Raw genomic sequence first — 53,575 nt, 5'->3', positions numbered from 1 at the left:
CTCCGCCGCTGAACTGGCAACCCCGACGAACCTCTATCTCGACGTCAAAAGCTATTCGACCTTCGCCGATATGCCGACAACGATCCCGCGTGTCTCGTCCGATCCCTATTCCGACCTCAATACCACGGGCTTTTCATTCGCTCCCGGCGGCACCGGGACCATCAATATGGTGCGCGCCTATTATCGCTGGCAGATCATTATCGATCTGCTGCGGCCCTATCTTACCAACATCCATCCATCCGACGGCTCGATGCCAAGCACCTATCTCATCGTCGCGACGGGTGCCTTCCAGAACGAGAACTATTGATGAGGCGGCGGGAGATGGCGGGACGGACGATGGCGGCAGGGGTTTATACACGCCTGCGGCATTTCAGGCGCGACGAGCGTGGCATCGGCGCCATCGAATTCGCCATTCTCTTTCCGGTGCTGCTGATGCTCTATCTCGGCGCCTTCGAAATCACCGTCGGCCTCAGCGTCGAAAAACGCACAAGCCGGGCGGCCGGATCCATTGCCGATATCCTGACCCAGAAAACGAGCACAACCAAGGCGGAACTGGCTACCATGCCCTCCGTCGCCGGCGCCATTTTCACGTCCTATGCCACCACTGGCCTGACGCTGAAGGTCACGGGAATCCAGATCGACGCCGGCAGTAGCGCCACCGTCGCCTGGTCCTGGGCACAAGACGGCAGCAAGCCCTATACGGCCGGCAGCGCCGTCACCGTACCCAGCGATCTCAATCTGCCGAGTTCGTTTCTGGTCCGCACGGAACTCGCCATTCCCTATCAGATCCTCAGCTTCGGCTCGGATTTCCTGCCCGCCGGCAGCAACCAGATCACCATCGGCCGCTCCTATTTTTATCGCCCGCGCGGGGTAGACCCGATCACCTGCAGCGATTGTTGAGCGGAACGGCTTTTCATCGGGCGATGCAATCCCCATTTAGCGAGAAAATTGCCAAGTTCACGCCTGCGTTATATGGGTGACGTCCAATGCGCCTGACATGAAATGTCGCGCGCTGAGCAATCTTATCGGGTGATCTCATGGCGCGCGTATTTCTTTTCGTTCTGGACTCCTTTGGCGTCGGCGGCAGCCCGGATGCGGCAAGCTATGGCGACGAGGGTGCCGATACGCTCGGTCACATCGCCGAATTCTGCGCGGCGGGTGCGGCCGACCGCGAAGGCCTGCGCTCCGGCCCGCTGTCGCTGCCGATCATGTCGGGCCTCGGGCTGCTGGAAATCGCCAAGGCGGCGACGGGCCGCTATCCTCTAGGCATGCCGCTGCCGCAGAAGCTTTACGGGCTTTATGGCTGCGCCAACGAGATCTCGCGCGGCAAGGACACGCCATCGGGCCATTGGGAAATCGCCGGCACGCCCGTCACCTTCGACTGGGGTTATTTCCCGACCGAAGGCGATGCCTTCCCGCCGGAACTGGTGGAGGCGATCTGCAAGGCGGCCGATCTCCCCGGCATTCTCGGCAATTGCCATGCGTCGGGAACCGATATCATCGCGAGATATGGCGAGGAGCATATCCGCAGCGGCAAGCCAATCTGCTATACTTCGTCGGATTCCGTTTTTCAGATCGCCGCGCATGAGCAGCATTTCGGCCTGGAACGGCTGATTTCCCTCTGTCAGATCGTCCGTACCCTGCTTGACCCCTATAATATCGGCCGTGTCATCGCCCGCCCCTTCATCGGCGAGACGCCGGCGAATTTCGAGCGCACCGGCAACCGCCGCGATTTCTCCGTGCTGCCGCCCGAGCCGACCCTGCTCGACCGGCTGGTCGCGGCTGAACGCAAGGTGCATGCGGTCGGCAAAATCGGCGATATCTTCGCCCATCAGGGTATCTCCAGGATCATCAAGGCCAACGGCAACATGAAGCTGATGGACGCGACGCTGAAGACGATGGACGAAGCGGCCGATGGCGATCTCGTCTTCACCAATTTCGTCGATTTCGACATGGTCTATGGCCATCGCCGCGATGTGGCCGGCTATGCGGCGGCGCTCGAGGCCTTCGATGCACGGCTGCCTGAGGTGCACAGGAAGCTGAAGCCCGGCGATCTCCTCATCCTCACCGCCGACCATGGCTGCGACCCGACCTGGCGCGGCACCGACCACACGCGCGAGCGGGTGCCTATCATCGCCTACGAACTCGGCATTCGCTCGCGCCCGATCGGCATCCGCCAGACCTATGCCGATATCGGCGAAACCGTTGCACACCATCTGGGAATTGCGGCAGGGCCGCATGGGAGGAGTTTTCTGTGACATCGCATTTGAAGAAGGTCGAGCTGCACTGCCATCTGGAAGGTGCGGCTCCCCCGGCGCTGACGCTCGCGCAGGCGCGTAAATACAATGTCGATACCAATGCCTTCATGCGCGACGGCGTCTATCTCTGGAAGGATTTCGCCGAATTTCTGGTCTGCTACGACAAAGTCTCCGAGGTCTATCGCACCGAGGAAGACTATGCGCTGCTGACCGAGACCTATCTCGAAGAGCTTGCCGGCATCGGCACGATCTATAGCGAATTGATCGTCTCGCCCGACCATGGCGACCGCATCGGGCTTGGCGCCGACGCCTATATGGAAGGCGTCTCGGCCGGTATCCGCGCCGCCAAGGAAAAGAGCGGCATCGAGGCCCGGCTGATCGTCACCGGCGAGCGCCATTTCGGGCCGGAGCGTGTCATCAAGGCCGCCGAATACGCCGCCAGAAGCGACAATCCGCTGATCACGGGCTTCAACATGGCAGGCGAAGAACGCATGGGCCGCGTTGCCGACTATGCCCGCGCCTTCGACATCTCCCGCGAGGCCGGCCTCGGGCTCACCATCCATGCCGGCGAAGTCTGCGGCGCCTTCAGCGTCGCCGATGCGGTTGAACTTGTTCGCCCGGCGCGGATCGGCCATGGCGTCCGCGCCATCGAGGATGCCGATCTGGTGAAACGCCTTGCCGATCTCGGCACGGTGCTGGAAATCTGCCCCGGCTCCAACATCGCCCTCAATGTCTTCCCGGATTTCCCCTCGCACCCGCTGCGCAAGCTGCGCGACGCCGGCGTGCGCGTTACCATCAGTTCCGACGACCCGCCCTTCTTTCACACCTCGCTGGAACGAGAATACGAACTGGCGTCGACAGCTTTCGGTTTCAGTGACGACGAGATCAACGCAATGACCCGGACGGCGATCGAAGCGGCGTTTGTGGACGAAGCGACACGGGCGGCATTGCTGGCGAGGTTATGACGGCATCATTTTAGGCCGCAGACTGGGGATGAAATCGAGCCTTTCGCCCTATTTCCTTGCACCAGAGACAATTTCCGTGAAAGAAACATCGGATATCGCGGAATTACTGGAAGGCTGAAACCATGGACGGCGTCACTGTCATCGATCACCCGCTTGTGCAGCACAAGCTCACAATCATGCGCAAGAAGGAGACGTCGACAGGGAGCTTTCGCCGGCTGCTACGCGAGATTTCGACGCTGCTCTGTTATGAAGTGACGCGCGATCTGGAAATGACGATGGAGACCATCGAAACGCCGCTGCAGCCGATGGAATCGCCGATCCTCGAAGGCAAGAAGCTGGTTTTCGCCTCGATCCTGCGCGCCGGCAACGGCCTGCTCGAAGGGATGCTGGATCTCGTGCCATCCGCCCGCGTCTCGCATATCGGCGTCTACCGCGACCACGAAACGCTGCAGCCGGTCGAATACTACTTCAAGGCGCCGGAGGATATTTCCGAGCGCCTGATCATCGTCGTCGACCCGATGCTGGCAACCGGCAACTCTTCGATCGCCGCGATCGACAAGCTGAAGGAGCGCGGCGCCCATAATATCCGCTTCCTCTGCCTGCTCGCGGCTCCCGAAGGCATTGCCAATTTCCGTGCGGCGCATCCGGACGTACCGGTCTTCACCGCGGCGATCGACAGCCACCTGAATGAACTGGGCTATATCGTCCCCGGCCTCGGCGATGCCGGTGACCGCATGTACGGCACGAAGTAAATCCCACCTCTCTCTTTGTTTTCCGCCCGGCAGCGTCCAAGTGCCGGGCTTTTTATTGATCTGTTTAGCGGCCTGTCAGCAAAGCTGATTTAAACGATGGAGATCGATGGGTTCGACATGGCGAACCCATGGGAAGGGTCTCCGCCGATGCTCGTTCGCGTCCTTGTCTTTGCCGGTATCATCGCCGTGGCTGCCACGCAGGTGCCGTCGCTGCTGAACATCCAGATCGCCATCGACGAAAACTCAGCGCCCATGGCCATTTCCCCTCCCGCGGGACAGCAGGTCTCGGTGGTGAGCCTGTCGCATGGCAGCGTCCTCTTGCCCGCAGGCGCGGGTGGTCACTATCAGGGCGACTTCAAGATCAACGGCCGGCCGGTGCAGGGCATGATCGATACGGGTGCTACCTATGTGGCGATCAACGAGAGCACGGCGCGCCGTCTCGGCATCAGCGGCAGCGATCTCGATTATCGCTACACCACCCAGACCGCCAACGGTTCGTCCAAGGTGGCGCTGGTCAAGCTCGACCGTCTTGAGATTGGCACGATCAAGGTTCGTGACGTCGATGCCGTGGTCTCGAAGGATGGCGCCTTGAGCACGACGCTGATCGGCATGAGCTTCCTGAAAAAGTTGAAATCCTATGGCGCCGAAAACGGTTCATTGCGTTTGACGCAGTAAACCCGTCAGACCCGAGAGACAATCACCGGCGGCAGAACGGGAGCGGCATCCGCGATGCGATAGTTTGCGGCGAGGTCGGCTGCAGCCTTTTCGGCACTTGCCTCATCGGCCGCGTGAACGGTGGCCATGCGATCGCCTTTGCTCACCTTCGCCCCAAGCGGCAGGATATCGCTGAAGCCGACGCGATGGTCGATCTTGTCCTCAGGACGACGGCGGCCGCCGCCAAGATCGATGACACCCATACCGATGGCGCGAGCATCGCAGGCCACAAGCCAGCCATCCGAAGACGCGAGAATTGGCTTATGCACCGGCGCGACGGCCAGATGTTTAGCCGGATTCTCCAGAAGGTCGGCCGGACCACCGAGGCCATGGACCATGCGGCCGAACAGTTCGGCCGCCTTGCCGGAGGCGAGCACGTTGCGCGCACTAGCTTCGGCCTCGACAAGTGTCTTTTCGACCCCCGCCTGCGTCAGCATCTCGGCCGCGAAGGCTAATACGACCGTCTCGAGCCGCGTGCCTGCCTTGCCGCCCTTCAGGAAATCCAGACAATTGCGGAGCTCCACGACATTGCCGGCGGCGTCCGCCAGCGGCTGGTTCATGTCGGTGATCAGTGCCGAGGTCTTCACCCCCGCCCCGTTCGCCACCTCGACCAGAGAACGGGCCAGCGTCTCGGCCTCTTCCGGTAAGGTCATGAAGGCGCCGCTGCCGATCTTGACGTCGAGCACCAGCGTTTCCAGCCCGGCGGCCAGCTTCTTCGATAGGATCGAGGCGGTGATCAACGGCACGGAATCGACGGTGGCCGTGACATCGCGCACGGCATAGAGCTTGCCGTCGGCGGGCGCCAGGGCTCCGGTCTGGCCGATGATGGCGCAACCGACCTCGTCCACCACCTTGCGGAAGCGCGCCGCGTCCGGAGTAATGCCGTAGCCGGGTATCGATTCCAGCTTGTCGAGCGTGCCGCCGGTATGGCCGAGGCCCCGGCCGGAAATCATCGGCACGGCAAGGCCGCAGGCAGCGGCGACCGGAGCCAGCATCAGCGAGACATTGTCGCCGACGCCGCCGGTCGAATGCTTATCGGCGATCGGCCTGCCGATGCCGGACCAGGCGAGCGTGTCGCCGGAACGGGCCATGGCGAACGTCAGCGCCACGACCTCCTCGCGCGTCATGCCGCGAAACCAGACGGCCATGGCAAAGGCGCCGATCTGGCTTTCCGCCAGCTCGCCACGCGCCAGGGCTCCGATGAAGCTATTGATATCGGCGGCTGAAAGAATGCCGCCGTTGCGCTTCAGCCGGATGATCTCCTGCGGGATCATGGCTTCAATAGCCTGACGAGGCTGTCTTGGATTGTCCGCCGGCCAGCACGCCGAGAATATCGTCGAGCAGGCTCGAGGCGCCGAAACGGAAGGTCGAGGGCATGGCCCAGTCCGGCGCCATGATGGTCTCGGCAAGGCTCAGATAGAGCGCTGCATCGGCGACGGAGCCGATACCGCCGGCCGGCTTGAAGCCGACCTTGCGGCCACTGTCGCGGATCGCCCGCAGCATGATGTCGGCCGCTTCAAGCGTCGCATTGACAGTGACCTTGCCGGTAGAGGTCTTGATGAAATCAGAGCCGGCCTCGATCGCCAGTTCGGAGGCGCGCTGGATCAGCGCCACGTCCTTGAGCTCGCCGGTTTCGAGAATGGTCTTCATGATCACCGGCCCGGTGCATTCGGCCTTGACGGCCGCGACCATGTCAGTGACGGCCTGCTCGTTGCCGGCAAGCAGCGCCTGATAGGGAATGACGAGATCGATTTCGTCGGCACCGTCGGCGATCGCCTCGCGCGCTTCGGCGGCGACGTCGGCCACTTCCATGTCGCCGGCCGGGAAATTCACCACGGTCGCGATCTTCACCGCATGATCAGTGCCGAGGATGCCGCGTGCCTGGGCGACGAAGCGCGGCCAGATGCAGACGGCGGCGGTGTTGCCGTAGGGCGATTGCGCCCGGGCGCAGAGCGTCTCGATCTGGGCCGGCGTGCAATCATCCTTGAGATTGGTGAGATCGAGAAGGGAAAGCGCAACGGCCGCCGTTTCTCTCAGGGAATGGCTCGTCATTGTCAGTTTCCTCCGTCCGCAATCATTTCTGTCAGGATGGCCGCGAGACGGGCGCCGCCGACCGGAGCCATGTCCTTGGTCTCCTCATGCGTCAGCTCGGCGCCGGTCATGCCAGCCCCATAGTTAGTGATGACGGAGGCCGCGGCAACCCTTAGACCGAAAAGACGCGCCAGAATGACCTCCGGCACCGTCGACATGCCGACGGCATCGGCACCGAGGATGCGCGCCATGCGGATTTCCGCCGGCGTTTCGAAGCTCGGGCCGGAGAACCACATGTAGACGCCATGCGAGAGCTTGATCTCGGCCTTTTCCGCCGCCTTGCGCATCCGCATGATGAGATCGGCATCGTAGGCGCTGGTCATGCCGACGAAACGCTTGTCGCTTTCCTCGCCGATCAGCGGGTTCATGCCGGAATAATTGATGTGGTCGGTGATCTGCATCACCGATCCCGGCGGCATTTCTTCGCGCAGAGACCCGGCCGAGTTGGTCAGGATCAGCGTTTCGACGCCGAGAGCTTTCAGCGTCTCGATGGGCACGCGCATGGCGTTGGCATCGCCCTTTTCATAGTAATGCACGCGGCCAGAAAGCATGATGACCGGGACGTTGCCAAGACGGCCCGCAACCAGCGTGCCGGCATGGCCGGAAACGGCGCTGACGGGAAAGCCCGGAATCTCCGCATAGGGAACGCGCACGGCGTCCTGCACTTGATCGACGAGCGAACCCAGGCCAGAACCGAGGACGATACCGTAGCTCGGCTGGAGATCCCCGAGCTTTGCAGCCAGGATATCGACGGCGGCGGTCATCCCAGTATCTCGGTTTCGAAGCTGAAGGGCAGCAATTCATCCATGGTCATCGTCTTCCTCACGCCGGTTTCGTCGCAAAGATAGACGCGGGTCTCCTTGCTGGCAAATTCGGCGATTTTTTGCCGGCAACCGCCGCAGGGCGGGCAGAGCGGCAGCTTCTCGGCGATGACGGCCATTTCGACGATCTTCTTGGCACCGCCCATGATCATGTGGCTAATCGCGGTTGGCTCGGCACACCAGCCCTGCGGGAAAGACAGGTTCTCGATATTGGCACCGGCATAGATCTTGCCGTCCTCGGCACGGATCGCCGCGCCGACGGGGAATTTCGAATAGGGGGCATGGGCAAAGGCCATCGCCCCGCGGGCGGCCTCGAACAGATCATGCGACATGGACTAGCGCTCCTTGGTATAGGGCACGCCGCCGGCCTTGGGCGGCTTGGCGACGCCGATAAAGCCTGCGAGCAGGATGCAGGTGAGAATATAGGGCAGCGCCTGGAAAATCTGCACCGGCACCTCGCCGATGCCGGGCACCGACTTGCCCTGCATGAAATTGGAGAAGGCATCGAGGAAGCCGAAGAGCAGGCAGGACAACATCACCGGCACCGGCTTCCACTTGGCGAAGATCAGCGCGGCCAGCGCGATATAGCCTTTACCGGCCGACATGTTGGCGATGAAGCCGGCCGACTGCGCGATGGCGAGATAGGTGCCGGAGAAGCCGCAGAGAATGCCGGCGCAGATCAGCGAGCGATAGCGCAGCCACGCGACCGAAATGCCGGCCGTGTCAACGGCACCGGGATTTTCACCGACGGCGCGCAGGCGCAGGCCAAATCGCGTCCGGTACAGAATCCACCAGGAAATCGGCACGGCAAGAAAGGCAATATAGGTGAGGATGTTATTGCCGGAAATAACGTTGGCGTAGAGTGGTCCGATGATCGGCACGCCGCGCAGCGCATCGGCACCCGGCAGGATGATCGGCACGAAACGCGCGTCCGCGCCAAGCTGCGGCGTGCGTCCTCCCTGGCCAAACCAGGCCTGGCCAAGCACGACGGTCAATCCGGCAATCAGAAAGTTGATCGCAACACCGGAGACGATCTGATTGCCGCGATTGGTGATCGAGGCGAAGCCATGAAGCAGGCCGAATGTGACAGAGACCACGATACCCGCGCCCAGCCCAGCCCAGGCCGATCCGGTGACCGTAGCCATGCATGCGGCAGCAAATGCGGCAGCCAGCATCTTGCCCTCAAGGCCGATATCGAAGACGCCGGCACGCTCGGAAAACAAACCGGCAAGCGCCGTAAAGATCAGGGGAATCGACAGGCGGATGGTCGAACCGAGCACGCTGATCAGGATGTCATAATAATCCATGGTCGATCCTCAAGCCCTGCCGAACAATTGATAGATACGCACGAATGTTGGACGCAGCATGTATTCGAGCGCGCCAACGAACAGGATAACGAGACCCTGGATCATGATGACCATGTCACGACTAATGGTTGGTATATCAAAATTAACCATATCGCCGCCTTGGGAAAGGATACCAAACAGGATCGCCGCGAAGATAATACCCAATGGATGGTTACGGCCCATAAGCGACACGGCGATGCCAACAAAGCCCGCACCTGCGACGAACTCGACGCCAAGACGGGCCTGCGCGCCCATGACCGGGTTTAGCGCCATCATCCCGGCAAGACCGCCTGATATCAGCATGGAGATGATGACGGTGCGGGCATAGGGGATGCCGGCATAGACGGCGGCGGTCGGGCTGAGGCCGAGCGTACGCATCTCGTAGCCGAGCTTGGTGCGCCAGATCAGCAGCCAGACGAGGAAGCACATTACCAATGCGATCAGGAACGAAACGTTGAGCGGTGCAGCACCAATCGACGAGCCGAACATGCTGATCAGCCAATCGAGCTTCGGCAGCTGGCCGCCCTCAAGAAAGGTGCGGGTTTCCGCGGCCTGTTTCCCCGGTACGATCAAGACGTGCGAAAGCAGAAAAACCATCAGCGGCGCGCCGATGAAATTGAACATGATCGTCGTGATGACGATATGGCTGCCGCGCTTTGCCTGCATCCAAGCTGGAATAAACGCCCATGCCGCGCCAAACACCGCAGCCCCAATCATCGCGAACGGCATGGTGACATACCAGGGCACATAATTGTCGAGAGACAAGGCAACCAAGGCAGCCCCGAGACCACCAATATAGGCCTGGCCTTCCGAGCCTATGTTGAACAAGCCCGCATGGATCGCGACAGCAACGGAAAGGCCCGTGAAAATAAAACTCGTCGCATAGAACAACGTATAGCTGATAGCCTCACCGCTGCCCAGAGAACCCTGAACAAGGGAATTTAAGGCATCAATAGGGCTCTCACCGATAAGCCAGATCACTAAACCTGAAACGATAAAAGCCAACAGCAGATTGATCAGCGGGATCAGGCCGTAGTTGATCCAATTGGGGAGCGGAACGGAAGCGGTACTCATCAAGGCCTCACGCGGCAATTCCGGCCATCATCAGGCCGAGTGTCTGTTCACCGGCGTCAGCCGTTTTTTCGCCGACGACATGGCCGGCAAACATGACGAGGATACGGTCCGATAGCGCGCGGATTTCATCCAGCTCCACCGAGACCAGCAGGATCGCCTTGCCGGCGTCGCGCATCTCGATGATGCGGCGATGGATGAATTCGATGGCGCCGATATCGACGCCGCGCGTCGGCTGGCCGATCAGCAGGGCCTTCGGATCGCGCTCGATCTCGCGGGCAACGACGATCTTCTGCTGGTTGCCGCCGGAAAAATTGGCGGTCTTCAGTCGGGCGTTCGGCGGGCGGATGTCGTATTTCTCGATCTTCTCGATCGCATCCTTGCGCATGGCGTCGAGATCGAGCATGCCAGCCCTGCCATATTTGACGTCACGGTGATAGCCGAGCATCGAATTCTCATATTCCTCGAATTTAAGGACGAGGCCCATGTGATGGCGGTCTTCCGGGATATGGGCGAGGCCGAGGTCGCGCAGAGCCGCCGGGTCGGCGGCGCCAATCGGCTTGCCATGCAGACAGATTTCACCCGAGGCCGGCTTGCGGATGCCGGCGATCGCCTCCAGCAGCTCGGACTGGCCGTTGCCGGCGACGCCGGCGATGCCGACGATCTCGCCGGCGCGCACATCGAAGGAGACATTGTCGACCATGGTGACGCCGCGGCCATCCTTGACGGTCAGATTGCGCACGGAGAGCAGGACGTCACCTGGATGGGCGGTACCTTTTTCGACGCGCAATAACACGCGGCGACCAACCATCAGCTCGGCCAACTCTTCGACGGTGGTTTCAGCGGTCTTGCGTGTCGCGACCATTTCACCGCGGCGCATGACCGACACCGTATCGGTGATCGCCATGATCTCGCGCAGCTTATGGGTAATGAGAAGGATCGTCTTGCCCTGGTCGCGGAGCACGCGCAGGATGCGGAATAGGTTATCGGCTTCGGCGGGCGTCAACACGCCGGTCGGCTCATCAAGGATGAGGATCTCGGCGCCGCGATACATGGCCTTCAGGATCTCGACGCGCTGCTGCTGGCCGACGGGAAGCTCTTCGATCAAGGCGTCGGGATCGACGTCCAGGCCGTAATCCGTCTCCAGCCTGCCAAGCTCGGCGCGGGCCGCAGCAACGCCCTTGGCCAGAAGGGCTCCGCCTTCGGCACCAAGCATGACGTTTTCCAGCACGGAGAAATTATCGACCAGCATGAAATGCTGGTGCACCATGCCGATGCCGGCGGCGATCGCCGTCTGGCTGTCACGGATGGCGATGGGATTGCCGTTGATGCGGATCTCGCCGCTGTCGGCCTGATAGAAGCCGTAGATGATCGACATCAGAGTCGACTTCCCGGCACCGTTCTCTCCGATGATCCCGTGGATCGAACCCTTGGAAACGGTCAGGTTGATGTCTTTATTGGCATGGACGGCACCGAACTTCTTGTCGATGCCCACAAGTTCGATGGCAGGCAATTGGCTCACTACACGGCTCCAGAAATCAGAATTCCGGATAAGAAAAGGGCGTATGACGTTTTGATGCCGTCATACGCCCTAATTTCATATCAGCTCTTCGGGCAGGCGTTATCGGTCGTGTAGTCATGCACCTTGATCGTGCCGGCAATGATGTCGGCGGTCGCCTTGTCGACGGCAGACTTGATTTCCGGGGTGATGAGCGGCTTGTTGTTGTCGTCCAGGGCTACGCCAACGCCCTCTTCCTTGAGGCCGAGTTCCTGCGTGCCGGGCGTGAACTTGCCGGCCTTGGCGTCGGTGAAGGCATTGTAGACCGCGAGGTCGACACGCTTGACGACGGAGGTCAGAACGGAACCCGGATGCAGGTAGTTCTGGTTCGAGTCGACGCCAACGGAAAGCTTCTTGTTGTCGGCAGCCGTCTGCAGCACGCCGAGGCCGGTGGCGCCGGCAGCCGCGTAGATTACGTCCGCGCCCTGGTCGATCTGGTTCTTGGTGAGCTCGCCGCCGCGAACCGGGTCGTTCCAGGCAGCACCGGTCGTACCGGCCATGTTCTGGAAGACTTCGATCTTCGGATTGGCGGCGCGGGCGCCCAGTTCGTAACCGCATTCGAACTTGCGGATCAGCGGAATGTCCATGCCGCCGACGAAACCGATCTTGCCCGACTTCGAAGACAGAGCGGCCATGACGCCGGCGAGATACGAGCCCTCATTTTCCTTGAACTTGACCGAACGAACGTTCGGCAGATCGAGGCTGTCGTCGATCAGAACGAATTCGGTCTTCGGATATTCAGCTGCAACCTTCTGGAGAGCGGAGGTCCAGGCGAAGGAAACGGCAATCACCGGGTTGAAACCCTTGCTGGCGAAGTTGCGCAGCGCCTGTTCGCCCTGGGTGTCGCCGGTCGGCTCGAAGTCGCGATAGGCGATGCCGGTTTCCTTCTTAAACTTTTCGGCGCCGTTATAGGCCGCTTCGTTGAAGGACTTGTCGAACTTGCCGCCGGTGCCGTAGACGATCGCCGGCTTGATGTCGGCCGCAAGCGCCGTTGCCGACATGGCAGCCAAGGCGAAAAGCGTCAAAAGGGATTTTTTCATGAGTTGCAGCCCTGTTGTTTCTATCTTGTTGGGTCCTCCCGCAAGCCCGTTGACCGGACATGTCTGCGGAACCGCCGGCCTCCCCCGAGGCCAAGCTGGCGCGCATCCTTGCATGGCTGCACGAAAAATTCACCAGAAATTTTTCAGTTGGTAAAGATTTGTGGGAATTGCCAAAAGCCCGCTCAAAGGGGCTGTTTTTTGGACAATTCCGCTCTCGAACTGCGATTTTATTAGCCAACCAAGCGGCGATGGAAGGCGATAACACCCGCGCCGATGCGCCTCCGGACGTCGTCAAATTGCATAGCCGGACCGGTTTTCAAAGCATAATACCGAGGAGGAACGACCGGCCTCAGACGCTGAAACGGCCCGCAACCGGCGGCTTCTTGTAGGCAACCATCCACAATAGCAGCGAGAGCACCAGGAAGACCGCGAAAGCCGGCTGGAACAGCAGCCATTGCATGGCCATGTCGTAGAGGCGCGGATGAATATAATAGGAGATCAGCGACTGGACGCTCGCGAGTGAGGACGGGCTCACATCCTTCCAGGCATCCCCCATCGGCGTCATGACCACAGCAGAGGCTGCGACCGACTGGATGGAATCGATGGTCCCGGCAACCACCGCAACCACGAGCGCGACGAGGCTGGCAAAACGCAGCAGGAAACGCATGAACTCCTCCCGATACTCAATGATACTCGGCCATATACGCTTGGCCGGTTGCATTCTTTTTCCGTCTTTCTCTTTAAATAAGTTGGGAATGAGACAAGCGCAATGGAGGAGAAGCGCATAGTTTTCTGCTCAGAAGTCAAAAAACTGTCAGATTTGGGTTGATCCCAGAAAATTCATCGGTATATATCGCGCCGTTCCCACAATAGCTCCTTCATCGGATGCGAAAGTGCAGATGGACAGGTGGCCGAGTGGTTTAAGGCGCACGCCTGGAACGCGTGTGTGCGTGAAAGCGTACCGTGGGTTCGAATCCCACCTTGTCCGCCATCTTTTTCTAGATGCGCCATGTTTTCAATTCCTTAATCGTCATTTTGTCCAACAATTTCGGTTTGTTGGACATTTTGCGTCTTCCGATCTGATCTTTCCGGCATCGTATCGACAGCCGCATCAGCCATCTTTTCTTGATCAGCCGCGCGAGTGTATCGCTCGACCTCTCTAAGCGAGAGATGGCCCGTTACGGCTGCAATATGGTTTGCGCTGTTGCCAGCCTCGGCCAGGCGGCGCGCTGCTGCCTTCCGGAGACCGTGCGATGAGCAGTGTGGCAATCCAGCCTCATTGCACCTCTCGCGAAACCAGTTGCCGAATCCAGCCGCTGTGAAAGGCTTTCCGAAGGATGTGAGGAGAAACGCCGGTTTTCCTTCTGGCGCCATCTGCAACGCCTCTATAAGCGAGGCGTGCATTTTTATTGCCAGCGGTGTTCCAGTCTTTTCCTGCCGAACGGCTATCCGATTACCGGTCACATCCTTTCGCCCCAACTTGACCGCGTCACCGCGCCGCTGGCCCGTGTAGAGCATGAGCGCCATAGCGAGGCGTGGTTTGGTGCCAATTGGATGTTTCGCCTCGAATGCGGCAATCTCGCCTTCTGTCCATGTGTGAAAGCCTGCCGACTTGGTGCTGTAGCCCTTGAGCTTCAACGTCGGGTCACGCTGGATGCACTCGATATCAATCGCGTGCCGCATCAGAATACGCAGCATCCGAAGGTAGTTATTGGCCGCAGCAGGGGTGGCACTCATCTTTCCGATAATTGCCTTGACATGTTGGCGCCGCAGTTCCCTGACGACCCTGTCGCCGTGATCCTTGCGGATTTTCTCGCAGATGCCGCGATAGGTCTGTTGCGTGCTCTTGGCAGTGCCCCTGAACTCCGGAGAGGAGTAGTAGGAGACGACCAGCGCCGCCATGCTCCCCGCCTTTGTCCGCGCCTTCCCGATCTCACCATGCGCGACCTTTTCGTTTCGCAAAGCAGCCTGATACTCCTCATCGAACGCATCCGATGGAAACGGCGACTTGAGATAGGTCGAAAACAAACCCTTTCGGAAACGAAGGCGGACATTCTTATATCGGTCGCGCGCTGGCGTGACGTATTTCGGCAGCGCCGACCGCGAGCGCCTAGCCATCGCCTAGCACCTCATCCCAAGAATTCGACAGGGAGGCGGAACCGGATGCGCCCGAGATGATGCGAACGCCGTCCTTGGTCGCTATAACCTCCCGAACCTCCATTCCAGCCTGCAACGCGCCACGAATGGCGCGCGCAATGTCTGATTGACGAATGCCAGGGCTACGAGCACGCCGGCGAGTTTCTGTTTGCGCGGTCGACATCAGATCTTCCCCACAATCTCGTGCACCTTGGCATTCGTTTCTTTCTGAAGCTTCTCCACGCGATCGGTGGCATTCTCCAATATTTCGAGGCAATGGCGGATGCCATATGTGTCGTTCGCTTCGGGGTTTCGAAGAGCGAGCCAGACAGTGCGGAGCATCGAAATAGGCCCGTCGAGTTGATCGACGACATCTATCAGCGGTTCGGCCTGAACCCATTGGGCCATTTTGTTATCCACGGTCGGGTGCGGCTTCATGCTGCACCGCCTTCCAGCTTGCGGATGATGCGGCGCGGATTGATGCTTACGCTAGGAGAATGCAGCTGGCCGCGATGGTGGTATAAACCACAAAGGTAGAAACGCCGGTCCATGTCGGACCATTCCCGCACTACCCAGAAGACACCTTCTACGTTTCTGCGATGATGGTCTTCGACTTCGTAAAAGCCGGGGCCGCTCCATTCGACAGGCGGCCGGCTCGCTTCCAGAATGACAGCTGCGCCACCCATTTTGTGCGCCTGGTAGCCGCCGTCGATATGATCGTAACCAGGATGCATCTGCTGCAGGATGGCCTTGAGCTGATCGATACAAGCGTCGAGCTGCTGTTGATCGGTAAGCGGCAACTGCGGGATTTTCGCAGTTGCCGCTTCCGCCACCGCCGGCAGTGTTGCGGCGGAGCCGGCTGCGGCGAACTGGAGAAAGGTGCGGCGAGAAAGGCTTGCGCCCTTGCCGCTTTCTGGTTTATGGTCCGTCTGCATTTGATATCCTTTCCTATGCACACGAAAAAGCCGACGCGGGTCTCAAGCAGCGTCGGCTTTTTGCGTTTCGTCACGCGTGTATGCGCGCGTTAGCTGAAATATGATTTCTGCATTCATTGAGCGGCAGTTCTTTTTTGCCGATTCCTTGATGCGTGCCCGCATTCCGTCTGGGAGGCGAACAGGGAGCTGGTCTAGTTTTTCACTGGGGTATTTATTGCTCATCACCACGCTCCGTATCATTCCGATACGGAGAAATTGATATCAAAATGATCCGGAGTCAAGTTCATTTTGCTTGTTCCGATTTTATTTGATATCAGACGGGCATGGCGAGATCTTCTTTTCCAAGTGATGACATCGATAAATTGCTGGTCCGTTTTCCGGAGGGCATGCGCGACCGCATAAAAGAGTCTGCTGATTTACTCGGCCGCTCCATGAATGCGGAGATCATTCAGAGGCTAAAGCGGTCTCTGGAGGAGAGTCGAGACGACAGGGTAAAACTCGATCTCCCTGGTGATGTTTGGAACGCCCTGATGGCCGACGCGGCCATTCATGGCTTGCAGATGGATGAGCGAGCGGTTGAAATCCTCACCAACGCATATAACGAGAGCGCCGATTACACGCTAGCGTTGGAAAAGCTCCGGGACATGAGCGGCCAAATTAGCGATCTTTCCGAGCTTGTGGCCCATCTTAAGGAGAAGGAGGATGCGGATTTCCTTCTCTACTTTGGCAAGGTAATGCAGATCCGGCAGTTTGCTGCCGCCGTTCTTCAAATAGGCGACCTTCTGCCAGCGAACCTACGCGAGATCGCGGAAGGCGTATCGACGCTATCGAAGGCGGAATTCGAGACGTTGAAAGCTCGCCACGAGGACGCGATGTTCAAAAAATCGTTGGTGGAGAAAGCCCGCCGCACGTCGCAGGAGATAGCAGAAAATGAAAGTGACGAGGCGGAAGAATAGGTTTTGCCAAGTTGGCAAACCCGTTCCAGCATGAAACGGGTAAAATGTTCACACGTAATACTTGACTAAATGAATGCTCTACGCAACCTTTCATCGAAAAGGTTGGGGACTTTCATGAAGATCAGAACATTCGCAGTGCTGGCGCTCTCCGTTGCATTATCCGCGTGCCAAACTGCGCCGGCTACTCCGCTCGCACCGCAGGACTTCACGATCAACGCTTCAAAGCTCAAGACAAAGGAAGCGATCATCGCGACGTTTTTGCCTAGAAACTACAAGATCATCAGAGATTCTGAATTTCAGCTCGTTTTGGATCGGCCGGCAAATGATAACTTCGGCGCCATGCTTCTGTTTGGTTCGAAATTCAATGGCGTTCCCGATGCGCGCGTGACCTTCACCATTACAGGCGACAACCCCACCCAGGTCAATTCACGCTTGGAGCTGGTGACCAATCCGGGAAGCGGTTTTGAGCAGGTCACAGACATCAATGGTAACAGCGATGCCAGAGCGGCCCTCCAAAGAGGGATGACCATGGTAAAAGAGAAGGCGGAGACGAAATAGGGTCGGCAGATTTGCCGATTCTGTGAGATTTCAGATCGACAACTTGTCGAACTTCTCGCAAGCTTTGCCAAATTGGCGAACCCGGTAGCATGCGCAGTATGTTTGAAACAACCAGTACTTGCGAACCGCCCTTTTGCCTCCTATTTTTGCTTCACCGGGTTTGTGCAAACGCAGGGGGTAAGAGGATGCGCGGTTTCTATAAAATGGAGTACACCGGAAAGCAGGGCCAAGGTGCCGGAGCTGTTGCCTTCGTAGATAGCAAGCTTGCGGGCATTGACGTTGGGGGCGGCGTCTACACAGGTGAGTTCCAAACGACACCGGAAGGCGTGGTGACCGGTTATGCAGATTTAGCATTTCCAACCGGCGGCGTGCTGGTAACGGGCGTAGTGGTGGCGCCGGGCGCTCCGCCGATCCGAATTCCATTTTCTGTCAACGAAGATCAAGCTCTGGGGAAAGTCATGAGGATTGAAACGCCCACCGGACCTGTGAGTTTGAGACTTTCCTTGATTTCTGCGCTTTGACCTTGGAGTCATTTATGAACAGCGAATCGCTGCTAGCATGGACTGTTGTTTTCGCAACTTTTGCCGGGCCTATCCTGGCCGTGTTTGTAACGCGTTGGGTCGATGATCGCCGAAGCAAGCAGGCTCGAAAACTTGATACCTTTCGTGTGTTGATCCGGACGCGTCGCACGCAACTAAGTCAAGACTTCGTTACAGCATTAAATATGGTCGAAATCGACTACTATGATGCCCCGAAAGTGATAAGCATCCATTCAGAGCTTATGCGTCATCTGAATCTGCAGGTATTAGATGATGGTTGGCTCGATCGCACCCGGAGATTAGTTGCGCGTCTCTTAAACGCGATGGGTCAGAACGTCGGATATTCACTTGAGCAACTGGATATCCTCGAAGGCGGGTATCTACCGCAGGCACTTGTAGATGTTGAGGACGAACAACAGCAAGTAAGGAAATCATTGCTGGCGATGTTCAGCGGGAAACAGCCGCTTCCAGTTACCCTCCAGGCACCGCCCCAACAGATGCCTCAAACGCCTCACCTTCCCTTTATGCACGACGTACCTCCCCCAACCTGATCCCCGGCTATTCGGCTTTGCACCTACTGGCCGCGACTTTCTTATATTCGTTGATCGTAGGAAGGGCGGAATATTCAGAGCTGGCTAGCCGGTTTAACGACCAAATCTGGATCACTCGTCGGCTTTTCCGCCAGGTAATATTCGAAAGGGAGAATTTGTCACTCAGCTTGAGGTACTTGATCGGAAACGGGCGTTGCATTGTCTGTCCCACTGGCCCCATTTGCCGACAAATCCACTCCGAGCTGCTGAGCAAGCAGCGCAGATACAATCGCATGTAGCGGGCCGAGATCGGGCTGGCTAGTCTCCTTGAAAGACTTGTCGGCATGCCGCAGCGCCTCGACGTAATCCGGACGGTTTTGACGAAGCAGCTCCGGCAAGATTGCGTCCCCCTGAAGCCACTGCCCAGCCGAGATACACAAGATGTAATATGCGGCGGCGCGCGCTGTTCGACCGTTTCCATTTATAAAGGGGTGTATGTAATTCAGGCGCCATAACGCATATGTGGCAAGCACGACTGGATCTGTTTTCTCCCATCCCCTGTTCAAATCGTTGATGAAGTCATCCATCAGAGGCACGACTTGAAAAAAGGCAGGCGGCTCATGATCGCCAACGGTGACCTCGCAGGGACGATATTCACCGGCATGCGTATGCAAGCACACGATCGCGTGGAAATTTAAAGCTTTAAGTATCTGCTGAGACAGAAATGGCCGCCCCATTTCCAATGAGGCGACCACTATGGAACGCAGGAAATCGTAGTGTCGATTTCCGTTTTCAATCATTAATTTCTGATATACTGGATGGTCTTCGCTTCTAGTCAGCTCAAACAAAATCACTTAGGCGCTCTTGCGGCCCTCGAAATCTGCAAGTACTTCCGTGACCTGGGCCCTCGTCACAGTACTACTGTCCGACAAAGAACCCATAATAAACGATACGCGTTGCTTGTAAAGCTCATCCTCGGTCAGCTTACGGTTGCTGGACGAGCGAAGTTTCTCCAGAAGTTTTGCATTGGTGTGAAGCTCTGTCATCTCTTTACCCCAAGATTGTCTACTTCAGCTAACCCACTGGAATGTATCAATCTTCTTCTTGTCATTGGACCGAAAATAGGGCGCTTCGCCCATACTGTCAACGACACGAATTGTCGATACTGGTTAACAAACGTTAACGTACTGTTTTTGTTCACAAGAAAATCACAGTGATCATCTTGACAAATTTAGCTTAACAGACATTTACGGCCTGAAGGTGACTCCAGGCTTGCGCGCAAAATTGGGGCAGCATCGAAGAACGCCCATAGGCGGCGCTTTAACTCGGTATCACTTGCCATCGCCCCGACTTTTTAGCTTGTCGACCTTTTCCTTCACTCAGTCACAATTGGTTTTCCGACCTCATCCGGCCAGCGCTTCAAAACCTTGATAGAAATGCCATCGCGCGACACCTTTGCGTATTGCGCGGCACCGCCGACGCAATAGAGCGCTACGCTTGGCGCGTCATGGGAGCCGCATAGCGTTAGGCGCTGTCGTTCCAAGATGGAAAGACCAGATGTTTGGGGCTTGTCGTGATCGAAGTTCACAAAGCCGATCATCGGGCTTGTGAACTTGTTCAGCTTGACCATGTGGAAGGGCGGATTTCCTCCGGTGCGATAGCCGCAGAGGACATGAATTTCCGGGCCGCTACGGCTTTCGGAATGACCGGCAATCAGCAGCTCGAAATTTCCGAAGGTCAGCGAGGAACTTTTGTCGCGGGCTATAGCATTGCGTACGGTGTCGGACAGCGACTGCACCAGGTCGTCAAAGGTTTGGCTACCAGACGACGCGATCACGCCGGCGATGACGATGGAAACCCATGAAAAGCCGGAGCAGGCCATCACGGCGCCCCGATGCGGCAGAGGGATAACCTTGCTGCCAAAACCTTCCACGGCACCGCCACGCGCCATGTTGTAAATCACTGTGTCGGTAAAAACGTGGATATCGTCGTCACCGACAAATGCATTTCAAGCGGTCATTTCTTACCCTTTGGCTGGCACTTGAGCGGGTGACATGAGGCCGAAGCCACAAATGACGAGGTAATCCCGACGCTCGACAGAGCGCCGGCAATAGCTGCGATAGTGAAAACTGCCATTTTTCTATCCTCAATTTGCCAAGGTTTAGGACGCGGCCGATGCGATCGAGGCCGACAGCGACTGAATCGCCTTCATCAGACCTCCGTCGTGCCCATACTCGTCTGTCACTTCGGGCGAATGCCGAGCCACCATGCTGTTCGATTGTAGGCGCTTGATGCGCTCCCTCGCTGTGGAGCGCGTCATCCCCTGTGAAACAAGGACTCGCTCCATTGCGCGAATATTGCTCTTCATGTCGCTCATAGTTCCGATCTCCGATTGAAGGATGCGGTATCCGCGCCGGACGCGCGGATACCGTCTCGCCTGCCACCTTGACCCCTTCTACTGAAGCGTGGGCGCGGGGAGGTGACTGCCGTTGTCGGCCGGGCTACGACCTCGAGGAGCGCGCCCTTAGATGCTTACGCGCCGATCTTCAGGAACTTGAAGGCATTGGGATCATTGACGCCGCCGCCAACGCGCTTCGTGGTGTAGAAATTCACGTAAGGCTTGTTGGTGTAGGGGTCGCGCAGAATGCGCGTGCCCTGGCGATCATTGACGACGTAGCCGCGCTTGAAGTTGCCGAACGCGACGGGGATAGCATCGGCGGCGATCGACGGCATATTCTCGTCAATCTCGACCGGGTATCCGAGAAGCGTGTCGGTGCCGTCCTTCGAATAACTTGGCTCCCAAAGGTAATTGTCCTGCCCATCCTTCAGCTTCCGGATGGCGGCGGCAGTGGTCGAGGACATGAGCCAGCTTGCGCCCTGGCGATAGGGCGATGGCAGCTTGTAGACGAAGTCGATCAGGCCATCTGGCGTCACCGCAGCGGCCGAACCGCTGTTAACGACCTCGATAGCGCCACCCGGATGAAGCGCCGCCGCCGCGCCGCCCGTCGCGTAGGTGAGAAGACCGTTCGGCTTGTTGACGCCGTCACCGGAGATGAAAGCAACGCCCTCCTGCTTCGAAAATTCGTCGGCGAGCTGATCGGCAAGCCAGTTCCCGGCGTCGAAATCGGCGTCGTCGAGCAAGTTGGCGGTGATGGCCGGATTAGCGTAAATCTCGCCCGCCATGAAGGTGAGCGGCGAAAGGGTCGGCGTTCCCGTCTCGGGACGGGCGGCGGTTTCGCCGATCCATCCAGAACCCCATCCGCCAGCGTTCCACACCGTCGAGTAACCGCGAACGCCGGTCGGAACGACCATCGCTAGCCGACGCATGGGGCTGACCGTGGCGAGCTTCTGCAGAACCTTACGATCCCATTCCACGGGAGCGAGATAACCGCCGTCCGAAGCGGAGCCGGCGCTCATTGCAGCGTGGATTTGCTGACGGAGGCCGGCGCGGTTTGATGCCTTCAGGCTATCGTCCGCGTCTCCATAGCGGAACCACGACGAGAATACGCCGCTATATTCGGGATCGATCGGCACGTCATCGCGGCCACCAGGACCATTGAGGACAACCCCGGCAATCTTCGCGTTCAGATCGTCGACGGCCTTCTGAAAGTTGTCGGTCCGATCATTGTGAACACGCTTAAAGTCCTCGAAACCGGCCTGCAAGGCTGCGACGACGCGAGCCGGATCAGGGGAGTTTGCATAAATGCGGCCAATGGCGCGCGGCATACGAGCATGTACCGACATAGCGGTCTCCGTAGAAAAGTCGATCGGGCGCGCACACGGCGTCACTGCCCGTCGAACGGTTAAATTGGGAAAATGGTATAGAGGCAGCGCCTGGCGTGCCCGTCCTCGCAGCGCCTGGCGTGCGAGCGATCTATCCTCTGACAGCCCAGCCTTGCAGCGCCTGGCGTGCAAGTTGTCGCTTTGACCTGCCGATTGAAGGCAGAGGACGAAACAGGGTGAGGCTGTCATGACTCGTTGTCCTGGTCAAGAGTCCGGATGAAGCGACCAGAGTTTTCCAGCAGTTTCGCAACGTCGTCGTTCGAAGCACCGCGAGACAGGAGCGCTGCACATGCCCCAAGCAGCGCGCCCTCAAACACGATGTCCGCGTCATAGCCGAGATTGTCGGCAAGTCGAGAAACGGCACGAGCGACGGCCTTGGACTTGGCGTCGCGTTCGGCGAAGGTAGGTTGATCAGTGATGTTCATTTCCGGTTCTTTCGTTGTTGCAGGAGTTGAAAAATTTCTTCCTCGGTAGGCCTTCGACCGCCGAACATTTCGAGCATCCGCGCCTTGGCCTCCCGACCTTGCTGGCGATAGCTCGCGCCATATCTGAGCCGCCGCTCTCGGCTGCACTCCTCCGAGCATGTGACGGCGGGAGAGCGGGGTCCTCGTTCAAATTCGCAGTCGCAGATGATGCACAAATGCCGACGCTGCCCTCCGGTAAAAAATACCCGTTTTTCAGAGCTTTCGCCTTCAGGCGAACTATTTTCACCATTATTTTCAATGGCTTGGTTTTTCTCCCCCTGTTGAAAGCCCATATTTCTTCGCCTTTCCGGTAAAAAATCAGCGCCAAAACAAAAAAATCTCCACATGAGGGGGACGCGGGTCTAGGGCGCCGGCGGTTCCAGACTTTCGACCCCCCACCCTCGGCATCGGCTGCGTCAGGATCTCGATTTCATCCACCGGCGACGCCTGCGAAGCTATGCGCTGAACGCGCGTCTTGGCGGGACGCTTGGAATACGGTTTCAGAGGCCGCGTCTTCACTCCCCTCCAAAGCCATTTTCAGACGCGCTGCATAAAGAGAGAGGGAGTTTTTAACTCCAGTCTTTGAAGTGTTCAGACGTTTGAACCCTATCGCCCTCTCGATCCACTTCAGCCACGAGCTGCAAACGATCCTGATGATGTTCGTGAGGCTCTTGCGGCCTTCCTGCGGGCGCTCACGGACGCTGATGTGCCCGCGCTCTTTCGAACGAGCCTTACGGATGGCGTTCTGTACGGAGGTGCGACTAGCGCCAGCCAGGCGCGCGATCTCGTCGAGGCAGAGATCGCAATAGCCGCGATGCTTGCACCGCTCTGCAATAACCGACAACGCGGCGCGCTCAGCCTCAGAGTAGCCGGCACGCACGCCAGGAGGCATATTGCCACCTCCCGCCCATGTGCGGCGCCGGCCAATGGCCTTCTCACGCTCTTCAGGAAGCGGCTTTCGTCTCGCGCTCTGCTTCACGACGCGACCGGCCGCGATGGATGCGCTCTGACGCTGATATGCCTCAGTTGCCGCCTTTGTGCCTTCTCCGCTTGCGAAGCGCTGATCGCGGGTCGGATCAGCGCGCGACATCAGGCGCGGCAGTGTGCGAAGCAGCGCGGCGGATATCTTGAATTCCGACATCACGGACGCTCCCCATACTGGAGAGCGTGGGCGCGCTTAGTCGCCTCTATCGCATCGATGTTGCTAAGGCCGAACTTCGCTTTGATGGCAGGGATGACCGCGCCAACGATGGTCGCTCGATTGAGGACAAGCCATCGAGCGGCCGCATCTGCGGAGTTGGGAACCGCGTCAGAAGCATCAATGTTTTCAAGGCTCGATTTTTCGCTATTGGGTGAACTAACGCCCTGTTTTTCCTTCGGCGGGGGATTTCCACCTTGTCCGCCATCTCTATGGCTATTTATTTCCAGACATCAACATCAGACGGCCTATACCCGTGGCAAATCTAAGATTCGCTGATAGCGCGGCTGACGCTCCGCGCGGTGTCGATGAAGGCTCTGAGCTTCGGCGCCAATTCGGCGCGGCGGGGGAAATAGAGGAATAGGCCGTCTTCGGTAACGGCGTAGGGATCCAGCACCTGAATGAGCCTGCCCGCGGCAATATCGGCCTTTACCAGAGGTTCGAACACATAGGCGAGGCCAACGCCGGCCAGCGCCAGTTCGACGGCCGAGTGCGATTCCGTGACGATCGCCGAACCTCGTACCGCCACGGCGACATCCCGGCCGTCCTGTACTAGGTCCCACTGGTAGAGCCCGCCGGAGCGAATGAGCCGGTAACCAATGCAATTGTGCTGCGAAAGATCCGTGAGATTCATCGGGCGACCGCGGCTGCCGATGTAGCCGGGCGATGCGACCACGATGGAACGGAACGGCGACGTCAGCCGCACCGCCACCATGTCCTGCGCGATCATCTCGCCGATGCGGATGCCGGCGTCGAAGCCTTCGGAGACGATATCGGTCAGACGCTCATCGGAGAATATCTCGACCTCGACATCGGGATAGCGCTCCGCCATTGCGGCGACGATCGGGGTTACGGCAAGCGGCAGGGATATCCTCGCGGCATTGATCCGCAGCAGGCCGCTGGGTCGCCCCTTGACAGAGCGGATGCGCTCCATTCGCTCGTGAATATCCTGCAGGGCCGGGGCCAGCGTCCCGACCAGGCTCTTGCCCGCATCCGTCAGCGCAACGCTGCGGGTCGTGCGGGCAAATAGCGGCTGCCCCAACCGCTCCTCCACCAGCCGCACGGCATGGCTGACCGCCGATGGGCTCATGCCGAGTTCGGCGGCAGCGGCGGCAAAGCCACTGCGTCGCGCCACGGCAACGATAACCGGCAGATGGGCAAGCAGGTCGCGATCCATTCATGCACCATATCGCACACTGCATGCGGAATAAACGATCTTATCGAATAGATGCCTTTTGCGCATCCTACGCCGGCGAACCGCGACGCAGGAGAACCTGCCAAACGCACAGGATCTATGAGCGAGGATCAAACCCATGGGCATGACCTATTACACACTCGGCAATAGCGGCCTGAAGGTGCCGCGGCTTACGCTCGGCACCATGACCTTCGGCACGGAATGGGGCTGGGGCGCGGACAAGGACACCGCACGCGCCATGTTCGACGCCTATGTCGAGGCCGGGGGCAATTTCTTCGACACGGCCGACGCCTATACCGGCGGGACATCGGAAGCGTGGCTGGGCGAATTCATCGCCGAGCGCGGTCTGCGTGACGAGGCGGTGATCGCCACCAAGTTCAGCATGAATATCGCCGGCAACAACCCGAACATCGCTGGCAATGGCCGCAAGAACATTTTGCGCGCGGTCGAAGGCTCGCTGAAGCGGCTGAACACCGACCATATCGACCTCTATTTGCTGCATTGCTGGGACCGGCTGACGCCGCCAGAGGAAGTCATGCGTACGCTCGACGATCTCGTCCGCTCCGGTAAAGTTCGGCATGTCGGCCTTTCCGACGTGCCGGCTTGGTATGCCAGCCGCGCGCAGGCAGTGGCCGAACACCGGGGATATGAACCGGTCTCGGCATTGCAAATGGAATACTCGCTGGCGGAGCGCAATATCGAGCAGGAATTCATCCCCTTCGGCAGCCGCTATGGTGCCGGCATCATGGTCTGGAGCCCGCTAGCAAGCGGCTTCCTGAGCGGGAAATACCGGTCCGATTCCAGGGAGCAGGTGAGCGGACGGCTTGAGAAGGTACGCGGCACAAGCAATCCCGGCTTCCAGAAATTCACCGAGCGGAACTGGGCCATCGTCGCCGAGCTTGAAAAAGTATCGGCTGCGCTTGGCCGCAGCATGGCGCAGGTGGCCGTGAACTGGGTGATGACGCAGCCGGGCGTGGCCTCGGTCATCCTCGGCGCCACCAGGCTAGACCAGCTCAAGGACAATCTCGGCGCGGTAGAGTTCGAGATCCCGCCCGAACTGCGCCGCCGCCTGGACGAGGTGAGCGCCCTGCCCCCGACATTCCCCTATTCTTTCTTCGGTTCGGAAATCCAGGGAGGTCTGACGGGCGGAAAGACGGTCGGCTACAAGCCTGAGGGCTATTTTCCCGACCTGACGCTGTCGGGAAGCTTTGCCGGCGTGAGCTGATGGAAGAGTCGGCACAGAGGATGCAGGGCCGGTTGGCGGCTTGACCTGTCACTCCTCGTCCGCGACAGGCACCTTGAGAATAAGCGCCTTGTCGGCGGTGACTGCGTTGCCGTCATCCGTTCGGACGTCGAGGCGGATGGGCCGGCCGGTGTCGCGATCGACCAGCTTTGAATGCGGCTCGCCCGGCTCGAACAGATAGCGCTCTCCCCATTGCCGCAGCGCCACCATGACCGGGAAGAGATCGCGGCCCATGTCGGTTAGATGATATTCCTGATGTGCTCCGCCATTGGCCGCCGGAACCGACGTGAGAATGCCGCGCTCGACCAGCGTGCGCAGCCGCTGGGCCAGGATATTCTTGGCAATACCAAGGCTTTTCTGGAATTCGCCGAAACGCGTCAGCCCATCGAAGGCGTCGCGGACGATCAACAGCGACCACCAGTCGCCGATCACATCCAGCGATCGTGCGCTCGGGCAATAATTTCCGCTGAGGCTCTTTCGCCCGACCATGCGTCTTCCTTCGATAGATAGCAGTTGCATTATAAAACCAATCCACTATTGATCAAATGGTTTCATTATAAAACCGAATCAATGGAGGAGCCGGGATGCGATCCGATGATGATGTGGTGCTGGACGCCGATTTTGCCAAGACGAAGATAGTCTCCGACAAGACGGAACAGTGGGCGTCCAGTCACGGCGAGCCGCGCCAAACACCGCCGCTGTCGCGCGCGATCATGCTGCTCTTCGCGGTGGCGAGCGGGCTGGCGGTGGCCAATGCCTATTTCGCGCATCCGATGCTCGATGTGATGGCCGACGATCTCGGCCTGTCGCGCGCTCATGCGGGGCTAATCGTCGGGGCGACCCAGGTCGGCTATGGACTGGGGCTAATCCTACTGGTTCCGATCGGCGATCTTATCGACCGGCGCCGGCTGGTGATCGCACAATCGCTGCTCTCCGTCGCAGCACTCATCGCCATCGGCTTCGCCTCCAGCGGAAACATGCTGCTGGTGGTGATGGCGGTCATGGGGTTGCTGGCGGTGGTAACACAAGCCTTTGTCGCTTATGCCGCAAGCCTTGCCCCACCAGCCGAGCGTGGCCATATCGTCGGGGTCGTCACCAGCGGGATCGTGCTCGGCATTCTGCTTGCCCGCACCGTCGCCGGCACGCTCACCGATCTCTCGGGCTGGCGGACGGTCTATCTCGTTTCGGCGGCAGCGACGCTTATCATCGTCGCGCTGCTCTGGAAGGCCTTGCCCCGGCAGGAAGCGCGCCCGGCGTCGATGTCCTATCCGCGCCTGATCGGCTCGCTATTCGGGCTGCTCGTCTCCGAACCGGCGCTGCTGATCCGCGGCATCATCTGCATGCTGATCTTCGCCAACATCACGACACTGCTGACGCCGCTTGTGCTGCCGTTGAGCGCGCCGCCCTTCTCGCTGTCGCACACAGCGATTGGCCTGTTCGGGCTTGCCGGCGTGGCCGGAGCGCTGGGTGCGACCAGGGCCGGGCGATGGACGGATCGGGGATTGGGGCAGCGCACCACCGGTATTTCGCTGGCGCTGATGCTGCTCGCCTGGGGGCCGATCTCCCTGCTGCCGCATTCGATCCTCTGGCTGGTCATCGGCGTCATCGTCATCGACTTCGGCCTTCAGGCCGTGCATGTGACCAACCAGGCAATGATCTACCGCGTGCGGCCCGACGCGCAGAGCCGGCTGACGGCGGGCTACATGGTCTTCTACTCCATCGGCAGCGCGCTGGGTTCGTCCATGTCGACGCTCGCCTATGCCCATGCCGGCTGGCTTGGCGTCTGCCTGCTCGGCGCCGGCATCAGCGCCCTCGCCCTCGCTTTCTGGGGACTGACGTTGCGGGTCATGCCGGCAAACGCAACCCAGGCTCTCTCATAATGTTGGCTGATACCGCGTTTAGAGAAACGGCCTTGCGAGCATTTCGGCACCAAGAAGAAGGAGGCAGATCAGGAACCATAGCCTAAATGTGGCCGGGCTGACCCGGTTGCGAATAAGCTGCCCGGCCCACATGCCGGCAAGCGCCGGCAGGATCGCCAGCGCCGACATGGCGAGATTGTCGAGCTGGAAAGCGCCGCGCCAGGCAAGCCCGGCCGCGAGCGCCATGGTGGAGACGGTGAAGGACAGGCCGAGCGCCTGCACCAGATCGTCCTTTTCGAGACCCAGCGCCTGCAGATAGGGCACGGCCGGGATGACGAAGACGCCGGTGCCGCCCGTGACGGCGCCGGTGACGAGGCCGATAGCGGGCGACAGCCACGGCTCCAGCCGCGCCGGCACCCGGAGTTGGCGGGCAGTGAGCGTATAAGCAGCGTAGATCACCAGTGCCGCGCCAAGTGCTGCCGTCGTCAGCATAGTGTCGCCGCTGGTCAGCAGCGATGAACCCACCACAGTGCCGACGACAATCGCCAGCATCATCGGCCACAGCCTGCGCAGGAGCGGCCCGAATTTCGGGCCGGCGAAGAGCTGCCAGACATTGGTCACGAAGGATGGGGCGATCAGCAAGCCGGCGGCGGCAAGCGGCGAGATCAGCGCGCCGAGCACACCCATGGCGACCGTCGGCAGCCCCATGCCGGTGACGCCCTTGACGATGCCGGCGGCAAAGAAGGTTGCGGCGATCGCGACAACGAGCAGTATCGAATGATCCATCATGCCGCTGACATAAGGGATCTGGCGACCGGCACAATGCGGATGATCCATAGCCAGGCTTCGGCTGTTCCGAAGGCTGGATCTCGGTTATGCTCACCCACATGCGCTTTGACTTGACCGATCTTCGTCTTTTCCTTGCCGTGGTGGATGCCGGCAGCATCACCCATGGCGCGGCGGATGTCGGGCTTTCCCTGGCCGCCGCCAGCGAGCGCCTGCGCGACATGGAGGCGACTGGTGAAGTCAGGCTGCTCGAGCGCGGTCGTCGCGGGATCTCGCCGACACCGGCCGGCGAGGCTCTCGCGCATCACGCCCGCCTGATCCAGCGGCAGATGGCGCAGATGCATGGCGAACTCGGCGAACATGCCAGCGGCCTGCGCGCCACCCTCCGGCTGGCGGCCAACACCGCCACGATCACCGAATTCCTGCCCGAACGGCTCGCGCCCTGGATGGCGGCCCATCCGCGGATCGATATCGAGCTGAAGGAGCGGCAGAGCATCGAGATCGCCAAGGCCATCGCGGCCGGGCTGGCGGAGATCGGCATTCTCTCGGATGCGGTCGACACCAGCGGCCTGGAGCTGCGCCCCTTCGCCATCGACCGGCTGGTGGTGGTCATGCCCCGCGATCACGCGCTGGCGGAGAAGAAGCGCATCGCCTTTGCCGATATCCTGCACCAGCATTTCGTCGGGCTCTCAGGCGGCGCGCTGCAGGATCACATCGACGCCCAGGCGGTGAGGATGGGCGTCAAGCTGAAGATGCGGGTGCGTCTGCGCACCTTTGAGGCCATCTGCCAGATGGCGGCAGACGGCGTCGGTCTCAGCATCGTACCCGAGACAGCGGCGCGACGCTGCGGCAGATCCACCAAAATCACAGCTATCCACCTTGCCGATGATTGGGCGACGCGCCGGCTGTCGGTCTGCATCCGCGCGCGCGAGGAATTGACGGCGCCTGCACGGGATCTTTTCGAGCATCTGGCGTCGCACGGCATGCAGTAGAACACTGCCCTCCTCATTCCCGGATTGCTGTCGAAGCAAAAATACTGGCCCATTCGACGGCCCTTGTTGAAGGGGTTTAGAGGGCTGAGGAAAACCCTTCCGACATCGGCGTGTAGTTCCCAAGATCGGCCTTGATGCCCAGTTCTCGGAAGTAGTTCTGCGGATCGAAGCCGTTCTCCTTCTGCCTTTGCTGCGCGGCCTGCCTGGCATTTTCATAGGCGGCGGTGTCGCGCCACTCGACAATGGTGACGACATTGAATTCCCCGGCTCCGGACACCTGTTCGAGGACAAGGTTCTGCACGCACCCATCCGCGGCCCCCAGCGTTTTATGCGTAACCTGTAGCCGGGCCATGAAAGCATCGCGCGATTGCGCCGGCACCACAAACTTATCCACGCGAAAAATAGACTCCGTCTTCATGCCTCTCACTCCAAGGTTCAATTTCACATTGATCTCACCATCGATTAATGACAACATATTGTCAATATTGATTTCCGCAATCAGAGAAAGCGACCCATGCCCGCAGATGCAGACGAACTTGGCCGCCTGATCCTCGAAGTCTTCCGCCTGAATGGACGGCTTCTCGCAAGGGGCGACGAGATCGTCGGGCCGATTGGCCTGACGAGCGCGCGCTGGCAGGTGCTCGGCGCCATTGCCCGACCAAGGAATGGACGCACGGTCGCGCAGATCGCCAAGGAGGCCGGCGTTGCCCGTCAAGGCGTACAGCGCATCGTCAACGAACTCGTCCGCGACGGCCTGGTGGAATTCCGAGACAACCCGCACCACAAGAAAGCGCAGCTCGTCGTCCTGACCGGCAAGGGCAGCGACACCTATAAGGCGGCCGACCAGCTTCGTCGCGACTGGATCGGAGCACTTGCCGCCAAGTTCCAATCGGCGGATATTGCCAAGGCTATCGACGTGCTTGCCGCACTTCGGCAAGGCTTATGACGACGCGCTTCTCTTGCCAACATCCGGCTATGTATCGATAGTCGGGTGTCCATCGCTCCGTTCAAAACGACAAGGCGCAGGAATGTCCAATCTACCCATGATCCGCCCCGTCGCCCGCAAAGACTTCGATCAGTGGCTTCTCCTATGGGAAGGCTACAACGCGTTTTACGGTCGCTCGGGCGCGACTGCCCTTGCGCCCGAGATCACGCAGATGACCTGGGCACGCTTCTTCGACGCTTACGAGCCGATGCATGCTCTTGTCGCCGAAAGCGAGGGGCAGCTTGTCGGCCTCACGCATTACCTTTTCCATCGCAGCACCACCGCGATCGAACCGAGCTGCTACCTGCAGGACCTGTTCACGCTCGAGGCCGCACGGGGAAAAGGCGTGGGCAAGGCTCTGATAGGCGAAGTCTACGAGCGGGCGGGCGAGGCTGGCGCTGCCCGCGTCTATTGGCAGACGCATGAAACCAACCTCACGGCGATGAAGCTTTACGACCAGGTGGCCGAGCGCTCCGGATTCGTTGTTTATCGCAAGCTTTTCTGATCGAGACGCCACTGCCGCCAGCCCCTCCGATTTCCTGAGAGGCTAAAGTCATCCGGACGGACTTCCGTCGCCCGATCTCGAACCCGATCGACAAAGGTGTATGATCGGCGCAAATCAACGACGTCCTCTATGAAAGGGCGAACTCATGGATCAATTCGGCAATCCCAATCTCTCAAAGAACGGTGCGGCAAACATCCTCCTTTCGAGCAAGCATCTTGGCTGGGCTGGTTTGAATGCGGAATTGCTGCACATCCGCGCCGGTCGCACCTATGTTCCCGGTTTGTCATCGCACCGGCTCGGCGTTCATTTCGGACGTGCCGTGAACGCGCATTGCCAGTGCGATGGCCGGCACTCTCGCCGTGTCCAGAAACATGGCGACATCGACATCGTGCCCGCCGGGTTGGATGGCTGGTGGGAGGATGACGCCGATTGCACCATTTTGCGATTGGGCATCGGACCCGAACTCTTCAGCACTGCGGCCACGGCAATGGGACGCAATCCGGAAACGGTTTCCCTCGCTCCGAAGTTTCAGCTTCGCGACGCCCGGATCGAGTCGATCGCCTGGGCGATCAAGACGGAACTCGAGGCAAGCGTACCTTCCGACAGGCTCTATGGCGAGACGCTTGCCTTGGCGCTTGCGATCCGCCTGGTGGAAAACGGGGACCAGTCGGGAGGGGAGAAACCCGCAACGGTGAGGTCGCTCAGCGCCCTGCAAAGGCGTCGTCTCGTGGACTTCATCGAAGACCATATCGATCAATCCCTGTCGCTTGCCGACCTGGCTGCGGTCTCCGGGCTCAGCCTATCCCATCTGAAGCCGTTATTTCGGGCCACATTCGGCATGCCCATGCACCAATACGTGCTGACACGCCGGGTTGAGCGCGCCAGGCTGATGCTTCTGTCCGAAGACATGCCGTTGAGCCAGGTAGCGCTCGAGACGGGTTTTGCCCACCAGAGCCATATGGCGCACTGGATGCGACGTATTCTCGGCATCACGCCCGGCATGATCGCCCGCACGCGCCAGTAATTTCGATTTTCATCCGATCCCGCAATTCGTCATCCGAACATGCGCGAAGGAAGTGGCACGGACGAATAAGCCTCTTGGGATGACACACGGGAGGAAACATCATGTTCGCTATTCTGGGCGCTACCGGGAAAATCGGCCGCACGACAATTGCCGCCTTGCGAGAGAGAGGTGCGCCGGTCCGGGCAATCCTGCGCGATCGCTCAAGGGCGCAGGAGTTTGTCGATCTGGGCTGCGAAGTCGCCGTGGCTGATATGGCCGATGTCGGCGCTTTGAGCGATGCGATCGACGGCGCCCGCGCTGTCCAGGTCATCTGCCCTATCGATGTCAGGGCGATTGATGCACGCGCCGAGATGCTGCGGCTGATCGAGACGATGGGCGAGGCTCTGGACAAGGCAAATCCGGAATTGGTGCTTGCCATCTCCGATTACGGCGCCGAAGTGAAATCCGGGACCGGGATCACGCTGCTCTTCAATGCTTTGGAAGCTCGCCTGCGAAAGCTGCGCTCCCGCAAAATTTTCCTGCGGTCGGCGGAGCACATGGAGAACTCGGCACGCGTGACACGAGTAGCGGTCGAGACCGGCCAGCTACATAGCTTTCATCATCCGTTGACGAAACTGTTCCCAACCGTCTCGGCCTTCGACGTCGGCGCCATCGCCGTCGATCTGCTTTTTGAAGACAAAGACATGAGCCTAAGGATTATCCATGCCGAAGGTCCGCGGCGATATACGCAAAACGATGTTGCGACCGTTATCACCTCCCTGGTTGCCCGTCCCGTCGTCGCCCGGGAACTGCCACGGTCGCAATGGGAAGCGATCCTGACCCGCAGCGGTCTTTCCGAGAGCTATGCGCAGCTGGTGACCGAACTCTACGAGGCGCATAATGCCGGTCGAATAGATGCCGAGCGCGATGCCGGCGAGATCCGTCGCGGAACAAGCGAATTGACGGAGGCGCTGCGGCGGTTTGTAAAGCCATGACGAGCTGCCCAGCCGGCTTGGCTCGATAGATGACCCGGCCTGGATTTCGGTTATGCTACTGCCGAGAAGACGTCATCGCATGGGGGGAGATGAGCATGGAATTCAAGGACGACGATCTCGAAATATTCGCGGCCGATGGTGCCGCCCCCCTGCCCGCCACGGATATCCAAGGCCATGTCGAGCATGACGGTATCCGCATCTGGTATGCGGCCTATGGGGAGGGGCAGCCGGTCATCCTGCTGCATGGTGGCCTCGGAAACGGCGGCAACTGGGGCCATCAGGTGCCGGCGCTGATCGAGGCCGGCTATCAGGCGGTAATCATCGACAGCCGAGGCCATGGCCGCAGCACGCGCGATCCGCGACCATACAAGTACGAACTGATGGCCTCCGATGTGCTGGCGGTGATGGACAGGCTCAACATCGAAAAAGCCGCCATCGTTGGGTGGAGCGACGGGGCATGCACCGGCCTGATCCTCGCCAGAACCCATCCCGCGCGCATCGCCGGCGTCTTGTTTTTCGCCTGCAACATGGACCCCAGCGGCGCCAAGGAATTCGTGCTCACGCCGATCGTCGAGCGCTGCTTTTCCCGGCACGTCAAGGATTACGCCGCCCTGTCTGCGACGCCGGATCAGTTCGACGCCTTCGTCGAGGCCGTCGGCCTGATGCAGCGGACACAACCGAATTACTCGGTCGCTGACCTTGCCGAGATCGACGTGCCTGTCACGATCGTGCACAGCGAGCATGACGAATTCATCAAGCGCGAGCATGCCGACCATCTCGCCCGCAGTATTCCCGGCGCGGAGCCGATCCTGCTGCCCGGTGTCAGCCATTTCGCGCCATTGCAGCGCCCGGCGCAGTTCAATGGCGCGATGCTGGCTTTCCTCGCCAGGATTACGGCGTAGCACCCGTCAGGCCGGAAGTCTCCACGCTTGGCGGTTGCGGAAATATGACTTTCGGCATCAAGCTTGAGCGAGATTTGGTTGCGCACGTCCGATTGTTGGAATAAATGATGACCATCATCTTATTCACACACTCCCGAGACCGATTCGCCGGTGACCGGCCCTTCCGCCCCGGCGAGCAAAATTCGCTCCAGGCAGGTGATTTGCATGACAGCTACTTTATTTTCGCCGTTGTCCGTCGGTCCTTACGAACTGGCGCATCGTGTCGTCATGGCGCCGTTGACGCGCATGCGGGCGAGCCAGCCGGGCAACGTCCCTTCCCCGATGAATGTCGAATATTACGCACAACGCGCATCCGAGGGCGGGCTGATCATTTCCGAGGGCTCGCAGATCTCGCCGAGCGGACAGGGCATGCCGGCAACGCCGGGCATCCATACGCTGGAGCAGATCATCGGCTGGAAGGCCGTGACCGACGCGGTTCATGCCAAGGGTGGGCGGATCTTCCTGCAGCTCTGGCATGTCGGCCGCATCTCCCATTCGTCGCACCAGCCCGGCGGCGCAGCGCCGATCGCACCGTCCGCGGTTGCCGCATCCGGTCAAGCTTTCACGGCCTCGTTCGAGCGCGTGCCCTTCGAGACGCCACAGGCGATCGATATCGATCTGATGCCGCTCTTGATCGATGTCTACGCCCAGGCAGCGGCCAATGCGAAGCAGGCTGGTTTTGACGGCGTCGAAATCCACGGCGCCAACGGCTATCTGATCGAACAATTCCTGCAGGCTCGCTCGAACCAGCGCACCGACCAATATGGCGGCTCGATCGAGAACCGCACCCGACTGCTGCTCGACGTGGTCGAGGCGGTTTCCAAGGTCTGGGGTTCCAATCGCGTCGGCGTCCGCCTCTCGCCCTTCGGCATTGCCAATGATAGCGGCGAGGACGATCCGCTCAGGCTCTACGGCCATGTCATCCGTGAGCTCGACCGGCTGCATCTTGCCTATCTGCACCTGATCGAGCCGCGTGCCAGCGGCGCCGGACAGGCCGAGGTTGACCACAAGAATGTACCCTCGGCGGCCGAGCTCTTCCGCCCCGCCTGGTCAGGCACCCTGATCGCCGCCGGTAATTTCAAGCCGGAAACCGCAGAGGCAGCCCTTGCCGCAGGCCATGCCGACGCCATCGCCTTCGGCCGCCTGTTCATTGCCAATCCGGATCTGCCGGAGCGCATTCGACAAGGAGCGCCCCTCAACCCCTATCATCGCCCAACCTTCTATGGCGGCGGCACTGAGGGCTATACTGACTACCCGACACTCGACGCCAGGGAGGCAGCGGAATGAGCACGCCAAGCGCCGTCATCGTGGGTGTGGGAGCCGAACAAGGGCTTGGCGCGGCGCTCTGCCGGCTGCTGGCCGACAAGGGCTATCACGTCGTCATTGCCGGCCGTACCCTGGACAAGATCACCAAGGTCGCCGACGGCATCAATGCCTCCGGTGGCAGCGCCGAGGCGATCGAGACCGATGCGACCAACGAAGCCGCCGTAACGCGGCTGTTCGACCATGCGTTTGCCCCACGAAATGAGATCGACCCGCCCGACTTCATCGTCTTCAACGCCGGCATCAACCGGCCGATCGGTTTTCGCGACGTCACCGCCGCCGAATTCGAGGAATTCTGGCGCATCTGCTGCTTCGGCGGTTTCCTCGTCGGGCGCGAAGCAGCCCGGCATCTCGCTCCGCTTGGACGCGGCACGGTGATCTTCACCGGCGCGTCGGCCAGCCTTCGCGGCAAGGCCGGTTACGCGCAATTCGCCGCCGCCAAGGCGGGCTTGCGGATGATCAGCCAGAGCATGGCGCGTGAATTCGGACCGCTCGGCCTGCATGTCGCCCACACCATCATCGATGGCGGCATCGACGGCGACAGATTGCGGCTGAGGCGTCCCGAGATACAGGCGGACAGCCTGCTCAACATCGACGCCATCGCCGAGACCTACTGGCACATCCACCGCCAGCACCCCTCCGCCTGGACCCAGGAAATCGACCTGCGCCCGTATAAGGAAAATTTCTGAGACCAGCACGCAGCGCGGATTCCTAGCAGTTTCGCGAAAGTGCTTTCGCAAGGTTGAGGAACTTCGGCTGCATGATATCGCACTGGCTGCGATAGTGGCCGTTGGTGCAGTTCTCCGTGTCGGGCGATTCGCACGAAATCGTGAAAGACCATGCGGATGGGCGCTTCCGGCGACGTTGGAAGAAGCGAGCAAGGCGGCCGAGAACGCCCTGCGAGCGGCTGCGGTGGTTGTCTTCAAGGGAAGATGGCTCCACCGCATTCGGGTTGGCGGGATCACCCCAACGATCATTGTAGAGATCCCTGAAGAAGTCATTGGTCAGCATAGGATAAGCCTTCGATATTGAATCGATTCAAAATCAATTCGGATTGTTGAGTTGAATCGGTTCAATCGTACGCATGGAAATTCTCCCGTCAAGCAGAATTGAACCGATACAATTTCATGCTAAGGTGCCTGGCGTAAAAATGGAGGCGTTATTGGTCAAGGGCACCATCAAGCTCGCGGATGTCGCCAAGGCGGCGGGGGTATCGCAGGGAACGGCCTCCAATGTTTTCAGCCGGCCTGATGTGGTCCGCGAGGAGGTGCGCGAGCACGTTCTCGAAACGGCCAGACAGCTGGGATATCCCGGCCCGAGCCTCACGGGACGATTGCTGCGCGCCGGAAAGGTCAATGCCATCGGCGTCGCCGCCGTGGAACCGCTCGCTTATTTTTTCGACGATCCCTGGGCAAGAGCCCTCCTGGCAGCCGTTGCCCAGGTTTGCGATGCCAGCGGCACCGGGCTCGCGCTCGTCTCGGCCAAGGATCGGCAGAAGCTGGACTGGAACATCAAGAGCGCTCTGGTGGATGGCTTCATCCTATTGTGCGTGGAAGCCGGCGAGAAACTTGTGCAGCTGACGCGCGAGCGGCAATTACCCTTCATTGCCCTGGCATTGAATGACGATGATCCGTCGATCCCGTCGATCGGCGTGAACAATATCGGGGGAGCTGCGGCAGCCGCCACACACCTGGCGGAACTGGGCCACCGACGCTTCGCCGTCCTTGCCACCAAGTTTGTCAACGACCATGTCGGATTGGTCGGTACTGGTGAAATCGAGCGGGCGATCTATTCGACGTCGCGCCATCGCGCCATCGGCTATTGGCAGGCGCTCGAGGCCTCCGGCATCCAACGCCAGGATATTCCGATCTACGAGACCAACAACGACAAGACGAGTGTCGAGACATGCCTTGAGCATCTGTTTTCGGTGCCAAAGCCGCCGACCGCCATCCTGGCAATGTCGGACAATATCGCATTACTGGCCATGAGCTGGCTGGCGGCACGAGGGCTTACCGTTCCTGGAGACGTCTCGATCATTGGCTTCGATGGTGTCCCGGAGGGCGGCATGGTGGAGCCGGGCCTGACGACGGTGGCGCAGCCCTTTGCCGAGATCGCGCAACGTGCGGTGCAGGCGGTTCTGGAAGACGCCATGCCAACCGAGCGCGAAATGATCGATGTGACCTTGGTGGTGCGCGGCAGCACTGCGGCGCCAAAAACATGAAGGAGGCAGGCGAAACCGCCTACATCCTATTTCGATAACACATCTGCTCGTTGCCGACCGAGACTACCACCGGACCCACGGGTCCTAGCCAGCCTGCGGTTCGATGTTCGCCGCCCGCATCTCCATCAACTGCCGGGCTGCGGCGGCAGAGGCGTCCCTGTCGCCGGCCACCTGCACTGTCGGGAAGGCGAACTGGATGCCGTTTTCGTCGAAGGCCTGCTTGATCATCGCCAAGGCGCTGCGGCGGATGGCGGAGAGTTCGTTGGGCTTGGCGGTGAACGCCAGCCGGATCTCGATCGCGAAATCGCCGAACTGCTCGACACCCTTCATCTTCAGTGTCTGGATGATGTTGGGGGCAAGCTGCTCATCATCCAGCAGGCGCTGGCCGATATCCTTGATGATCCGCTTCATCTTCACCAGATCGGTATCGTAAGTGACCTTGACGATGATCTTGTCGATCGCCCAGTCGCGATTCATGTTGTTGACCGCCCCGAGCGAGCCGAAGGGGACGGTCGCCAGCGGACCGCGCTGGTGGCGCAGCTTGACCGAACGCAGGCTGAAGGATTCCACCACGCCCTTGTGGTTGCCGCTTTCAATATACTCGCCGACGCGAAAGGCATCGTCCCAAAGATAGAACATGCCGCTGATGACATCCTTGACGATGGTCTGCGCGCCAAAGCCGACGGCGACGCCGACGACGCCCGCGCCGGCAATCAGCGGCCCGATCTGAATGCCTAGCCCCGACAGCACCATCATGATGGCGATGATGACGATGACGACCGCGAGGATGTTGCGGAAGATCGGCAACAGTGTCTGCAGCCGCGCGCGGCTGGCCCTCAGCTCTTCAGAATCGCTGACGAGCGGCAGCGCCTGCATCAGCTTGCCGTCGATATAGGTCTTCGCCAGGTGCCAGATCAGATCAGCGGCGAGCAGGACGACAATGCCGCCGAGAATGCCGCGTGCGACACGGTCGATACCGGATTCAGGCGTCCGCATCATCATATCCGCCTCGACGCCCAGCATCCGGCCGAGCCAAAAGGCGGCAAACGCGATGATCAGGGCGCGAACGCCGCGGTCGAGAAACACGGCCGCAAGACTACCGGTGCCGAAAACGCCGCCGGCCGCATCATGCAATGCCTCTACCGCCCGCGACGACACCGAGAGCGCCCGCGGCAGCAGAATAGTATAGATGCCGACCCAGAGCAGACCATCGAAGCCGGTTACCCAAAGGCACCATAGTGCCGCGAAATAGACCGTCAGAAGCCAGGAGATCGCCGTTCTGCCAGGCTTGCCAGGCTGCGACGGCCGCGACCAGACGGCCTCGACGGCGATCAGGAACAGACCAATGCCGAGTGTGTAGCCGACGAGATAGCGGGCGCCATTGGAAAAGCCGAGCGGCACGATAGCCTGCATCACCGCCCAGCCGCAGGAGAAATAGATGACGAACAGGGCGCCGCGCCGATACCAATAGGTCGCCACCCGCCGCCGCTCCGCAATGCGCGCGACGCCGCCGTCCTCATCCAGAACGTCGCTTGCCCGGCGCATCGCGATCAGCTCCCTCAGCAATTTGCCGATCGAGATGGCCAGCCGCATGGAAACGAACGCGATGACGCAGGCGATCGCGAAGCTTTCGATGATCGGCGGCCAGTCGAAGACGAGAAGCGGGATCAGTGTCGCCAGGCCGTGAACGATCGCCGGCACCACGCCGCCCATGAACTGAAAGCGAGCCGCCTGCAGCTCTGTTTCGACGCCGGCCGCCTCTTTTGTCCGCTGCGTATGCTTGGCGTTGATCAAGCGCCCAACCACCCATTCGGCGACAAGGCCGAGGAAAAACAGCACCAGCGCCTGGATGCCGATGCGCAGCCGGCCGGCTGCCTCGCCCTCGGCCTCCAGCTTCTGTGATGCCGCCATCACCTCGGAGGGAAGCGTCATCACCGCGCCGGATACCGTTTCCAGATGTCGGCGGGTATGGCCGAGCGTGTCCGACAGTTCCGACATCTGGCCACCGCCCATGCCGGGATCGCTTGCGGGAGCGGCGGTCGTCGAGGAAGTCGTGTTCACTTGCGCCGCAAGCCATTGCCTGACGTCCGGCTCGTTCATCAGCTGGATGAGCTCGCGGACCTTCTCCGGCGGCGGCGCGGCAACGGCAGCCGGCGTCGTGGCCGCGCTTTGCGCGAGGGCCACAACGGGCATGGCAAACCCGAACAGACATAGAAGCAGTACCCCGACCGAGCGGCCCTGACCCCCGACAACACCCATATGCACTGCCTTTCCCCACTCAGGCCCGACCGGACCATATTTGCAGACTATACGCCTTTTTTGCGCGCACAAGCAGGCACTTACACTTGTGCTTCAGGCAAGCGGCATCGGCATTGCGCGCAAGGCGGCGGCGCGTTAGGCTTTGCGAGAATACTGTCCGGTGCCTGGGGATATCAGCGTGTTCAATTTCCTGAAAAAGCTCTTCGGTGGAGCCGGACGGCGGGAGGCACGCATCGAGCAGCCTGCCCCGCGCCAGACGCAGCCCGACAGCCAACCGGCGACAATCAAAAGCCTGGACCTCAATATTCCCGACGAGGCGCTGCAGGACGAGGCGCGTTTCGCGGCCTACCTGCAGGAGCGCCTGCCATTCTTCGGTGACGTGCTCAAAGTGGACTATGATCCGGGCGCCGGCAGTCTGACGATGCATAACCGCAACGGCAACACGATGACGAAATTCCTGAACAATGCGCTGCTGGCGCTACGCGAGAAGCAGGGCCAGGCGCGCGCCCAGGCTTTGCTCCATTATCTTAACGTGACGGAAGCGGCCGATGGCGCGGGTGATCTCGGCAAGGTTCTGCCGGTGCTGAAGTCGCGCAGCTTCGTCGACGTGGCGCGACGTCAGATGATGCAGGCAGTTCGGAACGAACGCGAGCCGCCGCAATTCGTCTATCTCGACGAAGCCGAGGATCTGGTCAGGCTGTTCGTGGTCAACGGCGAAACGACGGTCAGCTACGTGATGACCAGCACGCTGGACCATTGGGGCATGGACGCCGGCGAGCTGGCGGAAACGGCACAGGACAATCTCTATAGGTTCCTGTCGAAGACCGGCGTGCAGATCGCCAAGCGCAGCCAGTTCCAATATGTCGAGATCGACGGCCAGTTCGAATCCAGCGTCGCCTTCCTGCCGAAATTCTGGGCGCAAGTGCAGGACCAGTCCGACGGCGCAGCACCGATCGCCGCCTTCCTCTCCCGCGACAAGGTCTTCTTCACCCACGAGAACGATGCCCCGGGTTTGCAGCTCCTCGAGCTGATCAGCGCTGATCTCAGCGACGTGCCCTATGTTATTTCGCCGGATCAATATCGCTGGGAGAACGGCAAATGGTCTCTGTTCAAGCGGGTGGGACGGACGATGCAGTAGGCGGCATCTGTTACTTGTATCCGTCTTCACGACCATGGCGGATAGCCGCTATGAGCACTTCATCGCCAATATACCGGTAGAGAACAACGTAACCGTCGCGCCCGAATTTGACGATGAGCTCCCTCAATCCTTGATGCAAGTCTTCCACTGGCCGACCCATATCGGGCTGGTTCGACAACATCTGGATCGTTTGAATGATCTTTGTCGAAGCTTTCTTTGCGGAGGCAGCCATTCTTGGGCTGCAGAAACTGTCTCATTCGCTCAAGGTCGCGAAGAGCGCGTTGCGTCAACCTTACCGATGGCATTCAGGCGGGGCCTTCTCGTCCTCATCGCCCCACGTCTCAAGCCACGCAATGACTTCGTCACCCGTGACATGCAGACCTGTCGCCTCATATTCATCCAAGGAAAGGCGCCCATCCCGCAGGAGAGAATCGCGCTTCTCCTCACGATCCACATATTGCTCGACGGCTTCTTTAAGAAGTAGATCCGGCTGGCGGTGACGGCTGGCGGCCAATTTCTCGAGCCGCTCGTTCACCTCAGGATCAATCTTTACACTGGCTTTCAAAGCGGATGACATCGAATTCTCCTGCGCAGGCTGTGCCTTCAATATAGTAGCAGGACCTCGCGCAAAGAACCACCAGCTGGTTCTGTCGGGCCAGTGCCGCTACACCAGCACCTCATGATCGACCCGATCCTCGGCGCCGAAGAATTTCAGGTAGCGTTCGACCTCGGCCGGTTCGCCGGTCGCCTTCTGCGGATTATCGGAGAGCTTGACGGCCGGGCGGCCGTTGGCTTCGATGACCTTGCAGACGATCGAGATCGGGTTGAGGCCATGGATCTCGGTGGGCGCGCAGCCGGCAAAATCGTTGGTGAGGTTGGTGCCCCAGCCGAAGCCCATGCGTACGCGGCCCTCGAAATGCTTGTAGGTGGCGATGATCGCGTCGACGTCGAGGCCGTCGGAGAAGATCAGAAGCTTCTGGCGCGGATCGCGGCCCATCTTCTTCCACCAGTCGATGATCTTCTCGCCACCTTCGATCGGCGGCGCGCTGTCCGGACGGAAGCCGGTCCAGTCGGCCACCCATTCCGGCGCGTTGCGCAGGAAGGAGGCCGTGCCGAAGGCATCGGGCAGGACCACCAGCAGGTTGCCGCCATAAAGGCGGTTCCAGTCGCGCAGCACCTTGTAGGGCGCCTTGCCGAGTTCCTCGTCGGTCTTGGCGAGGGCGGCTGCCACCATCGGCAGCTCATGTGCATTGGTACCGACGGCTTCGAGATCGGAATCCATGGCGAGAAGGACGTTGCTCGTGCCGGTGAAAGCGTGGGGCACACCTTCCTTCAGCGCCTCGACGCACCAGCGCTGCCACAGGAAGCTATGACGGCGGCGGGTGCCGAAATCGGAAATGTGCAGGTCGGGCAATTCCCTGAGACGCTCGACCTTCTCCCACATCTTCGCCTTGGCGCGTGCATAGAGCACATCGAGCGTGAAAGGACCGAGCGCCTTCAGCGCCGTGCGCGAGCGAAGCTCATTGATGATGGCAAGCGCGGGGATTTCCCACATGGTCGTTTCCTTCCACGAGCCGTGGAAGTCTAGAACATACTGGCCGTCGCGCTTCGACAGCTCATAGTCGGGAAGCTGGAAATTCGACAGCCAGGTGAGGAATTCCGGCTCGAAGATCTGGGCGCGGCCGTAAAAACTGTTACCCGCCAGCCAGATCATTTCCTTCTTCGAAAGCCGGAGCGTGCGGGCGTGGTCGAGCTGTTCGCGCAGCTCCTTCTCGTCGATCACCTCGGCGAGCCGGACGCTCTTGGTGCGGTTGATCAGGGAGAAAGTGGCGTCGACATCCGGATAGAGCTTCCAGATCATCTGCAGCATCAAGAGCTTATAGAAATCCGTATCGATCAGACTGCGGACGATCGGATCGAGCTTCCAGGTATGGTTATAGACCCGGGCGGCAATATCGGTCTTCGTCATGTCGTTCCTGCCCGTCTCCCTGCGCCCACCTCTCGCCACGGCCAAACGGGCCGGCAGGCGGATACAGTTCTAGTCTTATCAAAAAAAGTTGAGGGAAAGTCCAGTCACTGAAGCAAAATTGATAATCATTTGGACACGCGGCTGCCTATTGCCGGCAATGCATGCCCAAATTTTCGGCCGTGGCAGCCTCATCAATAGCCGAGGCTGCGGTCCACCACATACTGCAGTGGCTCGCCGCCTTCGAAACGGGCGATCTGCTCCTCGACATGCCGCATCAGCGAGTATTCTTCCGAGACCGCCGCGTCGTGCGGGGTGATGACGACATTCTCAAGGCCCCAGAGCGGGTCGTCGGCCGGCAGCGGTTCGACCTCGAAGACATCGAGCGACGCGCCACCGAGGATGCCGGCCTCGATCGCCGAAACGATATCGACCTGGACCTGGCTCTTGCCACGCCCGGCATTGATGAACACAGGCTTGCCCAAGGCGCCATCGCGACGAAGCTTCGAAAACAGCGAGGCATTGTAGAGTCCCGTCGTTTCCGGCGTCAGCGGCAGCAAGCCGACGAGTATGTCGGTCCGGGCGAGAAATGCGTCGAGTTCGCCAGCGTCGAAAGTTTCCATGCCGTCAATCTGCTTCTTCTGGCGCGACCAGCCGATGACATCGAAGCCCATGATCTTGAGCTTGGCGGCGGCATCGAGGCCGAGAACGCCAAGGCCCATGACACCGACAGTGACATCGCGCGCCTCAAGCCCCGCCGGCCGGCCCCAGACGCGCTTGCGCTGGTGCCGGAAGTGCCCGCAGACATCGCGCAGATGCATCAGGCATTGCAGCACGACCCATTCCGACATGCGTACCGTCAGGCTGCGGTCGACGAAGCGGACAATGGGAATATCGAGCGGGGTGGCGGCGGTGATCAGCGAATCGACCCCGGCGCCGCCAGAAAAAATCACCTTGAGATTGGGTGCGCGCTGATAGAGATCGGCATCCGGCTTCCACAGAAGCGCATAGTCGACATGACTCAGATCGGCGCCCTTGGTGGCGGGATCGGCGAGATTGACGCTGCCACGATCGGCAAAGAAGCTCTTGAGGGCCTTGGCGACGCTCTCCGGATTGAACTTGAGATCGACGAGAACGGGACTTTTGGCCGGCATGGCAATGCTCTCTATTGCTGGATGGCGGCGGTCGGAACCGCCTCGATATTGAACGCGGCAGCGAGGAGCGCCTTGGTGTAATCCTCTTGCGGCGCGCGGAAAACATCCGCCGACGGCCCCTGCTCCACCACCTTGCCGAAGCGCATGACGATTAGGTCATTGGCAAGCGCCTTCACCACCTTCAGGTCGTGACTGATGAAGAGGTAGGCGAGGTCATGGCGCTGCTGCAGGTCGCGCAGGAGATCGACCACCTGGGCCTGCACGCTCATGTCAAGCGCCGATGTCGGCTCGTCCAGCATGACGAAACGCGGCTTCAGCACCATGGCGCGGGCAATGGCGATGCGCTGGCGCTGGCCGCCGGAGAATTCATGCGGGAAACGCCAGCGGGTCAAAGGATCGAGACCGACCTCTTCCAGTGCCCAGCAGACGCGCCGGTCACGCTCTTCCGACGACAGGGATGCTTCATGCACCTTCAGCCCCTCGGCGATGATATCACCGACCGACATGCGCGGGCTGAGCGAGCCATAGGGATCCTGGAAGACGACTTGCAACTGGCTACGCAGCGGCCGCATCTCCTTGAAGGAATAGTCGGCGATATCCTTGCCGACGAAGGCGATGCGGCCCTTGGACGAGATCAGCCGGGCGAGCGCCAGGCCGAGCGTCGTCTTGCCGGAACCGCTCTCGCCGACGACGCCGAGCGTCTGGCCGGCGCGAAGCTTCAGATCAATGCCATCGACCGCCTTTACATGATCGACCACCTTGCGCATCAGCCCGGCCTTGATCGGGAACCAGACCTTGATGTCGGAGCCTTCCATGACCACCGGCTTGCTGGTGTCGCTGACCGGCGGCTCGCCGCGCGGTTCGGCGGCCAGCAGATGACGGGTATAGTCGTGCTGCGGGTTGGTGAAGACCTCTTCGACCGTACCGGTCTCGACGATCTTGCCCTTGGTCATGACGCAGACGCGGTCGGCGAATTTGCGGACGATACCGAGATCATGGGTGATGAACAGCATCGACATGCCGTGCACGCCCTTGAGATCGCGCAGCAGTTCGAGGATCTGCGCCTGCACGGTGACGTCGAGCGCCGTGGTCGGCTCGTCGGCGATCAGCAGCTCCGGCCGATTGGCGAGCGCCATGGCGATCATCACGCGCTGGCGCTGACCGCCTGACAGCTCATGCGGATAGGCCTTCAGGCGCTTTTCCGGCTCGCGGATACCGACCTGATTGAGAAGCTCCAGCGTGCGGCGGCGGGCCTGCTGGCCGACCACGCCCTGATGCAGCGCCAGGATTTCCGTGATCTGCTTTTCGATCGAGTGGAGCGGATTGAGCGAGGTCATCGGCTCCTGGAAGATCATCGTGATGTCGTTGCCGCGCACGGCGCGCAGCTCATTATCCGACGCCTTCAAGAGGTCCTTGCCCTTGAACAGGATTTCGCCTGAGGGGTGGCTGGCGGACGGATAGGGCAAAAGCTTCAGGATCGAGTTCGCCGAGACCGACTTGCCGGATCCGGATTCACCGACCAGCGCCAGAACTTCGCCCTTATGAATATCAAACGAGATGCCGTCGACGGCTGTCGAGGTTCGGCCACCCTGATGAAAGGCGACGGAGAGATTTCGGACGGACAGCAATGGGGTCGAATTGTCGCTCATCGGAACGTCTTCCTCGGATCGAACGCATCACGCACGGCTTCGCCGACAAAGATCAGCAGCGACAGCATGATCGACATGGTGAAGAAGGCGGAGAGGCCGAGCCACGGGGCCTGCAGGTTGGACTTGCCCTGGGCAATCATCTCACCCAGCGACGGCGAACCGGGCGGCATGCCAAACCCCAGGAAATCCAGCGAGGTCAGGGTAGTGATCGAGCCGGAGAGGATGAAGGGCACGAAGGTGAGGGTCGCGACCATGGCGTTGGGCAGCAGGTGGCGATACATGATGGTGATATTGTTGACGCCGAGCGCGCGGGCGGCGCGCACATATTCGAAATTGCGCGCCCGCAGGAATTCGGCGCGCACGACGCCGACGAGACCCACCCAGGAAAACAGCAGCAATATGCCGAGCAGGATGAAGAAGCCGGGCGGCAGCACCGAGGCGATGATCAGCAGGATATAGAGCACCGGCATCGACGACCATATCTCGATGAAGCGCTGCAAGAGAAGGTCCGTCCAGCCGCCGAAATAGCCCTGGACGGCGCCGGCGGCGACGCCGACGACGGCCGAGCAGATGGTCAGCGCCAGGCCGAACAGCACCGAGATGCGGAGGCCGTAGATCATGCGCGCAAAGACATCGCGCGCCTGGTCGTCCGTGCCGAGCCAATTGAGATTGCTCCAGGTGCAGTTGGGATCAGCAACGCCCTGGGCATAGCCGGAGCAGCGCTGTTCCTTGGTCATCAGCCAGAAGGGCGCGGTCGGGGCCGATATGCCCTGCGGAAGATTGGAATTGGCAGTCTGGTAGGAATAGTGGATCGGCGGCCAGATCATCCAGCCATGGGCGTTGATCTCGTCCTCGATATCCCCGGAGCGATAATCCGTCTGCGCCAGGAAGCCGCCGAACTTTTCCTCGGGATAGTCGACTAGCACAGGCACCAGCATCTCGCCCTTGTAGGAGACGAGGATCGGCCGGTCGTTGGCGATGAATTCCGCCCCGAGGCTGAAGAAAAACAGGATCAGGAACAGCCAGAGGGACCAGTAGCCACGGCGATTCGCCTTGAAATTCTGCCAGCGGCGAATGTTGGTCGGGGAGAAGAGACCCTTGCGTGGCGGCTTGATCGTTGCCGTCGGTACACTGCTCGCAGCATCCATCAGACGTCCCTCCGCTCGAAATCGATGCGCGGGTCGATCCAAGTATAGATCAGGTCCGAGATCAGGCTGACGAAGAGGCCGAGCAGCGAGAAGATGAAGAGCGTCGCGAAGACGATCGGATAGTCGCGCTGGACGACGGAGAGATAGCTCAAGCGGCCGAGGCCATCGAGCGAGAAGATATTCTCGATCAGCAGCGAGCCGGTGAAGAAGGCTGAGATGAAGGCGCCGGGAAAGCCGGCGATGACGATGAGCATGGCGTTGCGGAAGACATGGCCGTAGAGCACGCGGCGCTCGCTCAACCCCTTGGCGCGGGCGGTGATGACATATTGCTTCTTGATTTCCTCGATGAAGGAATTCTTGGTGAGCAGCGTCGTGGTGGCGAAGGCGGCAAGCGACAGCGAGATCAGCGGCAGGACGAGATGCCAGAGATAATCGAGGATCTTCTGCCACCAGTTGAGATCGGCAAAATTGTCCGAGACGAGACCGCGCAGCGGAAACCAGTCGAAGAAGGAGCCGCCGGCGAAGAGCACGATCAGCATGATGCCGAAGAGGAAGCTCGGAACGGCATAGCCGACGATGATGACGCCGGAAGTCCAGACATCGAAGGTCGATCCATCCTGGATCGCCTTACGGATGCCGAGCGGGATCGAGATGGCATAGGAAAAGATCAGGATCCAGATACCGAGCGAGATCGACACCGGCAGCTTCTCGGCGATCAGATCGATCACCGAGGTATTGCGGAAGAAGCTCTCGCCGAAATCGAAGCGGATATAGTTCCACATCATCTGCCCGAAGCGCTCCAGCGGCGGCTTGTCGAAGCCGAACTGCTTGTTGAGCTTGGCGATCAGCTCCGGATCGAGCCCCTGCGCGCCGCGATATTTCGAACCGCCATCGTCGGTCGCCTGCTGGGCCAGCATATCCCCGCCGCCGGAGAGGCGGCCGCTGGCATTGTCGGCCTGGCCGGTCAGTTGCGCGATCATCTGCTCGACGGGTCCGCCGGGCGCAAATTGCACGATGGTAAAGGAGATCGCCATGATGCCGACAATGGTCGGGATCATCAGCAGCAGACGTCTGAGGATATAGGCACCCATCAGCCCGTCACTCCCTCATCGAGGAACATGCCTGCCCCGGCCTTCATCCATCCGTCGTTCAAATCGCTTATTCCCTTCCGCCGCGTAAAGCCCGGCGTCGTCATGTCACGTAGAAATTGCCGAATCGGCATGGGGCATTTGGAGCCCAGCCCGCCCGCCATTGCAAGAGCCGCTCATTTTGCGACGCTTTTCGACCACCAGAGATCGGGGAAGCCGATGGAGTAATAGGGTAGCTCCGCTGGATGATCGAATTTGTCCCAATAGGCTATCCTGGTCGTCGTCCCGTAGAAGGTCGGCAGAACATAGTGATGAGCGAGCAGCACCCGGTCGAGCGCCCTGGTTGTCGCTTCCTTTTCTGGTACGTCTTTTGCGAAGATCACCTTCTGGATGAGGGCGTCGATGCCTGGGTCGGCTATACCAGCGTAATTGCGGGACCCTTGGCGGCCGGCGGACGCGGAGCCCCAGAATTCGGCCTGCTCATTGCCAGGGTTCAGCGTCTGCGCCCAGACGACCCAGATCATGTCATAGTCGAAGCTGCGAATGCGGTTAATATACTGCGAGGGATCGACGGTCCTGACGCTCGCATCGATGCCAATGCGCTTCAGGTTCTGTATATAGGGCAGCACGGATCTTTCCAGCGAGGGATTGTTCAGCAGGAGTTCCAGCGAAAACGGCTGGCCACTCTGCGCGTTCACCATCTTGTTGCCTTTGAGAACCCAGCCCGCCTCCTTGAACAAACCAATAGCCTTGCGAAAATTATCGCGCGTCTTCTGCGGATCGCCGCCGACAGGGTTGGCATAGGGCGAGGTAAAGACCTCTGCGGGTATCTTGTCCCTGACACTATTCAGAACGTTGAGTTCCTCCCCTTGCGGAAGACCAGAGGAGGCGAATTTGGTGCCGAAAAAGAAGCTGTCGACCCGCGTCAACTTCCCGAAGGAAAGGGTTCGGTTCAGCTCCTCGAAATCGTAAACATAGTTCAGCGCCTCACGGACGCGCTCGTCCTTGAATTGTTCACGCCGCATATTGGGAACCAGAGCCTGCATGATGCCGACCGAGCGCAGCGTGTTGGGTAGCTCCTCCCGCTTGATGCGACCGTCCTTGGCGGCCGGGAAATCGTAGCCGGTCACCCAATGGCTTGTCGAATTATCCTGCCAGTAATCGATGACGCCACTTCGGAACGCCTCGAAAGCAACGTCGTAGTCGGAAAAATAGAGATAGTTAATCGCGCCGAAATTGTTCTCGCCGACGTTGATCGGCAGGGTCTTGCCCCAATAATCGTCGCGCAGTTCGTAGCGGATCGAAGCACCCGGCTGGACTGATGCGATCCTGTAGGGTCCGGACCCCATGACCGGCTCAAGCGTCGTGCGTGTGATATCGCGCGGCTTGCCGTCGGGGCCTTTTGCTTCCCACCAATGTTTCGGCACAATGGTAAGCTGGCCCAGGATCGAAGGCATCTCCCGGTTGCCCTTTTCATCGAAGTGAAAGGTGACATCGCGCTCGCCGGTCTTCTCGGCGCTCACGACATGCCCGTAGTAGCTGGCCGCCTGCGGATTGAGTTCCTTGAATTTCTCGAAGCTGAAGATGACGTCCTCGGGCGTTACCGGCGTGCCATCGGTCCACTTCGCTTCAGCGCGCAGCCGGAAGGTGGCGCTTGAAACGTCATCGGGATAGGAAACGCCCTCGGCAAGCAGGCCATAGGAAGAATTGGCCTCATCATCGGCCTTCTTCAGCAGCGTATCGTAGATCAGCTCTATCCCGTCGGCGGGATTGCCCTTGAACAAGACCGGATTGAACGTATCGAACGTGCCGATGCTCGACTGCTTCAGCTCTCCACCCTTCGGCGCATCCGGATTGACGTAGTCGAAATGTTTGAAGCCGGGCTGATATTTCAGGTCGCCGAGAATGGCGGTGCCGATGCGGAATTGCGACTCATCGGCATTGGATGGCGCCGGCAGGGCCAGCAGGCAGAAAAGAGAAACAACCAAGCCTGCTTTCAACCGCGACAATGCCATTCATGATCCCCTGATGATTTGAATGGAATCAAGCATAAGGCAAATGAGGGCAAAAAACAGGACGGAATTGCTCACCTCTTCGCGAGGCCGCCGATAAGTACCCGACGAAATCAGGCTTTTGCCGTGGCTTCCTCCAGGCGCTTGCGCAGCATCAGGCGCAATTCGCGGATAAGGCGCCGGTCCTCAACCGCTTCCGGCTCGTTGGCGGCAATGACGGCGATGCGGATCAATTCGAGAATGATCGCCGACATCAGGGCGACATCGTCGGTGACCGGCGGCTCGGCGCGTCGCAGGATGGAGGAAATCAGTTCCTTCACCTCCGCCCGCGAGCGCAGCTTGCGATCCCTCGGAATATCCCGGCGCGCGGCAAGCACCGGATATTCGGGAAACGTCTCGATGAAGGCCGCGAGCCTGTCGAAGATCGCCTCGCCGCTATCAGCAGCCGAAAGGCCGCCGCTCTTTTCCGCGATGTCTTGAAACACCGCCTTCAGCCGCTCCAGCCGATCGATATGCAATGCTTCAGCAAGCAGCGGCTTGGTCGGAAAAAATTGATAGAGCGAACCGATCGACGAATGCGCCTTTGCGGCAATCTCCGTCATCGTCGCGGCATCATAACCCTTATCGACGAAAACCGTCGCGGCCGCTTCCAAAAGCACAGCCACACGATCATGACCGCGCCGGCGTTTGGGTGTCCGCATTTGCGGCTCGCCGGTCGATGTCTCCGCGGGTTGTCCGCTATTTGTCCCCACCCCTTATTCCCCTTTGCAATCCCCAAGCTACCACTACGCTCGTCTCAACCGACCCGAGACCCAGGCTCCGGTTCCCAACCATCGGCGCACTCCCCAACTCGCGCGGCAGATGGTCGAGACCATGGTCATTGTGACTGTCGAACTTTCCGCAGACTATGCCGGCACTGTCAACCGGCCGGCCAAGGAAACCCCGCGATTTCCAGGGGGAGATTGCTGCCGGCCGCCGGTAATGGAATGAAGACTGGAGGTACGGGCAGCCGGAAAATCGATTCCGATTTTCGGGGTTATGCGGTAGATTTCGTTGCAAATCACTTCGGCCAACGCCGGCAGCATCTCAAGGAACCACATGATTTCCCTCCTGGTTCGAACCATCAGCACCGTCAGCAAACTAGCCCTCGCCACGACGATCGGTGCTAGCCTCGTTACCGGCGATGCGCTGGCCCAGCAAGCCGGCCCGACGCCCGGGAGTGCCAAGGCGATCTTCGGTGGGGTGGCGCTGCCGACAGCAGGGCAGTCGCAATCGATCGGCTTTTACGCCAAGGGCTGCCTCTCCGGCGCCGTGGCGCTGCCGACCGATGGACCGACCTGGCAGGCGATGCGCCCATCGCGTAACCGGCGCTGGGGCCGGCCGGAGATGATCGGGCTGCTCGAACGCCTGTCGCGCGACGCGGCAAAATATGACGGCTGGCCGGGCTTGCTGGTCGGTGACATGGCGCAGCCGCGCGGCGGGCCGATGTTTAACGGCCATGCTTCGCATCAAATCGGCCTCGACGCCGACGTCTGGCTGACGCCGATGCCGTCGCGGACGTTGACGGCGGCCGAGCGCGAAAGCCTGCCCTTCACCTCGATGCTGGCGAAGGACAAGTTCCTGACCATCAACGACCGGGTCTGGACGCCGGCGCATGCCCGCCTCCTGATGCGCACCGCCAGCTATCCCGAAGTCCAGCGCATCTTCGTCAATCCGGCGATCAAGAAGAAAATGTGCGACAGCTGGACCGGCGACCGCACCAATCTCGGCAAGCTGCGCCCGGAATATGGCCACGACTCGCATTTCCACATCCGCTTGAGCTGCCCGGCGGGCTCGGTCGGCTGTACGCCGCAGGCCCCGGTTACCGCCGGTGACGGCTGCGACAAGACGCTTGCCTGGTGGCTCGGTCCCGAGCCCTGGGCCAAGCCGAAGCCCAGCACCAAGCCGCCGGTAAAGCCCCGCGAGGTCATGGTGTCAGACCTGCCCAAGGCCTGCCAGGCGGTGCTGGACGCCCCCTATGGCATCAAGGCGGCAGCCCCGACGACGGCGACCGGCACGCTGCCGGTTTCGAGCAGCGGCACGGGCAACACGCCGCCCGGCAGCATTCCGCAGCAGTGAAGCGCCAAGATCTGATCTGACATTGGCCGGCCTTTCAAAGCCCGGCCTCTTGGTATAGAAGGCGGATAAATCGATTAAAAATCCGGGACGGAGTGGGAATTTCATGGCCGGCGGCAAATGCATCGCGCTGATCGCGCATGATCAGAAGAAGGATGCAATGGCGGAGTTTGCACGCCGCAACCAGGATGTGCTTGCCGATTGGCATATCGTCGCCACGGGCACCACCGGCGGCCGCGTGCTGGATGCCTGCCCCGACCTGAAGGTCACCCGCCTGAAAAGCGGCCCACTCGGCGGCGACCAGCAGATCGGCGCGATGATCGCCACCGGCGATATCGACATGCTCATCTTTTTCATCGATCCGCTCACCCCCATGCCGCACGATGTCGATGTCAAGGCGTTGACTCGGCTTGCCGTTCTCTACGACATTCCGATGGCCCTTAACGAAGCCACCGCAGAACGCCTGATCAAGACACTGAACCATTAATCCGCCTTCAGGCGGCAGACACGGACCTGTCCATGCCCGAGCTCAATCACAGCGAAGCCCCCCTGCCCTTTCCGATCCTGATCGGCGATATCGGCGGTACCAATGCGCGTTTCTCCATTGTCGTCGATGCTCATTCCGAGCCGGCGCATTTTCCGATCGTGCAAACCGCCAATTTCAAGACGATCGACGACGCGATCGAGGAAGCGCTTTCCAAGTCGGCGGTGCGGCCGCGCTCGGCGATCCTTGCCATGGCCGGCCCGGTGCGTGGCGACGAAATTCCGCTGACCAATTGCGACTGGGTGATCCGCCCGAAGACGATGATCGCCAATCTCGGCATGGAAGATGTGCTGATCATCAATGATTTCGAAGCGCAGGCGCTGGCGATCGCCGGTATTTCCGAAGAGCATCGCGCCACCATCGGCGAGATATCGGAAGGCATGGTCGCCTCGCGCGCCGTGCTCGGCCCGGGCACCGGCCTCGGCGTCGCCGGCCTCGTTCATGCCCAGCACGCCTGGATCCCCGTGCCCGGCGAAGGCGGCCATATCGACCTCGGACCGCGCAGCGAGCGCGATCTGCGGATCTGGCCGCATCTCGAAACGATCGAAGGCCGCATTTCCGCCGAGCAGGTCCTCTGCGGCCGCGGCCTGCAGAACCTCTACCATGCCATCTGCAAGACCGACGGCATCGAGCCTAGCCTCAAGGAACCGGCCGATATCACGGCGCATGCGCTCGCTGAAACCAACATTCAGGCCGAAGAGACCCTGACGTTGTTCGTCACCTATCTCGGTCGCGTCGC

The 53,575-nt window shown here is 60.2% G+C and carries 62 protein-coding genes and 1 tRNA gene (2 of these 63 only partly in view); 27 read left to right on the top strand and 36 right to left on the bottom strand.

All coding sequences use genetic code 11. The features are described 5' to 3' along the window. The 6 genes from RRH01S_RS19195 to RRH01S_RS19170 all read left to right on the top strand — a co-directional run. Window positions 1-307: the 3' end of a TadE/TadG family type IV pilus assembly protein gene (locus tag RRH01S_RS19195; protein ID WP_041722396.1), read on the top strand. Its footprint begins 311 nt before the window's first position; the window shows 307 of its 618 coding nt (coding positions 312-618); its start codon lies beyond the left edge, outside the window; its stop codon occupies window positions 305-307. A 14-nt stretch (window positions 308-321) separates the two neighbouring features. Then, the gene (locus RRH01S_RS19190; RefSeq protein WP_042474008.1) at window positions 322-900 is read left to right on the top strand and encodes a TadE/TadG family type IV pilus assembly protein; all 579 of its coding nucleotides are present in this window, start codon (window positions 322-324) and stop codon (window positions 898-900) included. Window positions 901-1,037: 137 nt separating this feature from the next. Then, on the top strand, window positions 1,038-2,258 hold the full coding sequence (locus RRH01S_RS19185; RefSeq protein WP_042473722.1) for a phosphopentomutase: 1,221 nt from the start codon (window positions 1,038-1,040) through the stop codon (window positions 2,256-2,258). Continuing rightward, the gene (locus tag RRH01S_RS19180; RefSeq protein WP_037220959.1) at window positions 2,255-3,223 is read left to right on the top strand and encodes an adenosine deaminase; all 969 of its coding nucleotides are present in this window, start codon (window positions 2,255-2,257) and stop codon (window positions 3,221-3,223) included. Before RRH01S_RS19185 ends, RRH01S_RS19180 begins: the two co-directional genes overlap by 4 nt. A 122-nt stretch (window positions 3,224-3,345) precedes the next feature. Then, complete coding sequence (gene upp, locus RRH01S_RS19175; RefSeq protein ID WP_012650768.1) at window positions 3,346-3,975, top strand: uracil phosphoribosyltransferase; 630 nt, start codon at window positions 3,346-3,348, stop codon at window positions 3,973-3,975. Between the two features lie 147 nt (window positions 3,976-4,122). Further along, entirely contained in the window at window positions 4,123-4,650 is a 528-nt protein-coding gene (locus tag RRH01S_RS19170; RefSeq protein WP_034520489.1) for a TIGR02281 family clan AA aspartic protease, read from the top strand. Window positions 4,651-4,655: 5 nt separating this feature from the next. On the opposite strand, the gene deoA is transcribed toward RRH01S_RS19170, so the two are convergent. The 8 genes from deoA to RRH01S_RS19130 all read right to left on the bottom strand — a co-directional run bounded on the left by deoA (window position 4,656) and on the right by RRH01S_RS19130 (window position 12,616). Then, window positions 4,656-5,963 carry a thymidine phosphorylase gene (deoA, locus tag RRH01S_RS19165; RefSeq protein WP_037220958.1) on the bottom strand — a complete coding sequence of 436 codons (1,308 nt, stop codon included), beginning with the start codon at window positions 5,961-5,963 and terminating at the stop codon, window positions 4,656-4,658. A 4-nt stretch (window positions 5,964-5,967) separates the two neighbouring features. Further along, on the bottom strand, window positions 5,968-6,741 hold the full coding sequence (deoC, locus tag RRH01S_RS19160; protein WP_042473718.1) for a deoxyribose-phosphate aldolase: 774 nt from the start codon (window positions 6,739-6,741) through the stop codon (window positions 5,968-5,970). 2 nt (window positions 6,742-6,743) lie between these two features. Beyond that, window positions 6,744-7,544 carry a purine-nucleoside phosphorylase gene (locus RRH01S_RS19155; protein ID WP_012650764.1) on the bottom strand — a complete coding sequence of 267 codons (801 nt, stop codon included), beginning with the start codon at window positions 7,542-7,544 and terminating at the stop codon, window positions 6,744-6,746. Next, entirely contained in the window at window positions 7,541-7,933 is a 393-nt protein-coding gene (locus RRH01S_RS19150) for a cytidine deaminase (protein ID WP_034519926.1), read from the bottom strand. The genes RRH01S_RS19155 and RRH01S_RS19150 overlap by 4 nt, the downstream gene beginning before the upstream one ends. Window positions 7,934-7,936: 3 nt before the next feature. Then, window positions 7,937-8,908 (bottom strand): ABC transporter permease, encoded by a 972-nt coding sequence (locus RRH01S_RS19145; RefSeq protein ID WP_037220952.1) that lies wholly within the window; start codon window positions 8,906-8,908, stop codon window positions 7,937-7,939. Between the two features lie 9 nt (window positions 8,909-8,917). Then, a complete protein-coding gene (locus RRH01S_RS19140; RefSeq protein WP_037220950.1) occupies window positions 8,918-10,021 on the bottom strand; it encodes an ABC transporter permease in 1,104 nt (367 codons plus the stop codon). A gap of 7 nt (window positions 10,022-10,028) precedes the next feature. Continuing rightward, entirely contained in the window at window positions 10,029-11,540 is a 1,512-nt protein-coding gene (locus tag RRH01S_RS19135) for an ABC transporter ATP-binding protein (protein ID WP_034519923.1), read from the bottom strand. An 80-nt stretch (window positions 11,541-11,620) separates the two neighbouring features. Further along, window positions 11,621-12,616: a BMP family lipoprotein gene (locus RRH01S_RS19130; RefSeq protein ID WP_007702895.1), complete on the bottom strand. Its 996-nt coding sequence runs from the start codon at window positions 12,614-12,616 to the stop codon at window positions 11,621-11,623. Window positions 12,617-12,675: 59 nt separating this feature from the next. Between RRH01S_RS19130 and RRH01S_RS34185 the strand changes: the two genes are divergently transcribed. Then, complete coding sequence (locus RRH01S_RS34185) at window positions 12,676-13,005, top strand: hypothetical protein (protein ID WP_131597844.1); 330 nt, start codon at window positions 12,676-12,678, stop codon at window positions 13,003-13,005. Here the strand turns inward: RRH01S_RS34185 and RRH01S_RS19125 are convergent. Next, entirely contained in the window at window positions 12,966-13,283 is a 318-nt protein-coding gene (locus RRH01S_RS19125) for a hypothetical protein (RefSeq protein WP_007702897.1), read from the bottom strand. The genes RRH01S_RS34185 and RRH01S_RS19125 overlap by 40 nt on opposite strands. Before the next feature lie 234 nt (window positions 13,284-13,517). On the opposite strand from RRH01S_RS19125, the gene RRH01S_RS19120 reads away from it, so the two are divergent. Then, window positions 13,518-13,607, top strand: a tRNA-Ser gene (locus RRH01S_RS19120). 32 nt (window positions 13,608-13,639) lie between these two features. On the opposite strand, the gene RRH01S_RS19115 is transcribed toward RRH01S_RS19120, so the two are convergent. The 4 genes from RRH01S_RS19115 to RRH01S_RS33550 form a co-directional block, all read right to left on the bottom strand. Then, the gene (locus RRH01S_RS19115; RefSeq protein ID WP_052365222.1) at window positions 13,640-14,734 is read right to left on the bottom strand and encodes a tyrosine-type recombinase/integrase; all 1,095 of its coding nucleotides are present in this window, start codon (window positions 14,732-14,734) and stop codon (window positions 13,640-13,642) included. 201 nt (window positions 14,735-14,935) lie between these two features. Beyond that, a complete protein-coding gene (locus RRH01S_RS19105) occupies window positions 14,936-15,190 on the bottom strand; it encodes a hypothetical protein (protein WP_042473715.1) in 255 nt (84 codons plus the stop codon). Further along, window positions 15,187-15,687, bottom strand: a complete 501-nt coding sequence (locus RRH01S_RS19100) for a twin-arginine translocation signal domain-containing protein (protein WP_042473712.1) — start codon at window positions 15,685-15,687, stop codon at window positions 15,187-15,189. Before RRH01S_RS19100 ends, RRH01S_RS19105 begins: the two co-directional genes overlap by 4 nt. A 42-nt stretch (window positions 15,688-15,729) precedes the next feature. After that, a complete protein-coding gene (locus RRH01S_RS33550) occupies window positions 15,730-15,909 on the bottom strand; it encodes an Arc family DNA-binding protein (RefSeq protein WP_161600004.1) in 180 nt (59 codons plus the stop codon). Window positions 15,910-16,010: 101 nt separating this feature from the next. Here RRH01S_RS33550 and RRH01S_RS35150 point away from each other — a divergent pair, with 101 nt between their 5' ends. The 4 genes from RRH01S_RS35150 to RRH01S_RS19080 all read left to right on the top strand — a co-directional run bounded on the left by RRH01S_RS35150 (window position 16,011) and on the right by RRH01S_RS19080 (window position 18,291). Continuing rightward, a complete protein-coding gene (locus RRH01S_RS35150; RefSeq protein WP_052365218.1) occupies window positions 16,011-16,643 on the top strand; it encodes an Arc family DNA-binding protein in 633 nt (210 codons plus the stop codon). Window positions 16,644-16,757: 114 nt separating this feature from the next. After that, complete coding sequence (locus RRH01S_RS19090) at window positions 16,758-17,201, top strand: hypothetical protein (protein WP_034519918.1); 444 nt, start codon at window positions 16,758-16,760, stop codon at window positions 17,199-17,201. A 185-nt stretch (window positions 17,202-17,386) separates the two neighbouring features. Continuing rightward, complete coding sequence (locus tag RRH01S_RS19085) at window positions 17,387-17,722, top strand: hypothetical protein (protein WP_042473709.1); 336 nt, start codon at window positions 17,387-17,389, stop codon at window positions 17,720-17,722. Window positions 17,723-17,736: 14 nt separating this feature from the next. Continuing rightward, window positions 17,737-18,291: a DUF6680 family protein gene (locus RRH01S_RS19080; RefSeq protein ID WP_034519914.1), complete on the top strand. Its 555-nt coding sequence runs from the start codon at window positions 17,737-17,739 to the stop codon at window positions 18,289-18,291. A 158-nt stretch (window positions 18,292-18,449) separates the two neighbouring features. Here the strand turns inward: RRH01S_RS19080 and RRH01S_RS33160 are convergent, their stop codons facing one another. The 8 genes from RRH01S_RS33160 to RRH01S_RS19030 form a co-directional block, all read right to left on the bottom strand. After that, complete coding sequence (locus RRH01S_RS33160) at window positions 18,450-19,124, bottom strand: Fic family protein (protein WP_051696829.1); 675 nt, start codon at window positions 19,122-19,124, stop codon at window positions 18,450-18,452. Between the two features lie 521 nt (window positions 19,125-19,645). Further along, window positions 19,646-20,221: a hypothetical protein gene (locus RRH01S_RS19065; RefSeq protein WP_042473707.1), complete on the bottom strand. Its 576-nt coding sequence runs from the start codon at window positions 20,219-20,221 to the stop codon at window positions 19,646-19,648. 210 nt (window positions 20,222-20,431) lie between these two features. Beyond that, complete coding sequence (locus tag RRH01S_RS19060; protein ID WP_034519907.1) at window positions 20,432-20,647, bottom strand: hypothetical protein; 216 nt, start codon at window positions 20,645-20,647, stop codon at window positions 20,432-20,434. A gap of 155 nt (window positions 20,648-20,802) precedes the next feature. Then, the gene (locus tag RRH01S_RS19055; protein ID WP_042473704.1) at window positions 20,803-22,014 is read right to left on the bottom strand and encodes a phage major capsid protein; all 1,212 of its coding nucleotides are present in this window, start codon (window positions 22,012-22,014) and stop codon (window positions 20,803-20,805) included. A gap of 224 nt (window positions 22,015-22,238) precedes the next feature. After that, window positions 22,239-22,478, bottom strand: coding sequence for a hypothetical protein (locus tag RRH01S_RS19050; RefSeq protein ID WP_042473701.1), 240 nt, complete (start codon window positions 22,476-22,478; stop codon window positions 22,239-22,241). Next, entirely contained in the window at window positions 22,475-22,810 is a 336-nt protein-coding gene (locus RRH01S_RS19045; protein ID WP_042473697.1) for a hypothetical protein, read from the bottom strand. The genes RRH01S_RS19050 and RRH01S_RS19045 overlap by 4 nt, the downstream gene beginning before the upstream one ends. A 137-nt stretch (window positions 22,811-22,947) precedes the next feature. Beyond that, on the bottom strand, window positions 22,948-23,658 hold the full coding sequence (locus RRH01S_RS19040; protein WP_042473695.1) for a hypothetical protein: 711 nt from the start codon (window positions 23,656-23,658) through the stop codon (window positions 22,948-22,950). 322 nt (window positions 23,659-23,980) lie between these two features. Continuing rightward, complete coding sequence (locus tag RRH01S_RS19030) at window positions 23,981-24,892, bottom strand: LysR family transcriptional regulator (RefSeq protein WP_042473690.1); 912 nt, start codon at window positions 24,890-24,892, stop codon at window positions 23,981-23,983. 136 nt (window positions 24,893-25,028) lie between these two features. Between RRH01S_RS19030 and RRH01S_RS19025 the strand changes: the two genes are divergently transcribed. Then, window positions 25,029-26,135: an aldo/keto reductase gene (locus RRH01S_RS19025; RefSeq protein ID WP_042473685.1), complete on the top strand. Its 1,107-nt coding sequence runs from the start codon at window positions 25,029-25,031 to the stop codon at window positions 26,133-26,135. 48 nt (window positions 26,136-26,183) lie between these two features. Here the strand turns inward: RRH01S_RS19025 and RRH01S_RS19020 are convergent, their stop codons facing one another. Beyond that, entirely contained in the window at window positions 26,184-26,642 is a 459-nt protein-coding gene (locus RRH01S_RS19020; RefSeq protein WP_012650758.1) for a winged helix-turn-helix transcriptional regulator, read from the bottom strand. Window positions 26,643-26,737: 95 nt separating this feature from the next. Here RRH01S_RS19020 and RRH01S_RS19015 point away from each other — a divergent pair, with 95 nt between their 5' ends. After that, entirely contained in the window at window positions 26,738-28,033 is a 1,296-nt protein-coding gene (locus RRH01S_RS19015; protein ID WP_110924643.1) for an MFS transporter, read from the top strand. An 18-nt stretch (window positions 28,034-28,051) separates the two neighbouring features. Here RRH01S_RS19015 and RRH01S_RS19010 read toward each other — a convergent pair whose 3' ends face one another. Beyond that, window positions 28,052-28,801 (bottom strand): sulfite exporter TauE/SafE family protein, encoded by a 750-nt coding sequence (locus tag RRH01S_RS19010; RefSeq protein ID WP_042473996.1) that lies wholly within the window; start codon window positions 28,799-28,801, stop codon window positions 28,052-28,054. A 98-nt stretch (window positions 28,802-28,899) separates the two neighbouring features. Here RRH01S_RS19010 and RRH01S_RS19005 point away from each other — a divergent pair, with 98 nt between their 5' ends. Beyond that, window positions 28,900-29,790, top strand: a complete 891-nt coding sequence (locus RRH01S_RS19005; protein WP_042473993.1) for a LysR family transcriptional regulator — start codon at window positions 28,900-28,902, stop codon at window positions 29,788-29,790. Between the two features lie 76 nt (window positions 29,791-29,866). On the opposite strand, the gene RRH01S_RS19000 is transcribed toward RRH01S_RS19005, so the two are convergent. Then, window positions 29,867-30,208 carry an antibiotic biosynthesis monooxygenase gene (locus RRH01S_RS19000; RefSeq protein ID WP_042473990.1) on the bottom strand — a complete coding sequence of 114 codons (342 nt, stop codon included), beginning with the start codon at window positions 30,206-30,208 and terminating at the stop codon, window positions 29,867-29,869. A gap of 96 nt (window positions 30,209-30,304) precedes the next feature. On the opposite strand from RRH01S_RS19000, the gene RRH01S_RS18995 reads away from it, so the two are divergent. The 7 genes from RRH01S_RS18995 (at window position 30,305) to RRH01S_RS18965 (ending at window position 36,231) form a co-directional block, all read left to right on the top strand. Further along, complete coding sequence (locus RRH01S_RS18995; RefSeq protein ID WP_042473683.1) at window positions 30,305-30,736, top strand: MarR family winged helix-turn-helix transcriptional regulator; 432 nt, start codon at window positions 30,305-30,307, stop codon at window positions 30,734-30,736. A gap of 82 nt (window positions 30,737-30,818) precedes the next feature. Beyond that, entirely contained in the window at window positions 30,819-31,280 is a 462-nt protein-coding gene (locus tag RRH01S_RS18990; protein WP_007702916.1) for a GNAT family N-acetyltransferase, read from the top strand. 145 nt (window positions 31,281-31,425) lie between these two features. After that, the gene (locus tag RRH01S_RS18985) at window positions 31,426-32,304 is read left to right on the top strand and encodes a helix-turn-helix domain-containing protein (RefSeq protein WP_042473679.1); all 879 of its coding nucleotides are present in this window, start codon (window positions 31,426-31,428) and stop codon (window positions 32,302-32,304) included. Window positions 32,305-32,405: 101 nt separating this feature from the next. Beyond that, on the top strand, window positions 32,406-33,278 hold the full coding sequence (locus RRH01S_RS18980; protein ID WP_042473676.1) for an NmrA family NAD(P)-binding protein: 873 nt from the start codon (window positions 32,406-32,408) through the stop codon (window positions 33,276-33,278). Window positions 33,279-33,373: 95 nt separating this feature from the next. After that, on the top strand, window positions 33,374-34,180 hold the full coding sequence (locus tag RRH01S_RS18975; protein WP_034519882.1) for an alpha/beta fold hydrolase: 807 nt from the start codon (window positions 33,374-33,376) through the stop codon (window positions 34,178-34,180). Window positions 34,181-34,384: 204 nt separating this feature from the next. Continuing rightward, on the top strand, window positions 34,385-35,506 hold the full coding sequence (locus tag RRH01S_RS18970) for an alkene reductase (RefSeq protein ID WP_012650748.1): 1,122 nt from the start codon (window positions 34,385-34,387) through the stop codon (window positions 35,504-35,506). Beyond that, the gene (locus RRH01S_RS18965) at window positions 35,503-36,231 is read left to right on the top strand and encodes an SDR family NAD(P)-dependent oxidoreductase (protein ID WP_042473672.1); all 729 of its coding nucleotides are present in this window, start codon (window positions 35,503-35,505) and stop codon (window positions 36,229-36,231) included. Before RRH01S_RS18970 ends, RRH01S_RS18965 begins: the two co-directional genes overlap by 4 nt. A gap of 22 nt (window positions 36,232-36,253) precedes the next feature. Here the strand turns inward: RRH01S_RS18965 and RRH01S_RS18960 are convergent, their stop codons facing one another. Further along, window positions 36,254-36,553 (bottom strand): hypothetical protein, encoded by a 300-nt coding sequence (locus RRH01S_RS18960; protein WP_034519877.1) that lies wholly within the window; start codon window positions 36,551-36,553, stop codon window positions 36,254-36,256. 139 nt (window positions 36,554-36,692) lie between these two features. Here RRH01S_RS18960 and RRH01S_RS18955 point away from each other — a divergent pair, with 139 nt between their 5' ends. After that, a complete protein-coding gene (locus RRH01S_RS18955; RefSeq protein ID WP_034519875.1) occupies window positions 36,693-37,763 on the top strand; it encodes a LacI family DNA-binding transcriptional regulator in 1,071 nt (356 codons plus the stop codon). 84 nt (window positions 37,764-37,847) lie between these two features. On the opposite strand, the gene RRH01S_RS18950 is transcribed toward RRH01S_RS18955, so the two are convergent. Beyond that, window positions 37,848-40,022, bottom strand: coding sequence for a mechanosensitive ion channel domain-containing protein (locus RRH01S_RS18950; RefSeq protein ID WP_042473667.1), 2,175 nt, complete (start codon window positions 40,020-40,022; stop codon window positions 37,848-37,850). A gap of 178 nt (window positions 40,023-40,200) precedes the next feature. Between RRH01S_RS18950 and RRH01S_RS18945 the strand changes: the two genes are divergently transcribed. After that, the gene (locus tag RRH01S_RS18945; protein WP_042473663.1) at window positions 40,201-41,160 is read left to right on the top strand and encodes a DUF1444 domain-containing protein; all 960 of its coding nucleotides are present in this window, start codon (window positions 40,201-40,203) and stop codon (window positions 41,158-41,160) included. Between the two features lie 10 nt (window positions 41,161-41,170). On the opposite strand, the gene RRH01S_RS18940 is transcribed toward RRH01S_RS18945, so the two are convergent. The 10 genes from RRH01S_RS18940 to RRH01S_RS18895 form a co-directional block, all read right to left on the bottom strand. Further along, a complete protein-coding gene (locus tag RRH01S_RS18940; RefSeq protein WP_198929477.1) occupies window positions 41,171-41,392 on the bottom strand; it encodes a type II toxin-antitoxin system RelE/ParE family toxin in 222 nt (73 codons plus the stop codon). A 60-nt stretch (window positions 41,393-41,452) separates the two neighbouring features. Continuing rightward, window positions 41,453-41,737 (bottom strand): CopG family ribbon-helix-helix protein, encoded by a 285-nt coding sequence (locus RRH01S_RS18935; protein ID WP_007702948.1) that lies wholly within the window; start codon window positions 41,735-41,737, stop codon window positions 41,453-41,455. Between the two features lie 87 nt (window positions 41,738-41,824). Beyond that, the gene (gene pncB / locus RRH01S_RS18930; protein WP_007702951.1) at window positions 41,825-43,129 is read right to left on the bottom strand and encodes a nicotinate phosphoribosyltransferase; all 1,305 of its coding nucleotides are present in this window, start codon (window positions 43,127-43,129) and stop codon (window positions 41,825-41,827) included. Between the two features lie 191 nt (window positions 43,130-43,320). Then, window positions 43,321-44,280: a 2-hydroxyacid dehydrogenase gene (locus RRH01S_RS18925; protein ID WP_007702954.1), complete on the bottom strand. Its 960-nt coding sequence runs from the start codon at window positions 44,278-44,280 to the stop codon at window positions 43,321-43,323. Between the two features lie 11 nt (window positions 44,281-44,291). Then, window positions 44,292-45,929: an ABC transporter ATP-binding protein gene (locus RRH01S_RS18920; protein ID WP_042473658.1), complete on the bottom strand. Its 1,638-nt coding sequence runs from the start codon at window positions 45,927-45,929 to the stop codon at window positions 44,292-44,294. Continuing rightward, window positions 45,926-47,077 (bottom strand): ABC transporter permease, encoded by a 1,152-nt coding sequence (locus RRH01S_RS18915; protein ID WP_042473655.1) that lies wholly within the window; start codon window positions 47,075-47,077, stop codon window positions 45,926-45,928. Before RRH01S_RS18915 ends, RRH01S_RS18920 begins: the two co-directional genes overlap by 4 nt. Continuing rightward, complete coding sequence (locus RRH01S_RS18910) at window positions 47,077-48,168, bottom strand: microcin C ABC transporter permease YejB (protein WP_007702966.1); 1,092 nt, start codon at window positions 48,166-48,168, stop codon at window positions 47,077-47,079. The genes RRH01S_RS18915 and RRH01S_RS18910 overlap by 1 nt, the downstream gene beginning before the upstream one ends. A gap of 173 nt (window positions 48,169-48,341) precedes the next feature. After that, window positions 48,342-50,180 (bottom strand): extracellular solute-binding protein, encoded by a 1,839-nt coding sequence (locus RRH01S_RS18905; RefSeq protein WP_042473652.1) that lies wholly within the window; start codon window positions 50,178-50,180, stop codon window positions 48,342-48,344. 110 nt (window positions 50,181-50,290) lie between these two features. Continuing rightward, window positions 50,291-50,878: a TetR/AcrR family transcriptional regulator gene (locus tag RRH01S_RS18900; RefSeq protein ID WP_007702971.1), complete on the bottom strand. Its 588-nt coding sequence runs from the start codon at window positions 50,876-50,878 to the stop codon at window positions 50,291-50,293. Window positions 50,879-51,082: 204 nt separating this feature from the next. Continuing rightward, window positions 51,083-51,277, bottom strand: coding sequence for a hypothetical protein (locus tag RRH01S_RS18895; protein ID WP_042473649.1), 195 nt, complete (start codon window positions 51,275-51,277; stop codon window positions 51,083-51,085). Between RRH01S_RS18895 and mepA the strand changes: the two genes are divergently transcribed. The 3 genes from mepA to RRH01S_RS18880 all read left to right on the top strand — a co-directional run. Then, a complete protein-coding gene (gene mepA / locus RRH01S_RS18890) occupies window positions 51,276-52,295 on the top strand; it encodes a penicillin-insensitive murein endopeptidase (protein WP_042473646.1) in 1,020 nt (339 codons plus the stop codon). The two genes, RRH01S_RS18895 and mepA, sit on opposite strands and share 2 nt — an antisense overlap. A 103-nt stretch (window positions 52,296-52,398) precedes the next feature. After that, window positions 52,399-52,779 carry a methylglyoxal synthase gene (locus RRH01S_RS18885; RefSeq protein ID WP_012650740.1) on the top strand — a complete coding sequence of 127 codons (381 nt, stop codon included), beginning with the start codon at window positions 52,399-52,401 and terminating at the stop codon, window positions 52,777-52,779. A gap of 32 nt (window positions 52,780-52,811) precedes the next feature. Continuing rightward, on the top strand, window positions 52,812-53,575 hold the 5' portion of the coding sequence (locus RRH01S_RS18880) for a glucokinase (protein ID WP_012650739.1). 259 nt of this gene lie beyond the right edge of the window; only the first 764 of its 1,023 coding nucleotides appear in the window; it begins with the start codon at window positions 52,812-52,814; its stop codon lies beyond the right edge, outside the window.

It is taken from the genome of Rhizobium rhizogenes NBRC 13257 (assembly GCF_000696095.1).
GTDB lineage: Bacteria > Pseudomonadota > Alphaproteobacteria > Rhizobiales > Rhizobiaceae > Rhizobium > Rhizobium rhizogenes.
This window is presented reverse-complemented; position numbering and strand designations above follow the sequence as displayed.

What these genes read in the sequence shown, in the direction of transcription:
- RRH01S_RS18980 (WP_042473676.1), top strand. Translation starts at nt 32,406, where the DNA reads ATGTTCGCTATTCTGGGCGCTACCGGGAAAATCGGCCGCACGACAATT.
- RRH01S_RS19055 (WP_042473704.1), bottom strand. Translation starts at nt 22,014, where the DNA reads ATGTCGGTACATGCTCGTATGCCGCGCGCCATTGGCCGCATTTATGCA.
- RRH01S_RS19145 (WP_037220952.1), bottom strand. Translation starts at nt 8,908, where the DNA reads ATGGATTATTATGACATCCTGATCAGCGTGCTCGGTTCGACCATCCGC.
- RRH01S_RS18925 (WP_007702954.1), bottom strand. Translation starts at nt 44,280, where the DNA reads ATGCCGGCCAAAAGTCCCGTTCTCGTCGATCTCAAGTTCAATCCGGAG.
- RRH01S_RS18900 (WP_007702971.1), bottom strand. Translation starts at nt 50,878, where the DNA reads ATGCGGACACCCAAACGCCGGCGCGGTCATGATCGTGTGGCTGTGCTT.
- upp (WP_012650768.1), top strand. Translation starts at nt 3,346, where the DNA reads ATGGACGGCGTCACTGTCATCGATCACCCGCTTGTGCAGCACAAGCTC.
- RRH01S_RS18995 (WP_042473683.1), top strand. Translation starts at nt 30,305, where the DNA reads ATGCCCGCAGATGCAGACGAACTTGGCCGCCTGATCCTCGAAGTCTTC.
- RRH01S_RS19130 (WP_007702895.1), bottom strand. Translation starts at nt 12,616, where the DNA reads ATGAAAAAATCCCTTTTGACGCTTTTCGCCTTGGCTGCCATGTCGGCA.
- mepA (WP_042473646.1), top strand. Translation starts at nt 51,276, where the DNA reads ATGATTTCCCTCCTGGTTCGAACCATCAGCACCGTCAGCAAACTAGCC.
- RRH01S_RS18960 (WP_034519877.1), bottom strand. Translation starts at nt 36,553, where the DNA reads ATGCTGACCAATGACTTCTTCAGGGATCTCTACAATGATCGTTGGGGT.
- RRH01S_RS19140 (WP_037220950.1), bottom strand. Translation starts at nt 10,021, where the DNA reads ATGAGTACCGCTTCCGTTCCGCTCCCCAATTGGATCAACTACGGCCTG.
- RRH01S_RS34185 (WP_131597844.1), top strand. Translation starts at nt 12,676, where the DNA reads ATGTCTGCGGAACCGCCGGCCTCCCCCGAGGCCAAGCTGGCGCGCATC.
- RRH01S_RS19005 (WP_042473993.1), top strand. Translation starts at nt 28,900, where the DNA reads ATGCGCTTTGACTTGACCGATCTTCGTCTTTTCCTTGCCGTGGTGGAT.
- RRH01S_RS19155 (WP_012650764.1), bottom strand. Translation starts at nt 7,544, where the DNA reads ATGACCGCCGCCGTCGATATCCTGGCTGCAAAGCTCGGGGATCTCCAG.
- RRH01S_RS19020 (WP_012650758.1), bottom strand. Translation starts at nt 26,642, where the DNA reads ATGGTCGGGCGAAAGAGCCTCAGCGGAAATTATTGCCCGAGCGCACGA.
- RRH01S_RS19060 (WP_034519907.1), bottom strand. Translation starts at nt 20,647, where the DNA reads ATGAGCGACATGAAGAGCAATATTCGCGCAATGGAGCGAGTCCTTGTT.
- RRH01S_RS18965 (WP_042473672.1), top strand. Translation starts at nt 35,503, where the DNA reads ATGAGCACGCCAAGCGCCGTCATCGTGGGTGTGGGAGCCGAACAAGGG.
- RRH01S_RS18895 (WP_042473649.1), bottom strand. Translation starts at nt 51,277, where the DNA reads ATGTGGTTCCTTGAGATGCTGCCGGCGTTGGCCGAAGTGATTTGCAAC.
- RRH01S_RS19170 (WP_034520489.1), top strand. Translation starts at nt 4,123, where the DNA reads ATGCTCGTTCGCGTCCTTGTCTTTGCCGGTATCATCGCCGTGGCTGCC.
- RRH01S_RS19105 (WP_042473715.1), bottom strand. Translation starts at nt 15,190, where the DNA reads ATGAAGCCGCACCCGACCGTGGATAACAAAATGGCCCAATGGGTTCAG.
- deoA (WP_037220958.1), bottom strand. Translation starts at nt 5,963, where the DNA reads ATGATCCCGCAGGAGATCATCCGGCTGAAGCGCAACGGCGGCATTCTT.
- RRH01S_RS18990 (WP_007702916.1), top strand. Translation starts at nt 30,819, where the DNA reads ATGTCCAATCTACCCATGATCCGCCCCGTCGCCCGCAAAGACTTCGAT.
- RRH01S_RS19190 (WP_042474008.1), top strand. Translation starts at nt 322, where the DNA reads ATGGCGGGACGGACGATGGCGGCAGGGGTTTATACACGCCTGCGGCAT.
- RRH01S_RS18915 (WP_042473655.1), bottom strand. Translation starts at nt 47,077, where the DNA reads ATGGATGCTGCGAGCAGTGTACCGACGGCAACGATCAAGCCGCCACGC.
- RRH01S_RS19115 (WP_052365222.1), bottom strand. Translation starts at nt 14,734, where the DNA reads ATGGCTAGGCGCTCGCGGTCGGCGCTGCCGAAATACGTCACGCCAGCG.
- RRH01S_RS18955 (WP_034519875.1), top strand. Translation starts at nt 36,693, where the DNA reads ATGGAGGCGTTATTGGTCAAGGGCACCATCAAGCTCGCGGATGTCGCC.
- RRH01S_RS19185 (WP_042473722.1), top strand. Translation starts at nt 1,038, where the DNA reads ATGGCGCGCGTATTTCTTTTCGTTCTGGACTCCTTTGGCGTCGGCGGC.
- RRH01S_RS19125 (WP_007702897.1), bottom strand. Translation starts at nt 13,283, where the DNA reads ATGCGTTTCCTGCTGCGTTTTGCCAGCCTCGTCGCGCTCGTGGTTGCG.
- RRH01S_RS18905 (WP_042473652.1), bottom strand. Translation starts at nt 50,180, where the DNA reads ATGGCATTGTCGCGGTTGAAAGCAGGCTTGGTTGTTTCTCTTTTCTGC.
- RRH01S_RS18985 (WP_042473679.1), top strand. Translation starts at nt 31,426, where the DNA reads ATGGATCAATTCGGCAATCCCAATCTCTCAAAGAACGGTGCGGCAAAC.
- RRH01S_RS19030 (WP_042473690.1), bottom strand. Translation starts at nt 24,892, where the DNA reads ATGGATCGCGACCTGCTTGCCCATCTGCCGGTTATCGTTGCCGTGGCG.
- RRH01S_RS19065 (WP_042473707.1), bottom strand. Translation starts at nt 20,221, where the DNA reads ATGGCGCGTGGCGGTGCCGTGGAAGGTTTTGGCAGCAAGGTTATCCCT.
- RRH01S_RS19010 (WP_042473996.1), bottom strand. Translation starts at nt 28,801, where the DNA reads ATGATGGATCATTCGATACTGCTCGTTGTCGCGATCGCCGCAACCTTC.
- RRH01S_RS19080 (WP_034519914.1), top strand. Translation starts at nt 17,737, where the DNA reads ATGAACAGCGAATCGCTGCTAGCATGGACTGTTGTTTTCGCAACTTTT.
- RRH01S_RS19000 (WP_042473990.1), bottom strand. Translation starts at nt 30,208, where the DNA reads ATGAAGACGGAGTCTATTTTTCGCGTGGATAAGTTTGTGGTGCCGGCG.
- RRH01S_RS19150 (WP_034519926.1), bottom strand. Translation starts at nt 7,933, where the DNA reads ATGTCGCATGATCTGTTCGAGGCCGCCCGCGGGGCGATGGCCTTTGCC.
- RRH01S_RS19015 (WP_110924643.1), top strand. Translation starts at nt 26,738, where the DNA reads ATGCGATCCGATGATGATGTGGTGCTGGACGCCGATTTTGCCAAGACG.
- RRH01S_RS19045 (WP_042473697.1), bottom strand. Translation starts at nt 22,810, where the DNA reads ATGGGCTTTCAACAGGGGGAGAAAAACCAAGCCATTGAAAATAATGGT.
- RRH01S_RS18920 (WP_042473658.1), bottom strand. Translation starts at nt 45,929, where the DNA reads ATGAGCGACAATTCGACCCCATTGCTGTCCGTCCGAAATCTCTCCGTC.
- pncB (WP_007702951.1), bottom strand. Translation starts at nt 43,129, where the DNA reads ATGACGAAGACCGATATTGCCGCCCGGGTCTATAACCATACCTGGAAG.
- RRH01S_RS19090 (WP_034519918.1), top strand. Translation starts at nt 16,758, where the DNA reads ATGAAGATCAGAACATTCGCAGTGCTGGCGCTCTCCGTTGCATTATCC.
- RRH01S_RS18970 (WP_012650748.1), top strand. Translation starts at nt 34,385, where the DNA reads ATGACAGCTACTTTATTTTCGCCGTTGTCCGTCGGTCCTTACGAACTG.
- RRH01S_RS18975 (WP_034519882.1), top strand. Translation starts at nt 33,374, where the DNA reads ATGGAATTCAAGGACGACGATCTCGAAATATTCGCGGCCGATGGTGCC.
- RRH01S_RS18885 (WP_012650740.1), top strand. Translation starts at nt 52,399, where the DNA reads ATGGCCGGCGGCAAATGCATCGCGCTGATCGCGCATGATCAGAAGAAG.
- RRH01S_RS33550 (WP_161600004.1), bottom strand. Translation starts at nt 15,909, where the DNA reads ATGAGCAATAAATACCCCAGTGAAAAACTAGACCAGCTCCCTGTTCGC.
- RRH01S_RS19025 (WP_042473685.1), top strand. Translation starts at nt 25,029, where the DNA reads ATGGGCATGACCTATTACACACTCGGCAATAGCGGCCTGAAGGTGCCG.
- RRH01S_RS35150 (WP_052365218.1), top strand. Translation starts at nt 16,011, where the DNA reads ATGGCGAGATCTTCTTTTCCAAGTGATGACATCGATAAATTGCTGGTC.
- RRH01S_RS18910 (WP_007702966.1), bottom strand. Translation starts at nt 48,168, where the DNA reads ATGGGTGCCTATATCCTCAGACGTCTGCTGCTGATGATCCCGACCATT.
- RRH01S_RS18950 (WP_042473667.1), bottom strand. Translation starts at nt 40,022, where the DNA reads ATGGGTGTTGTCGGGGGTCAGGGCCGCTCGGTCGGGGTACTGCTTCTA.
- deoC (WP_042473718.1), bottom strand. Translation starts at nt 6,741, where the DNA reads ATGACGAGCCATTCCCTGAGAGAAACGGCGGCCGTTGCGCTTTCCCTT.
- RRH01S_RS19040 (WP_042473695.1), bottom strand. Translation starts at nt 23,658, where the DNA reads ATGTCGGAATTCAAGATATCCGCCGCGCTGCTTCGCACACTGCCGCGC.
- RRH01S_RS19085 (WP_042473709.1), top strand. Translation starts at nt 17,387, where the DNA reads ATGCGCGGTTTCTATAAAATGGAGTACACCGGAAAGCAGGGCCAAGGT.
- RRH01S_RS19050 (WP_042473701.1), bottom strand. Translation starts at nt 22,478, where the DNA reads ATGAACATCACTGATCAACCTACCTTCGCCGAACGCGACGCCAAGTCC.
- RRH01S_RS18935 (WP_007702948.1), bottom strand. Translation starts at nt 41,737, where the DNA reads ATGTCATCCGCTTTGAAAGCCAGTGTAAAGATTGATCCTGAGGTGAAC.
- RRH01S_RS18940 (WP_198929477.1), bottom strand. Translation starts at nt 41,392, where the DNA reads ATGGCTGCCTCCGCAAAGAAAGCTTCGACAAAGATCATTCAAACGATC.
- RRH01S_RS19100 (WP_042473712.1), bottom strand. Translation starts at nt 15,687, where the DNA reads ATGCAGACGGACCATAAACCAGAAAGCGGCAAGGGCGCAAGCCTTTCT.